General features: G+C 69.2%; 53 protein-coding genes and 2 pseudogenes (1 of these 55 only partly in view). 28 read left to right on the top strand and 27 right to left on the bottom strand.

The window, feature by feature from the left end; translation table 11 throughout:
• The 5 genes from AC1DSO_RS09305 to acs all read right to left on the bottom strand — a co-directional run.
• Positions 1–606, bottom strand: the 5' end (the start) of a protein-coding gene (locus tag AC1DSO_RS09305) for a M16 family metallopeptidase (protein ID WP_477068547.1). 2262 nt of this gene lie to the left of the window's left edge; only the first 606 of its 2868 coding nucleotides appear in the window; the start codon lies at positions 604–606; the stop codon falls past the left edge of the window.
• A 71-nt stretch (positions 607–677) separates the two neighbouring features.
• Positions 678–2333 carry an SDR family oxidoreductase gene (locus tag AC1DSO_RS09300; RefSeq protein ID WP_477068546.1) on the bottom strand — a complete coding sequence of 552 codons (1656 nt, stop codon included), beginning with the start codon at positions 2331–2333 and terminating at the stop codon, positions 678–680.
• A complete protein-coding gene (locus tag AC1DSO_RS09295; RefSeq protein ID WP_477068545.1) occupies positions 2330–2752 on the bottom strand; it encodes a thiol-disulfide oxidoreductase DCC family protein in 423 nt (140 codons plus the stop codon). The genes AC1DSO_RS09300 and AC1DSO_RS09295 overlap by 4 nt, the downstream gene beginning before the upstream one ends.
• Positions 2749–3309 carry an SRPBCC family protein gene (locus AC1DSO_RS09290; RefSeq protein ID WP_477068544.1) on the bottom strand — a complete coding sequence of 187 codons (561 nt, stop codon included), beginning with the start codon at positions 3307–3309 and terminating at the stop codon, positions 2749–2751. The genes AC1DSO_RS09295 and AC1DSO_RS09290 overlap by 4 nt, the downstream gene beginning before the upstream one ends.
• 93 nt (positions 3310–3402) lie before the next feature.
• Positions 3403–5346, bottom strand: a complete 1944-nt coding sequence (gene acs, locus AC1DSO_RS09285) for an acetate--CoA ligase (protein ID WP_477068554.1) — start codon at positions 5344–5346, stop codon at positions 3403–3405.
• 162 nt (positions 5347–5508) lie between these two features.
• Here acs and AC1DSO_RS09280 point away from each other — a divergent pair, with 162 nt between their 5' ends.
• Positions 5509–6264 (top strand): creatininase family protein, encoded by a 756-nt coding sequence (locus AC1DSO_RS09280; protein ID WP_477068543.1) that lies wholly within the window; start codon positions 5509–5511, stop codon positions 6262–6264.
• A 176-nt stretch (positions 6265–6440) separates the two neighbouring features.
• On the opposite strand, the gene AC1DSO_RS09275 is transcribed toward AC1DSO_RS09280, so the two are convergent.
• The gene (locus AC1DSO_RS09275) at positions 6441–7535 is read right to left on the bottom strand and encodes an XdhC family protein (protein WP_477068542.1); all 1095 of its coding nucleotides are present in this window, start codon (positions 7533–7535) and stop codon (positions 6441–6443) included.
• Between AC1DSO_RS09275 and AC1DSO_RS09270 the strand changes: the two genes are divergently transcribed.
• Entirely contained in the window at positions 7528–8406 is an 879-nt protein-coding gene (locus AC1DSO_RS09270; protein WP_047404111.1) for a bifunctional regulator KidO, read from the top strand. The genes AC1DSO_RS09275 and AC1DSO_RS09270 overlap by 8 nt on opposite strands.
• 161 nt (positions 8407–8567) lie before the next feature.
• Complete coding sequence (locus AC1DSO_RS09265; RefSeq protein WP_477068541.1) at positions 8568–9272, top strand: glycosyltransferase family protein; 705 nt, start codon at positions 8568–8570, stop codon at positions 9270–9272.
• A 169-nt stretch (positions 9273–9441) separates the two neighbouring features.
• Here the strand turns inward: AC1DSO_RS09265 and ald are convergent, their stop codons facing one another.
• Positions 9442–10554 carry an alanine dehydrogenase gene (ald, locus tag AC1DSO_RS09260; protein WP_477068540.1) on the bottom strand — a complete coding sequence of 371 codons (1113 nt, stop codon included), beginning with the start codon at positions 10552–10554 and terminating at the stop codon, positions 9442–9444.
• Positions 10555–10674: 120 nt separating this feature from the next.
• Between ald and AC1DSO_RS09255 the strand changes: the two genes are divergently transcribed.
• From AC1DSO_RS09255 to pbpC, 4 genes are all read left to right on the top strand, one after another.
• Positions 10675–11148, top strand: a complete 474-nt coding sequence (locus tag AC1DSO_RS09255; protein ID WP_477068539.1) for an Lrp/AsnC family transcriptional regulator — start codon at positions 10675–10677, stop codon at positions 11146–11148.
• A 73-nt stretch (positions 11149–11221) separates the two neighbouring features.
• Positions 11222–12052, top strand: a complete 831-nt coding sequence (locus AC1DSO_RS09250; protein ID WP_477068538.1) for a carbonic anhydrase — start codon at positions 11222–11224, stop codon at positions 12050–12052.
• A 181-nt stretch (positions 12053–12233) separates the two neighbouring features.
• Positions 12234–17294 carry an alpha-2-macroglobulin family protein gene (locus AC1DSO_RS09245; protein ID WP_477068537.1) on the top strand — a complete coding sequence of 1687 codons (5061 nt, stop codon included), beginning with the start codon at positions 12234–12236 and terminating at the stop codon, positions 17292–17294.
• A gap of 124 nt (positions 17295–17418) precedes the next feature.
• A complete protein-coding gene (gene pbpC / locus AC1DSO_RS09240) occupies positions 17419–19497 on the top strand; it encodes a penicillin-binding protein 1C (RefSeq protein WP_477068536.1) in 2079 nt (692 codons plus the stop codon).
• Positions 19498–19653: 156 nt separating this feature from the next.
• On the opposite strand, the gene AC1DSO_RS09235 is transcribed toward pbpC, so the two are convergent.
• The 3 genes from AC1DSO_RS09235 to AC1DSO_RS09225 are packed head-to-tail and all read right to left on the bottom strand — an operon-like array spanning position 19654 to position 21608.
• Positions 19654–20283: a carbonic anhydrase gene (locus AC1DSO_RS09235; RefSeq protein ID WP_477068535.1), complete on the bottom strand. Its 630-nt coding sequence runs from the start codon at positions 20281–20283 to the stop codon at positions 19654–19656.
• Positions 20284–20916: a maleylacetoacetate isomerase gene (gene maiA, locus AC1DSO_RS09230; RefSeq protein ID WP_477068534.1), complete on the bottom strand. Its 633-nt coding sequence runs from the start codon at positions 20914–20916 to the stop codon at positions 20284–20286.
• 11 nt (positions 20917–20927) lie between these two features.
• Positions 20928–21608 (bottom strand): fumarylacetoacetate hydrolase family protein, encoded by a 681-nt coding sequence (locus AC1DSO_RS09225; protein ID WP_477068533.1) that lies wholly within the window; start codon positions 21606–21608, stop codon positions 20928–20930.
• A gap of 201 nt (positions 21609–21809) precedes the next feature.
• Between AC1DSO_RS09225 and AC1DSO_RS09220 the strand changes: the two genes are divergently transcribed.
• The 3 genes from AC1DSO_RS09220 to AC1DSO_RS09210 are packed head-to-tail and all read left to right on the top strand — an operon-like array spanning position 21810 to position 26718.
• Complete coding sequence (locus AC1DSO_RS09220) at positions 21810–22688, top strand: ABC transporter ATP-binding protein (RefSeq protein WP_477068532.1); 879 nt, start codon at positions 21810–21812, stop codon at positions 22686–22688.
• 14 nt (positions 22689–22702) lie between these two features.
• Positions 22703–26293 carry an ABC transporter permease/M1 family aminopeptidase gene (locus tag AC1DSO_RS09215; RefSeq protein WP_477068531.1) on the top strand — a complete coding sequence of 1197 codons (3591 nt, stop codon included), beginning with the start codon at positions 22703–22705 and terminating at the stop codon, positions 26291–26293.
• Positions 26294–26313: 20 nt separating this feature from the next.
• The gene (locus AC1DSO_RS09210) at positions 26314–26718 is read left to right on the top strand and encodes a PaaI family thioesterase (protein WP_477068553.1); all 405 of its coding nucleotides are present in this window, start codon (positions 26314–26316) and stop codon (positions 26716–26718) included.
• A gap of 61 nt (positions 26719–26779) precedes the next feature.
• Here AC1DSO_RS09210 and AC1DSO_RS09205 read toward each other — a convergent pair.
• Both AC1DSO_RS09205 and AC1DSO_RS09200 read right to left on the bottom strand, forming a co-directional pair.
• Positions 26780–26860 (bottom strand): annotated as a pseudogene (locus tag AC1DSO_RS09205) (hypothetical protein); the annotation flags it as partial.
• 31 nt (positions 26861–26891) lie between these two features.
• A complete protein-coding gene (locus tag AC1DSO_RS09200) occupies positions 26892–27569 on the bottom strand; it encodes a DUF4142 domain-containing protein (RefSeq protein ID WP_477068530.1) in 678 nt (225 codons plus the stop codon).
• A gap of 117 nt (positions 27570–27686) precedes the next feature.
• Between AC1DSO_RS09200 and AC1DSO_RS09195 the strand changes: the two genes are divergently transcribed.
• A complete protein-coding gene (locus AC1DSO_RS09195; protein WP_477068529.1) occupies positions 27687–28907 on the top strand; it encodes a CaiB/BaiF CoA transferase family protein in 1221 nt (406 codons plus the stop codon).
• A gap of 115 nt (positions 28908–29022) precedes the next feature.
• On the opposite strand, the gene AC1DSO_RS09190 is transcribed toward AC1DSO_RS09195, so the two are convergent.
• On the bottom strand, positions 29023–30861 hold the full coding sequence (locus tag AC1DSO_RS09190) for an HWE histidine kinase domain-containing protein (RefSeq protein ID WP_477068528.1): 1839 nt from the start codon (positions 30859–30861) through the stop codon (positions 29023–29025).
• 199 nt (positions 30862–31060) lie between these two features.
• Here AC1DSO_RS09190 and AC1DSO_RS09185 point away from each other — a divergent pair, with 199 nt between their 5' ends.
• The 4 genes from AC1DSO_RS09185 (at position 31061) to AC1DSO_RS09170 (ending at position 32928) form a co-directional block, all read left to right on the top strand.
• Complete coding sequence (locus AC1DSO_RS09185; RefSeq protein ID WP_477068527.1) at positions 31061–31411, top strand: hypothetical protein; 351 nt, start codon at positions 31061–31063, stop codon at positions 31409–31411.
• Complete coding sequence (locus AC1DSO_RS09180) at positions 31408–31800, top strand: hypothetical protein (protein ID WP_477068526.1); 393 nt, start codon at positions 31408–31410, stop codon at positions 31798–31800. Before AC1DSO_RS09185 ends, AC1DSO_RS09180 begins: the two co-directional genes overlap by 4 nt.
• Positions 31801–32014: 214 nt before the next feature.
• Entirely contained in the window at positions 32015–32635 is a 621-nt protein-coding gene (locus tag AC1DSO_RS09175; RefSeq protein ID WP_477068552.1) for a superoxide dismutase, read from the top strand.
• Positions 32636–32751: 116 nt separating this feature from the next.
• Positions 32752–32928 (top strand): DUF1328 domain-containing protein, encoded by a 177-nt coding sequence (locus AC1DSO_RS09170; RefSeq protein ID WP_047403845.1) that lies wholly within the window; start codon positions 32752–32754, stop codon positions 32926–32928.
• 13 nt (positions 32929–32941) lie between these two features.
• On the opposite strand, the gene AC1DSO_RS09165 is transcribed toward AC1DSO_RS09170, so the two are convergent.
• Complete coding sequence (locus AC1DSO_RS09165; RefSeq protein WP_477068525.1) at positions 32942–33778, bottom strand: metallophosphoesterase family protein; 837 nt, start codon at positions 33776–33778, stop codon at positions 32942–32944.
• Positions 33779–33781: 3 nt separating this feature from the next.
• Positions 33782–34639 carry a diacylglycerol/lipid kinase family protein gene (locus AC1DSO_RS09160; protein WP_477068524.1) on the bottom strand — a complete coding sequence of 286 codons (858 nt, stop codon included), beginning with the start codon at positions 34637–34639 and terminating at the stop codon, positions 33782–33784.
• Positions 34640–34766: 127 nt separating this feature from the next.
• Here AC1DSO_RS09160 and AC1DSO_RS09155 point away from each other — a divergent pair, with 127 nt between their 5' ends.
• From AC1DSO_RS09155 to AC1DSO_RS09135, 5 genes and pseudogenes are all read left to right on the top strand, one after another.
• Entirely contained in the window at positions 34767–35111 is a 345-nt protein-coding gene (locus AC1DSO_RS09155; RefSeq protein WP_477068523.1) for a YMGG-like glycine zipper-containing protein, read from the top strand.
• Positions 35112–35195: 84 nt separating this feature from the next.
• On the top strand, positions 35196–35672 hold the full coding sequence (locus AC1DSO_RS09150) for an OmpA family protein (protein ID WP_477068522.1): 477 nt from the start codon (positions 35196–35198) through the stop codon (positions 35670–35672).
• A 289-nt stretch (positions 35673–35961) separates the two neighbouring features.
• Entirely contained in the window at positions 35962–36150 is a 189-nt protein-coding gene (locus AC1DSO_RS09145; RefSeq protein WP_156136695.1) for a hypothetical protein, read from the top strand.
• Between the two features lie 13 nt (positions 36151–36163).
• Complete coding sequence (locus AC1DSO_RS09140; RefSeq protein ID WP_477068521.1) at positions 36164–36424, top strand: hypothetical protein; 261 nt, start codon at positions 36164–36166, stop codon at positions 36422–36424.
• Between the two features lie 56 nt (positions 36425–36480).
• Positions 36481–36570, top strand: a pseudogene (locus tag AC1DSO_RS09135) (hypothetical protein); the annotation flags it as partial.
• A 119-nt stretch (positions 36571–36689) separates the two neighbouring features.
• On the opposite strand, the gene phyR reads toward AC1DSO_RS09135, so the two are convergent.
• Positions 36690–37493 carry an anti-anti sigma factor/receiver protein PhyR gene (phyR, locus tag AC1DSO_RS09130; protein ID WP_477068520.1) on the bottom strand — a complete coding sequence of 268 codons (804 nt, stop codon included), beginning with the start codon at positions 37491–37493 and terminating at the stop codon, positions 36690–36692.
• 227 nt (positions 37494–37720) lie between these two features.
• Here phyR and nepR point away from each other — a divergent pair, with 227 nt between their 5' ends.
• The 5 genes from nepR to AC1DSO_RS09105 all read left to right on the top strand — a co-directional run bounded on the left by nepR (position 37721) and on the right by AC1DSO_RS09105 (position 41713).
• Complete coding sequence (gene nepR, locus AC1DSO_RS09125; protein ID WP_081612907.1) at positions 37721–37906, top strand: anti-sigma T factor NepR; 186 nt, start codon at positions 37721–37723, stop codon at positions 37904–37906.
• A gap of 2 nt (positions 37907–37908) precedes the next feature.
• Entirely contained in the window at positions 37909–38514 is a 606-nt protein-coding gene (locus tag AC1DSO_RS09120; RefSeq protein WP_477068519.1) for a sigma-70 family RNA polymerase sigma factor, read from the top strand.
• Positions 38511–40205: a sensor histidine kinase PhyK gene (gene phyK, locus AC1DSO_RS09115; RefSeq protein WP_477068518.1), complete on the top strand. Its 1695-nt coding sequence runs from the start codon at positions 38511–38513 to the stop codon at positions 40203–40205. Before AC1DSO_RS09120 ends, phyK begins: the two co-directional genes overlap by 4 nt.
• Positions 40206–40286: 81 nt before the next feature.
• Positions 40287–40421, top strand: a complete 135-nt coding sequence (locus AC1DSO_RS09110) for an entericidin A/B family lipoprotein (RefSeq protein ID WP_047403834.1) — start codon at positions 40287–40289, stop codon at positions 40419–40421.
• A 170-nt stretch (positions 40422–40591) separates the two neighbouring features.
• Complete coding sequence (locus AC1DSO_RS09105; RefSeq protein WP_477068517.1) at positions 40592–41713, top strand: hypothetical protein; 1122 nt, start codon at positions 40592–40594, stop codon at positions 41711–41713.
• Here the strand turns inward: AC1DSO_RS09105 and AC1DSO_RS09100 are convergent.
• The 3 genes from AC1DSO_RS09100 to chpT form a co-directional block, all read right to left on the bottom strand.
• On the bottom strand, positions 41671–42504 hold the full coding sequence (locus AC1DSO_RS09100; protein WP_477068516.1) for a CheR family methyltransferase: 834 nt from the start codon (positions 42502–42504) through the stop codon (positions 41671–41673). The two genes, AC1DSO_RS09105 and AC1DSO_RS09100, sit on opposite strands and share 43 nt — an antisense overlap.
• The gene (locus AC1DSO_RS09095) at positions 42501–42896 is read right to left on the bottom strand and encodes a response regulator (RefSeq protein ID WP_162247253.1); all 396 of its coding nucleotides are present in this window, start codon (positions 42894–42896) and stop codon (positions 42501–42503) included. Before AC1DSO_RS09095 ends, AC1DSO_RS09100 begins: the two co-directional genes overlap by 4 nt.
• A gap of 75 nt (positions 42897–42971) precedes the next feature.
• Positions 42972–43649 (bottom strand): histidine phosphotransferase ChpT, encoded by a 678-nt coding sequence (gene chpT, locus AC1DSO_RS09090; protein WP_477068515.1) that lies wholly within the window; start codon positions 43647–43649, stop codon positions 42972–42974.
• 200 nt (positions 43650–43849) lie between these two features.
• Between chpT and AC1DSO_RS09085 the strand changes: the two genes are divergently transcribed.
• Together AC1DSO_RS09085 and cysQ are read left to right on the top strand one after the other, a co-directional pair.
• Positions 43850–44035, top strand: a complete 186-nt coding sequence (locus AC1DSO_RS09085; RefSeq protein WP_354068308.1) for a DUF3553 domain-containing protein — start codon at positions 43850–43852, stop codon at positions 44033–44035.
• On the top strand, positions 44032–44814 hold the full coding sequence (gene cysQ / locus AC1DSO_RS09080; RefSeq protein ID WP_477068514.1) for a 3'(2'),5'-bisphosphate nucleotidase CysQ: 783 nt from the start codon (positions 44032–44034) through the stop codon (positions 44812–44814). Before AC1DSO_RS09085 ends, cysQ begins: the two co-directional genes overlap by 4 nt.
• Positions 44815–44820: 6 nt before the next feature.
• Here the strand turns inward: cysQ and AC1DSO_RS09075 are convergent, their stop codons facing one another.
• The 7 genes from AC1DSO_RS09075 to dapB all read right to left on the bottom strand — a co-directional run bounded on the left by AC1DSO_RS09075 (position 44821) and on the right by dapB (position 51118).
• Entirely contained in the window at positions 44821–45696 is an 876-nt protein-coding gene (locus tag AC1DSO_RS09075) for an EamA family transporter (RefSeq protein WP_477068513.1), read from the bottom strand.
• Positions 45697–45757: 61 nt separating this feature from the next.
• Positions 45758–46054, bottom strand: a complete 297-nt coding sequence (locus AC1DSO_RS09070) for a type II toxin-antitoxin system RelE/ParE family toxin (RefSeq protein WP_477068512.1) — start codon at positions 46052–46054, stop codon at positions 45758–45760.
• Entirely contained in the window at positions 46044–46295 is a 252-nt protein-coding gene (locus AC1DSO_RS09065) for a type II toxin-antitoxin system ParD family antitoxin (RefSeq protein ID WP_477068511.1), read from the bottom strand. Before AC1DSO_RS09065 ends, AC1DSO_RS09070 begins: the two co-directional genes overlap by 11 nt.
• A 158-nt stretch (positions 46296–46453) precedes the next feature.
• Positions 46454–46810, bottom strand: coding sequence for a YdbL family probable chaperone protein (locus AC1DSO_RS09060; protein WP_477068510.1), 357 nt, complete (start codon positions 46808–46810; stop codon positions 46454–46456).
• Between the two features lie 14 nt (positions 46811–46824).
• Positions 46825–47010 carry a YnbE family lipoprotein gene (locus tag AC1DSO_RS09055; protein ID WP_047403823.1) on the bottom strand — a complete coding sequence of 62 codons (186 nt, stop codon included), beginning with the start codon at positions 47008–47010 and terminating at the stop codon, positions 46825–46827.
• Positions 47011–47046: 36 nt separating this feature from the next.
• Positions 47047–50280, bottom strand: a complete 3234-nt coding sequence (locus AC1DSO_RS09050; RefSeq protein ID WP_477068509.1) for an intermembrane phospholipid transport protein YdbH family protein — start codon at positions 50278–50280, stop codon at positions 47047–47049.
• A gap of 52 nt (positions 50281–50332) precedes the next feature.
• Positions 50333–51118 (bottom strand): 4-hydroxy-tetrahydrodipicolinate reductase, encoded by a 786-nt coding sequence (dapB, locus tag AC1DSO_RS09045; RefSeq protein ID WP_477068508.1) that lies wholly within the window; start codon positions 51116–51118, stop codon positions 50333–50335.
• A 254-nt stretch (positions 51119–51372) separates the two neighbouring features.
• On the opposite strand from dapB, the gene AC1DSO_RS09040 reads away from it, so the two are divergent.
• On the top strand, positions 51373–53658 hold the full coding sequence (locus AC1DSO_RS09040; protein WP_477068507.1) for an NADP-dependent malic enzyme: 2286 nt from the start codon (positions 51373–51375) through the stop codon (positions 53656–53658).
• A gap of 140 nt (positions 53659–53798) precedes the next feature.
• Here the strand turns inward: AC1DSO_RS09040 and AC1DSO_RS09035 are convergent, their stop codons facing one another.
• Positions 53799–54419 carry a YdeI/OmpD-associated family protein gene (locus AC1DSO_RS09035; RefSeq protein WP_477068506.1) on the bottom strand — a complete coding sequence of 207 codons (621 nt, stop codon included), beginning with the start codon at positions 54417–54419 and terminating at the stop codon, positions 53799–53801.
• Between the last annotated feature and the right edge of the window lie 418 nt (positions 54420–54837).

Genomic DNA, 54837 nt, shown 5'->3' with positions numbered 1-54837 from the left:
GTGGGCGGCGAACGACTGCTGCGGAATCGAGAGGGCGAAGAAGCGGCCGTACGGGTCGGCCAGCACCCGCTGGCGCAGCTCTTCCTTCACGACGTCGCGCTCGGAGGCGAAGATGGCCTCGTCGATGACCAGCGACTTCAGGCGATCGCTTTCGGCCCAGATCAGGCGCTCTAGATGGTTGGCCGGGGCGACCTCGTAATAGTTGGTGAAGTCGTCCCAGGTGGAGGCGTTGTTGAAGCCGCCCACGTCCTCGGTCAGGCGGTCCAGCGTCTCGCTGGGCATGTTGCGCGTGGCCTTGAACATCAGGTGCTCGAACAGGTGCGCGAAGCCCGAGCGGCCGTGCGGGTCGTCCTTGGAGCCGACGCCGTACCAGACCTGCACCGTGACGTTCGGCGTGGTGGTGTCACGCGAGGTGAAGACCTTCAGGCCGTTGGCCAGCACGCGCTGCTGGTAGACGATCGGGGGGACCTTGATCGCGGACACGGCCGGAGTCATCGCCGCCGCCTTGGGCCTCGCCTTGGCCTGTGTCGCCGCCATGGCCAGGGGTGAGAGCGCCGTGGTCGAGAGGGCGGCGGCCACGAGGGCCAGCCTGGCGGTGCGGATCATGCGCGAAGGTCTCCTGAACAGTCCGGCGAGACCCTAGCACCGCCCTTCGCGCGGTAAACCTTACCGTGCTGTCATGTGTGGACCGAGGTCAGGCTCAGCCGCCCCGCATAGCCGAAAATCACCCCGACCCACGGATGGGCGACCAGCACGCGGAAACGATAGACACCGTCGCGAGCGAAGGTCCGGGCCCGCACGCGCGGCGCCCAGGCGGCGGGGAGCGGCAGAGGGCCGATGCGCCAGCCCTCGAACATCCACGAAAACCCGCCCGGATAATCGGCGGCGTGGAAACGGAAGGTGAGCGGCCCCGCTGTCTCCTCGAAGGCATAGGCGTCTTCGCGGACCGGGACGATGCGGGAGCGGAAGCGGCGGTCGCCGAATTGGCGGGTCCAGGTCTCGCCCAGGCCGTTCGAGGCGATCTCGACCGAGGTTTGGTGACGGCCGCGCTCAGGCAAGCCTTGCAGCCAGCGAACCAGGCGGGCCACGCCCGTCGCGCCGCGCCCGCGCGCCCAGCCGACCAGGGTTTGGGGCGCGCCGTCGTGGGCCCGGCGGACCACCTCGGGCAGAGCATCGAGGCGTGGGCCAAGCGCGCGGGCGAAGACGCTGTTCGCGCGGGGCCAGGCCATGTCGATGCGGGTGCGGATTGGGAAGGGCGTCAGCGGCGCCAGCAGCTCCTCCAGCGACAGCAGGCCGACGCAGGCGGTGGGGCGCGGCGGGCCCTTCAGGCGCTCGTCCAGCAGGGCTCGCAGGATCGCGGCGGCCGGCGCGGCCGGGGTGTTGGGTCCGGCGCCCGCGCCCGCCCACAGCCCCCAGCGGGCGCGGATGATCTCGCCGTTCGCGTCCTTGCCGACGGCCTCGACGACCATGCCGCCGCGATCGGTCCCGAAGCGGACCAGGCGATCGGCCAGAGCGCCCATCGGCCCGACGAAGGGGTCAAGGTCGCGGATCAGGCCCGCCCGGCGCGCCCAGGCCAGAAGCGCCAGGCCATGATGCGCCACGGGCAGCTCCAGCCCCGCCTCGAAGCGGCCGACGTACCGGGGCTTGTAGCGACTTGGCAGGACGTCGAGATCCGGGGTCTCGGCCAAGGCGACCCAGCGGCGGCCCAGGCCCGGGAACAGCGCACGCCGTGAGCCGCTCCAGCCCGGACGCGAGGTCCAGGCGCCCCCTTCGAACACTCGGACCGGCCGGCCGACCCACGAGAAGATGGCCTTGACGACCGACGGTCCCCGGGGCGCGTCGGCGCCGGGCGAGATGGCGGTGGTCACCACGTCGATCCGGCTCCAGCCGGCGGTCAGCCGATCCAAGGCCGCCGTGCTCAGGGCCGGAGTCGAACTGGCGCCGGTGATCGCCCAGCGGCCGGACGCGGCGACCGCGTCGGCCATGGCCTCGGGAAACCTGTTCACGAACGCGCGGCCGTCGGCCAGGTCGACATAGTGGGCGCCGGCCGCCAGGGCCGCCTGGGCGAGACGCAGGTCGCTGGCCTGGAACGGTCCGGCCGCGTCGACCACGGCGAACGGCGACAGCGCGACCAGGCCTTCGGGCGCGTCGCGGTCGAAGGTCGCGATCTCGATCGTCGCCAGCCCGTTCAGGCGGGCGCGCAACGCCTCCAGCGGTTCGCGCCGCCGGGCGGCCAGCACCAGCACGACGTTCGGCCAGCGGGCGATCATGGCGGCCAGGCGCGCGCCGAAGACGCCGCTGGCGCCGACCAGGACGATACGACGGGGGCTCATTCCAGGATGAACCGTTCGCGCTGTTCCGGTGTCGGGACCATGCAGCGGTCCTTCTTGCCCATCAGGCGGTAGCGGTTCCTGGCGAGCCAGTCATAGGCCGCGTCCATCGGCTTGCGCGGCAGCCGGTCCACGAACGCGAACCAGCGCCAGGGCGCGCGCAGGCGGCGCAGCAGCGCCCCGATCGCGGCGGTCTTGGCCAGGGGCTGGCCGTGGTCGAGGAACAGGAAGCTCTCGGGCGTGTCGGGATCCAGGCCGTGGGCGCGGGCGAGGGCCCGACCGTAGGCAGACTGAATGGGCGTGAAGCGGATCACGCCCTCGCGGTCCAGACTCAGGATGGTTTGCACCGAGCCCGTGCAGAAATTGCAGACGCCGTCGAACAGCCAGAGGCCGTCAGGCCGTTCCCGGTCGATATCGCTCATCGATCCTCGCACTCGCGGCGCAGCGCCTTCAGCGACTGTGGCACGTCGCGTCGCATCATGCCGCTGACCATGCCCGCGGGCACGGCGAACGGCGAGGCGGCCCACATGTCGTAGGTGACGCGGGTGCGCTGTCCGCCGTCCAGGGGCTCCAGCTTCCAGGATCCCTCGCAGGCGCGGATGTCGCCGCCGATGCAGGTGAAGCGGATCAGGCGATCGGGCTCCAGGCTGACGCGCGAGGTCGAGCGCAGGGTCGGCAGGAAGAAGCTCCACTTGACCGTATGCTCGCGGATCTCGGTCCCGTCGGCGGCGCGGGAGACGACGCGGCAACTCTTGACGCCGGGGCTCATGCGGGCGGCCAGGTCGCAGTCGAGGATGACGCGGAAGACCACCGCCGGCGGGGCGGCGATGTCAACGCTGGCCCAGACCATGCCCCGGCCGTGGTCGTCGGCGCGGGCCTCGACCGCGATGCCGCCGTCCCGCGTCTCCCATTCGGCCGCGGCCCGCGCGGGGTTGGCGAGGGCGAAAAGAGCGAGGAGGAGGACAAGCCGATGCAGCATGCTGAAGCCAACGCGGCCGGCCCGTCCTTCGTTACGCCCTCGAAGCCGATTTTTTCGGCTTCGAGTCTCAAGCAAGAGAGGAGCGTGACGGAGTCACGCTCCGGCGCGGTTTTTGACGAGATCGTCGACCACCGAAGGATCGGCCAACGTGGATATGTCCCCCAAGCTGCCCAATTCGTTCTCCGCGATCTTGCGCAGGATGCGGCGCATGATCTTGCCCGAGCGGGTCTTGGGCAGGCCGGGCGCCCATTGCAGGATGTCCGGCGCGGCGAACGGGCCGATCTCGTGGCGCACCCACAGGATCAGGTCCTTGCGCAGTTGGTCGGTCGATTCGACGCCAGCCTTCAGGGTGACATAGGCGTAGACGCCCTGGCCCTTGATGTCGTGCGGATAGCCGACCACGGCGGCCTCGGCGACCGCCTCGTGGGCCACCAGGGCGCTCTCGATTTCCGCCGTGCCCAGGCGGTGGCCCGAGACGTTGATCACGTCGTCGACCCGGCCGGTGATCCAGTAGTAGCCGTCGGCGTCACGGCGGCAGCCGTCGCCGGTGAAGTACTTGCCGGGATAGGTCGAGAAATAGGTCTCGAAGAAGCGCTGGTGGTCGCCATAGACCGTGCGCATCTGGCCCGGCCAGCTGTCGGTGATGACGAGGTTGCCCTCGGTCGCGCCGTCCAGCACCTGGCCCTCGGCGTCGACCAGCTGCGGCTTGACGCCCGGCAGCGGCTTGGAGGCCGAGCCGGGCTTCAGGTCGGTGGCGCCCGGCAGCGGCGTGATCAGCATGCCGCCGGTTTCGGTCTGCCACCAGGTGTCGACGATCGGCAGCTTCTCCTTGCCGACCACGCGGTGGTACCAGAGCCAGGCCTCGGGATTGATCGGCTCGCCGACGCTGCCCAGGACGCGCAAGGACGACAGGTCGTTCTTGGTGACGTGGTCGTCGCCCTCGCGCATCAGGGCGCGCAGGGCTGTGGGGGCGGTGTAGAAGATCTCGACCTTGTGCTTGTCGACCACCTCCCAGAAGCGGCTGGGGGTCGGATAGTTGGGCACGCCTTCGAAGATCAGGCTGGTCCCGCCGTTGGCCAGGGGGCCGTAGACGACATAGCTGTGGCCGGTGACCCAGCCCACGTCGGCCGTGCACCAGAACACTTCGCCCGGCTTGTAGTCGAACACCGCCCAGAAGGTCCAAGACGCCCAGGCCAGGTAGCCGCCGGTGGTGTGCAGCACGCCCTTGGGCTTTCCCGTCGAGCCCGAGGTGTAGAGGATAAACAGCGGGTCCTCGGCGTTCATCGGCTCGGGCGGGCAGTCGGCCGACACCGCGTCGCGGACGTCGCCATAGACCACGTCGCGGCCCTCGACGACCGGGACATCGGCGCCGGTCCAGCGGATCAGCAGCACCTTCTCGACCTCGGGGCACTGCAGCAGAGCCTCGTCGACATTGGCCTTCAGCGGCACGCGCTTGCCGCCGCGACGGCCCTGGTCGGCGGTGATGACGATGCGCGACTCGCAGTCCTTGATGCGGCCGGCGATGCTGTCGGGCGAGAAGCCGCCGAACACCACCGAGTGCACCGCGCCGATGCGGGCGCAGGCCAGCATGGCGGCGGCGGCCATCGGAACCATCGGCAGGTAGATGGTGACCCGGTCACCCTTCTGGACGCCCAGGTCCTTGAGGACGTTGGCCATGCGGCAAACCTCCTCGTGCAGCTGGCCGTAGGTCAGCGTGCTGGAGGTCCCCGGCTCGTCGCCCTCGAAGATCAGGGCGACCTCGTCCTGCTTGGCCGGCAGGTGGCGGTCCAGGCAGTTGGCCGAGACGTTGAGGACGCCGTCCTCGTACCAGCGGATGCGGAAGTCGTCCTTGGCGAACGAGACGTCCTTGATCTTGGTGGGCGGCGTGATCCAGTCGAGGCGGGCGGCGACGTCACGCCAATAGCCCTCGGGATCGGCCTCGACCCGCGCCACGGCGGCCGCGTAGCCGGCGGCGTCGATATGCGCCGCCTCCGCCAGGTCTTGAGGAACCGGGAAAACCTGTCCGTCGCTCACCAGCCGCACTCCCATATCTCGTTGGTCGCCGGAATAGGCGAAGCCCGGCGCCCGACGCAAGCAGACCATTCCGGTTTCTCGCTGGCGCGGCCGATAGGGTGGGAAGATGACGACCCCATATGAGAGGCGTAAAGCGTCGTTCCTCGTCCTGTCCGGAGTTTTCCCATGTTGCTCGCGCTCTCCACCTGGTCCGAGATCGAAGACCGCCTGAAGACCAGCACGAGCGTGGTGGTGCCGATCGGCTCGAACGAGCAACACGGGCCGACGGGCCTGCTGGGCACCGACTGGCTGTGCCCCGAGATCATCGCCCACGAGGCCAGCAAGCGGGCGGGCGACAGGATCCTGGTGGCGCCGACCTTCAACATCGGCATGGCCCAGCACCACCTGGCCTTCCCGGGCACCATCTTCCTGCGCCCCTCGACCTTCATCGCCGCGATCGGCGACTGGGTGCGCTCGCTCTCGGCCCACGGCTTCACGCGGATCTATTTCCTGAACGGTCACGGCGGCAACGTCGCCTCGATCGAGGCGGCCTTTTCGGAGATCTATGCCGACTACAGCTTCCGCCAGCAGCGCGCGCCGTTCGCCCTGAAGCTGAAGAACTGGTGGGACCTGGCCGGCGTCCACGCCCTGGCCAACCGGCAATTCCCGACCGGCCACGGCAGCCACGCCACCCCGTCCGAGATCGCCGTGACCCAGTGGGCCTATCCGGAAACCATCAAGACGACCCCGTACGAGCCCAAGATCGCCCCAACCGGGCCGATCCGCGAGGCGCTCGATTTCCGGGCTCGCTACGCCGACGGCCGCATGGGCTCGGATCCCGCTCAGGCCACGCCGGAAAAGGGCGGCGAGCTGGTCGACATGGCGGCCAAGGCCCTGATCGAGGATCTGGCGGCGTTCGGGGCCGAGACGGCGCCGGGGTGAGCAGTTGGCGCTCACAACCTAAAACCAATTTCCGGTGTCATCCCGGAAGCCTCGCAGAGGCTGTCCGGGACCCAGGGGGTGAAGGAACGCCGTGCGCGCCGCCCCTGGGTCCCGGGTCTTCGCTGCGCTTCGCCCGGGATGACACACCTAGGTAGGTTGAAAGTGGGGTTGAACCCTCAAGCCTGCACCACCCGCCGCGCCAGCGCCGGCTGCCCGTGCCGCGTGGCCATGACCTCGCCCACCACCGCCACGGCCACTTCGAACGGGGCCTTGCCGCCGAGGTCCAGGCCGATCGGGGCGCGCAGCTTGGCCAGGTCGCGATCGGAGAGACCCGCCGCCTTCAGCCGCGCCAGCCGCTCGGGCAGGCGTCGCCGCGCGCCCAACAAGCCGACATAGGGCGCGGGCGAGGGCAGGGCGGCCAGCAGGGCTTCGTGGTCCAGCTCGATGTCGTGGCCGCAGACGGCGACGGCGGTCCAGGCGTCCAGGCCGATCGCGGCCAGGGCCTCACCGGCGGCCTCGCGGCGATAGGCGACATCGGTCAAGGGTGGCGGCGCGGCCGGACCCTTGGGGCGAATCAGGAAGGTCTCGAAGCCGGACTGCGCCCCCAGGCTGGCCACCGCCAGGGCCGTCGGGTCGCCGCCCAGCACGATCAGACGTGGCGTCGGATCATAGGCCCGCTCGAAGGCGCCCGGCCACAACGCCTGCGGCTCCTCGACGCACAGGCGCTTCTGGCCATCGGTGACCCAAAAGGCCGGCGCGCGGGCGCTGGCCAGGTCCAGCAGGGTCCGCGCGGCCGGATCGTCGGGGGCGATCCTCTCGACCAAGATTTCGATCCGCGCCCCGCACAGCAGGCGGATATCGGGCCAGGGACTGCCTTCGCCGTAGACGAGCCGGCGTGGCTGGCCGTCGGCCAGGCAGGCTCGCGCGTGGACCTCGACGTCGGCCTCGATGCAGCCGCCCGAAAGAAATCCGGAAATGATTCCCTTCCCGAACACCATCTGCGCGCCGACCGGACGAGGGCCGCCGTCGCCCAGCGCGATGATGGTGGCCAGGACGGCGGGACCCCTGGAAAGCGCGGCGGCCAAGGCCGGACGGGCGTCGTCGGCCATGCCGTGCATGGGCCAAAGGGAGGCGGCGGCGTCGTCTGAGCGGTCAGGGTTCATCGGCCCGACGTTAACGCCTCGGCAAGTTTCCAGAAACCTGATGTTCAAACCTTGGCGCGTACCGTTCAACTCTGTTGGTGTTTTTCGCGCACGGATGGCGATGTCCATTTCGGTCTCAAAACTCGGTCTGGCGGCCGCTCAGTTCGGTCTCGACGGCGGAAGCTCGTCGGCGCCGCGCGGCCGTTCGCCGGAAGCCGAGACGCGCGACATCCTGAACATCGCCGCCCGCGCTCGTCTGTCGGTGTTGGACGCTTCGGGCCTGTTCGGCCGCGCCGAGACGGTGCTGGGCGACCTCATTCCCCGTCCGGTTCCGTTCCGCGTCACCATCGCGACCGCCCGCGCCGATCGCGGCCCCGATTTCGTCGAGGCCGAGGCCCGCGCCACCCTACGCCGGATCGGCGTCGAACGCGCCGAGGCCATCGTCGTCCATTCGCCGTCCGAACTGTTCGGCCCGCACGGCGCGGCCCTGTGGGATCGCCTGCAGCGCCTGAAGGACCAGGGCCTGTTCGCCAAGATCGGCGTCGCCGCCCACGCCACCGACGATCCGGTCGGCGTCGCCCGTCGCTTCAAGCCCGACATCCTGCAAGCCCCGGCCTCGCTGCTGGACCAGCGCCTGCTGGCCGACGGCTCGCTGCAACGCATCGCCGGCATGGGCGTCGAGGTGCACCTGCGCTCGATCTTCCTGAACGGCCTGCTGTTCCTGCCGCCCGACCGCGTCCCGGCCCAGCTGAAGGGCGCCTCGGGCCGTCTGTCGCGCGTGCGCCGCATGATCGCCGAGGGTCGCTCGGACCCGCTCCAGGCCGCCCTGGGCTTCGCCCTGTCGCGTCCGGAAGGCTCGGCCGTGCTGGTCGGCGTCAACTCGGCCGCCGAGCTGTCGGCCGTGGTCGCCGCCGCCTCGAGCCCGCCGCCGGACCTCGACTGGGACGAGATGGCGATCGATGATCCGGTCGCGCTCGACCCGCGACGTTGGGTCGCCTGATCCATCCCTAGAATCAGCTGCGAGGGTACGGACGTCGGCCGCTTGGTCGCGCGTCTTCGTGTCCGCGAATTAAGTCCGCTGATTAACGCCTTGTAAGCTTCTGATTCACTTGAGTTTTATGAGTCTGGCCTAGCTTTATCCCAACAAAGGGAAACCGCGCCATGATCCTCGCTGTCCTGCAAGCCCGCATGGGATCGTCCCGGCTGCCGGGCAAGTCGATGGCCACGCTCCAGGGCGAGCCGATGATCGTGCGCCAGCTGGAGCGCCTGCGCGGCGCGCGCTGTCTTTCGAAGATCATTGTCGCCACCAGCACCGAGAGCGTCGACGACGCCCTGGCCGGCTTTCTCGTGTCGCGCGGCCACACGGTCCATCGCGGGGCCGGCGCCGACATCCTGGCCCGCATCGCCCGTTGCGCCGAGGCGATCAGCGCGGTCACCCACGTCGTGCGCCTGAAGGGCGACGCGCCATTCATGGATCCCGGCATCGTCGACGAGGCCGTCCGCCTGGCCCTGGCCAGCGACGCCGACTACACGTCCAACCGCGTGCACCGCACCTATCCGGTCGGCCTCGAGGTCGAGGTGATCAAGGTCGGCGCCCTGCGCGAAGCCGCCGCCGAGGAACGCGATCCGCTGGCCCGCATCTCGCCGACGGCGGCGATCCGCAATCAGCCGAAGCGCTGGAGCCAGGCGCACCTGAAGGCCCATCGCGACTGGTCGAAGCTGGACTGGCGGGTCAAGACCGCCGCCGACCTGGCCTTCGCCCGCTCGGTCTATGACGCCCTGCACCCGGTCGATCCGGAGTTCCGCATGGGCGACGTGCTGGATCTGGTCGAAAGCCGCCAGGACATCGGACGGTTCGCGGCGTAGCCCACCATTCGAACAAACATCCGATCTCCCCGGCGAAAGCCGGGGCCCAGATGCAAGAGCGCCCGCGTTCCGGAGAGGATCGCGGGCGTCTTTGCATGCGCCTCACAGCCTTGCGATCTGGATCCCGGCGTTCGCCGGGAAGGTCGGGTTTGGTTGGGCGGTATCGCCCCTACTTCCACGCCCCGTACGGATCCACCGACGCCTTACCGAGCGCCTCGGCGACGGCCGGGTGGGTCAGTTGGCCGTTCAGCACGTTGAGACCGCGCGCCAGGTGGACGTTGGTCTTCAGCGCGTCCAGCCCCTTGTCGGCCAAGGCCAGGCCGAACGGCAGGGTGGCGTTGCCCAGAGCTTCCGACGAGGTGCGCGGGGCCGCGCCGGGCATGTTGGCCACGCAGTAGTGGACGACGCCGTCGACCGTGTAGGTCGGGTCGGCGTGGGTGGTCGGCTTGCTGGTCTCGAAGCAGCCGCCCTGGTCAATCGAGACGTCGACCAGCACCGAGCCGGGCTTCATCTGCTTCAGGTGTTCGCGGCGGACCAGCTTGGGGGCGGCCGCGCCGGCGGTCAGCACCGCGCCGATGATCACGTCGGCCTTGAGGATCTCCTCCTCGACGGCGGCGAAGGTCGAATAGCGGGTCAGGATCCGCCCCTGATAGAGGTCGTCCAGCTCGCGCATGCGTGGGATCGAGCGCTCCAGCACCACGACCTCGGCCCCGAGGCCCGCGGCCATGCGGGCGGCGTTGCTGCCGACCACGCCGCCGCCCAGCACGACCACGCGGGCCGGGGGCACACCGGGCACGCCGCAGAGCAGCAGGCCCATGCCGCCATTGTGCTTCAGCAGGGTCTCGGCCGCCGAGAATACGGCGATCCGGCCGGCCACTTCCGACATCGGGGCCAGCAGCGGCAGGCCGCCCTTGGCGTCCGTCACGGTCTCATAGGCGATGGCCGCGCAGCCGCTGTTCAGCAGGCCTTCGGTCTGGGCCGGGTCGGGCGCCAGGTGCAGGTAGGTGAACAGGATGTGGCGCGGCTCGAGCTTTTCCCACTCGACCTTCTGCGGCTCCTTGACCTTCACGATCATGTCCGCGCCAGCGAACACCGCGTCCGCGTCGGCGACGATGGTGGCGCCCGCCCTTTGATAGACGTCGTCGGCGTAGCCGGCGCCGAGGCCGGCGCCCAACTGGACGATGACGGTATGGCCGTGACCGACATATTCCCGGACGGCCGTGGGGGTGAGGCCGACCCGGTGTTCGCCCGGTTTGATCTCGGAAGGGACGCCAACGCGCATGATGCTTTCCTCCAAAAGCGATTTGACGCCGGTTTACGCCTCGTGGCCCGCAGGTTCCTTGGCCATTTCATGCGAACGGAACCCTGTTATGCAGGATTCTTGCGTGTTATGGTCAAATCCATGAAGAAACCACCCGTCAACCTCGACAGCTTCGACCGGAAGCTTCTCCACCTGCTGCAAAGGCGCGGTCGCGCCAGCTATGTGGAAATGGGTGAGGCGGTGAATCTTTCCGAGTCCGCGTGCCTTCGCCGCGTGCGGGCGCTGGAGGAGGCGGGGGTCATCGGGCGTTACGCCGCCGTGATCGACGAGCGGGCCGTCGGCCTGCCGCTCAGCGTCTTCGTCACCGTCACCCTGTCGTCCCAGGCCGAAAGCGCGCTCAGCGCCTTCGAGAAGGCCATAGCCAATGTCCGCGAGGTGGCCGAGTGCTACCTGATGACCGGCGGCTCGGACTATCTGCTGCGCCTGGTGGTGCGCGACGTCGATGACCTGGAGCGGGTCCACGCCCAGGAGCTGACCCGGATCCCTGGCGTGGTCCGCGTCAGCAGCAGTATCGCCATGCGAACTGTCGTTAAGCGCGCCGAATTGCCGCTGTGAAAGTCTAGTTAACCCTTCCTGAGCCGTTGACGCCTAGGGTCTCGCCGACATTCAAACCGCGTCGGGGGACGAAATGGTTTCGAGACGGATCCTGCTGGGGGCCCTGGCGGGTCTCGCCGCACCGGCCCTGGCCTTCGCCGAGGGCGACGGCCACCCGCCCAGCCTACTGACCAAGAAGGGCCGCCGGACCTCCAGCGCCCTGAGGCATCAGGCCGGCGACAAGGCCGCGCTGGACAAGGCCATGAGCGGCGTCAAGCCGCTGGAGGCCGAGCCGGCCCCCGTGCCGGACGCCCACGCGGCGGCTGCGCAGGAGGTCACGCCCGACGAGGCCCTGGGCCGCCTGAAGCATGGCAACACCATCTTCGCCCGCGGCGGCGCCAATCTGATGCTGCCGACGCTGGCGCGCGTGGCCGAGCTTTCCAAGGGCCAGAAGCCGTTCGCGGTGGTGATCGGCTGCGCCGACAGCCGCACCGCGCCGGAACTGATCTTCGACTGCAATCTGGGCGAACTGTTCGTGATCCGGGTCGCCGGCTCGACTGTCAGCCGCGAAGGCCTGGGCTCGATCGTCTATGCCGTCGAGCACCTGGGCGCGCCGCTGATCGTCGTGCTGGGCCACACCAAGTGCGGCGCGGTCGGCGCGGCCGTCGACGTGGCGATGAAACACGCGGAACTGCACGGCGCGCTGCACGAGATGGTGCTGCCGATCATTCCGGCCGTGCTGGAAGCCCAGGAAAGCCACCCGGCCGACCTGCAGGACGCCGCTATCCGCCGCAATGTCCGCGACATCGCCGGCCGCCTGAAGGTCGCCGACGGGGTCCTGGCCGAAAAGCTGCACGAAGGCCGCCTGAAGATCGTTTCGGCCACCTACGACCTGGCCACGGGCGTGGTCGGGTTCGACGCCTAGCTTCGATCTGAAACTGTCATTCGAGCGCCGTTGACCCCTGGTCGCGCTTAGGTTCAAGTCCGCCTTGAACGAGAGCGTGACAGCCGAAAGTGTAAGCGGTTTCGGCGGCCGTCACGCTCTCTTGTTTTGAACTAGCGCCTGTCCCAAGGGACAGGTGCGGCGCAAATCGGGGAGACAACGGATGTCGACGGACGAGACGCCGCCGGAAGGCGGTCGCGACACCCTGTCTTCTTTGAAGACGCGCTGGAATGCGCTTCGCCGGACGGTTTCCGATCGGTGGCCGCAAGCCCTGAAAGGCCCCGTGGCCATCGCCGTGGCCGGCGCGCTGATCGTCGGCTTTGGCGGCGGCTTCGCGGCCGGCAAGGGCGGGCTGTTCTTCGGCGGCGCCAAGCCGGTCGGGGCGGAGTCGGTCAAGGGTCAGGCCTGGTCCCTGTTCGGCAAGCCGCGCTCGGCCAATGCCCCCCGTCGCGGCATCCCCAGGCCTGAAGGCTTCGCCGTCTGGCAGACCCGCGTCGACAGCTCTGGGCAGGATCCCCTGGCCTGCATCCGCATGAGCAAGGACCTGGATCCGTCCAAGTCCTATGCCGATTTCGTGCTGATCTCGCCCGACCTGGGCCGCCAGCCCTCGGTTCGCGTCAAGGGCGACGAGCTGTGCCTGGGTGGCGTCGGCTTCACCGACCACCGCATCACCCTGCTCAAGGGCCTGCCCGGCAAGGGCGGCGAGACCCTGGCGGCCAACGCCGATGTCGATTTCACGTTCGGCGAGAAGCCGCCCTATGTCGGCTTCGCCGGCGATGGCGTGATCCTGCCGCGCGAAGAGGCCGACGGCGTCGCCATCGAGACGATCAACGTCCAGACCCTGGCCGTCGAGGTCTGGCGCGTGCCGGACCGCAACCTGGTCCGCAAGTCGATCAGCGCTCCGGACCCGACCGGCGAGGGCGACTGGGCCAGCGACTATGGCGACGACGCCGTGGGCGACGATGGCCGCAAGGTCTGGAAAGGCACGGTGCAGGTCACCGGCGGCGCGACCGGCCAGAAGGCCACGACGGTCTTCCCGCTGGGCGCGGTTCTGAAGGACATGAAGGCCGGGGCCTTCGTCATCAAGGCCCGCGACGTCTCGGGCGGGCGCGACCCCGACGAGGACAGCGGCGACAACAACCCGGCCCAGGCCCGCCGCTGGATCGTGTTCACCGACATGGCCCTGCTGGCCTATGACGGCTCCGAGAGTCTGGACGTGGTGGTTCGTTCGCTGAAGACCGCCAAGACCCTGTCGGGCGTGCGCGTGGCCCTGGTCGCCGCCGACGGCGAGGACCTGGCCGAGGCCAAGAGCGACGCCGACGGCCGCGTGCGCTTCCTGCGCCCGCTGCTGAAGGGCCAGGGCGCCGAGCGCGCCAAGATGGTCATGGCCTATGGCGCTCAGGGCGACCTGGCCCTGCTGGACCTCGACCGCTCGCCGGTCGACCTGTCGAAACAAGGCGTCGGCGGCCGCACCGAAGGCGGCGTCGACGGGCGCAGCGTGGCGGCCGATATCGACGGCTATCTGTACGCCGACCGCGGCATCTACCGGCCCGGCGAGACGGTCCACCTGACGGCCATGGTCCGCGACCGGATGGCCAAGGCGGTTTCCGACCGTAAGGGCGAGATCCTCGTCAAGCGGCCGTCGGGCGTCGAGTTCAAGCGCTATCCGTTCAGCCAGGCCAACGCTGGCGCGGTGCTGGCCGACATCGCCCTGCCCCGCTCGGCCCCGCGCGGCCGCTGGACCGCCGAGCTGCACATCGAGGGCATCGAGGACGAGACGGGCTCGCTGTCGTTCTCGGTCGAGGACTTCGCGCCGCAGCGCCTGGCCGTGACCGCCACGGGCCAGGAATCCGTTCCGCTGGGCGAGGGCGAGGCCCGCAAGGTCGACGTCTCGGCCCGCTTCCTCTACGGCGCGCCCGGCGCCGGCCTGCAGACCCAGGGCGAGGCCCGCCTGCGCGCCGACACCGACCCGTTCCCGGCCTATAAGGGCTTCGAATGGGGCGACCAGTCCAAGCCGTTCGACGAGAAGTTCCTCGACCTCGGCACCACCGTCACCGACGGCGAAGGCCGCGCCACCCTGTCGGTGGCCTCGACCGACGCCGGCGACACCAACCAGCCGCTGGTCGCCTCGGTCACCGCCTCGGTGTTCGAACCCGGCGGCCGTCCGGTCCGCGAGAGCCTGGAGCTGAAGGTGCGCGGCAAGGCCGTGTACTACGGGGTCAAGGTCGACCAGGGCGAGGCCGGCAAGGGCGATCCGCCTGTCAGCCTCGACATGATCGCCGTCAACGCCGCCGGCCAGCGCGTCGGCGCGACCGCCACCTACACCCTGGTGGCCGAGCGCTGGGACTACGACTGGTTCCAGCAGAACGGCCGCTGGCAGTGGCGGCGCAGCAGCCGCGACGCCGTCGTCGCCAAGGCCCAGGTGAACATCGGCGCCGGCCAGCCGGCCAAGCTGACTCGCCGTCTGGGCTGGGGCGACTACCGCCTCGAGATCGAAGGCGCCGACGGCGCCAAGACCGTCACCCGCTTCTCGGCCGGCTGGGGCTCGCCCGCCAAGGAAGGCGAGGCGCCGGACGTCGTCCGCGTCACCGCCGGGACCAAGTCCTACGCCCAAGGCGACACGGTCGAGATCACCCTGAAGCCGCCCTATGCCGGCGAGGCGCAAGTCGCCGTCGCCACCGATCGCCTGATCGACTTCAAGACGGTCACGGTCGGGGAGAACGGGACCACCGTGCGCCTGAAGACCTCAGCTGCTTGGGGCGGCGGGGCCTATGTGATGGTCAGTGTCGTCCAGCCGCGCGACCCGGTCGCCTCGCCCAAGCCGCGTCGGGCCCTGGGCCTCGTTTATGTCCCGCTCGACCCCAAGAGCCGTAAGCTGACCGTGGATCTGGGCACGCCGACCAAGATCGATAGCAAGGCGCCGGTCGAGATCCCGGTGAAGGTGTCGGGCATGGGCTTTGGCCAGAAGGCCCGCATCACCATCGCGGCGGTGGACGAGGGCATTCTGCGCCTGACCCACCAGGACAGCCCCGACCCGGTGAAGTGGTACTTCGGCAAGCGGGCCCTGACCCTGAACTACCGTGACGACTACGGCCGCCTGCTCGACCCGAACCTGGGCGCGCCGGCCAATGTCAATTTCGGCGGCGACGAGGTCGGCGGCGAAGGCCTGACCGTCACTCCGATCAAGACCGTGGCCCTGTGGTCGGGCGTGGTCGAGACCGGCCTCGACGGCAAGGCGGTGGTCAAGCTGCCGGCCGCCGACTTCAACGGCGAGCTGCGCATCCAGGCCGTGGCCTGGACCGACACCGCCGTCGGCTCGGCCTCCAAGCCGCTGACCGTGCGCCAGCCGGTGGTGGCCGACCTGAACCTGCCGCGCTTCCTGGCGCCAGGCGACCAGGCCTACGCCACGTTGGAGCTGCACAATGTCGAGGGCAAGCCGGGCGCCTATACGGCCGAGGCATTTTCGACCAACGGGCTGAAGGTCGCCTTCAAGAAGGTGTTCCAGCTGATCCTGGGCCAGCGCATCGCCGAGAAGATCCCCTTCCTGGCGCCGGACGTCACCGGCATCGGCAAGATCGGCTTCAAGGTCGCCGGCCCTGGCTTCACGACCGCCAAGGACTATCCGATCCAGACCCGCCTGGGCTGGGGCGACATCGTGCGCACCACCACCGAGATCCAGCGTCCGGGCGAGGCGTTCACGCCCTCCTACGCCCTGCTCTCGGGCCTGGCGGCGGGCGACGTGACGATGCAGGTCAGCTATTCGCCGATCCGGGGCTTCGACCCGTCGGCGATCGCCGTGGCCTTGCAGCGCTATCCGTACGGCTGCACCGAGCAGCTGGTCTCGACGGCCTATCCGCTGCTGTACGCCCAGACCTTCTCGACCGATCCGAAGCTGAAGCGAACCCCCGCGGCCCTCGCGGGCGCGGTCGGCAAGCTGTTGGATCGCCAGACCCTGGACGGCGCCTTCGGCCTGTGGCGGGTCGGCGACGGCGAGGCCGATCCGTGGCTGGGGGCCTACGTCGTCGACTTCCTGCTCGAGGCCAAGGCCCAAGGCATCGCCGTGCCCGACAACGCCATCGACAAGGCCGTCGGGGCCATGCGCCAGGTCAGCCGCCCCGAGGGCTTCTCGTCGGTCGCCTACCGCATGGAGTATCCGGGCTGGTGGGCCAGCAACGAGGACGCCTCCAAGCAGGCCACCGAACGGATGCGCCGCCGCGCCTCGGCCTACGCCCTCTATGTGATGGCCAAGGCCGGCAAGGGCGACTTGGCTCGCCTGCGCTGGTGGCACGACGTGCAGATGAAGGACGAGGCCCAGCCGATCGCCAAGGCCTATGTCGCCGCCGGCCTGGCCCGGATGGGCGACAACGCCCGAGCCCGCTCGGCCATGCGCCAGGCGGTCAAGGCGCTGGGCTATCGCGACGAGCAGGACTGGTATCAGTCGCCGCTGCGCGACACCGCCGTGCTGACGGCCCTGGCCGCCGAATCCGGCATGATGGACGTCGCCCGCCAGCTGCAAGGTCGGCTGGAGAACTCGGTCAAGGATCCCGACGCCCTGAACACCCAGGAACAGGCGGCGCTGCTGCACGCGGCCAACGCCCTGATCCAGGCCTCGGGCCCGATGTCGATCGACGCCAAGGGCGCCAACCCGCTGCCTCCGGCCGGCGGCGCGCCGCGCTGGGCGGTCGGCAAGCTGGCCGACGCCCACTTCGTCAACACGGGCAAGGGCGTGCTGTGGCGGACAGTCAGCGTGCGCGGCACCCCGACCTCGGCCCCGGCCGCCTCGGCTGCGGGGCTGTCGGTGTCCAAGCGCCTGCTATCGATGGGTGGCGGCGCGATCGACCCGGCCACGATCCGCCAGGGCGACCGGGTGATCGTGCTGGTTTCGGGCCACTCGATGCAGGCTCGCTCGACGGCCCTGGTCGTCGACGACGCCCTGCCGGCCGGCTTCGAGATCGAGACCACGCTCGGGGCCGACGACGCCCAGAACGGCCCGTACAAGTTCCTTGGCGAACTGACCGCCGCAGATGTCCAGGAAAGCCGCGACGACCGCTTCATCGCCGCGCTGGACCTGGAGGGGAACAAGAGCTTCGCCCTGGCCTATGTGGCCCGGGCGGTGACGCCGGGCAGCTTCTTCCTGCCCGGCGCGGTGGCCAAGGACATGTACCGCCCGGCGGTGGCGGCCCGCTCGGAAGCCTCGCGCGCAACGATCGCGCCGGGGCCGTGAGGGTGGCGAAGCATAGCGCGCCCTTCTTCCCCCTCCGGGGGAGGAGGGCCGCAGGCCCGGAGGGGGCAAGTCGGTAATGGCTTTCGGTGTTTCCGGCGGGCCGCTTCTTACTCGCCCCCTCCGGATGCTGCGCATCCTCCTCCCCCGGAGGGGGAAGAAGGGTGATCATGTCCCTCGCCTGACCAAGGTCCTGATCGGCGCGCTGGGCGTACAGCTCGTCCTCTTCGCCCTCGGCGCCGCGTTCCCACCGGACATGACCCGCGCCAAGCACTCCTCGCCGGTCACCCTGGACCGGCGCGGCGCCTGGCTGCGCGCCCTGCCGGTCGAGGACGGCCGCTGGCGGATCCGCGCTGATCTCCAGCGCACCGACGAGACCTTTCAAAGACGCCTGATCAAGGTCGAGGACGGGCGCTTCTATCGGCACCTGGGCGTCGACCCGCTGTCGCTGGTCCGGGCGGTCGGTTCGGCGATCGTCCACGGTCGCGCGACCTCGGGGGCTTCGACCCTGACCATGCAGACCGCGCGCCTGCTGGAGCCGCGGCCGCGCAATCTTGGCTCGAAGCTGATCGAGATGGTCCGCGCCGTGCAGCTGGAATCGCGGCTGTCCAAGCGCGAGATCCTGGCCCTGTACCTGACCCTGGCCCCCTATGGCGGCAACCTCGAGGGCGCGCGGGCGGCCAGTCTCAGCTATTTCGGCCACGAGCCCTCCAGCCTGACCGACGGCGAGCAGGCTCTGCTGATCGCCCTGCCGCAGTCGCCCGAGGCCCGTCGCCCCGATCGCCGGCCCGACGCCGCCAAGGCCGCCCGGAGCGCGGTGCTGGCCAAGATGGTCCGGGCCCGCGCCATCACCCAGGCCGCCGCCTACGAGGCCGAGAACGAACCCCTGCCGCGCCGCGCGCCGTTCCCGACCCTGGCTTGGCACGCGGCCGGCGAGCTGGCCCGCAAGGCCCCGGCCAACCAGGCCAGCGTGATCTCGACCCTGGACGCCGACCTGCAGTCCCGCCTGGAGCCGATGGCCGCCCGCGTGGCGGGCGCGCAAGGGCCGGACGCCACCGCCGCCATCCTGGTGGTCGAGATCAAGAATCGCGCCGTGCGCGCCGCCGTCGGCTCGGCGGGCCGCGACCGCGCCGGCGGCTGGGTCGACATGACCCGCGCCCTGCGCTCGCCGGGTTCGGCCCTGAAGCCGTTCATCTACGCCATGGCCATGGACGACGGCCTGATCGCCGCCGACACCCAGCTGGCCGACAGCGCCACCCGCTTCGCCGACTACCAGCCCGAGAACTTCGACCGGGTGTTCCACGACAAGGTCACGGTGCGCGAGGCCCTGGCCCATTCGCTGAACGTCCCGGCTGTGGCCACGCTGGAGAAGCTGGGTCCCGAGGCCTTCGCCGGGCGGATCGAGGCCGCCGGCGCGCATCTGGCCCGGCCCAAGGCCCAGCTGAAGGAGGCCGGCCTGGCCCTGGCCCTCGGCGGCGAGGGCATCACCTGGCGCGACCTCGTCATGCTGTACGCCGCCCTCGGCGACGGCGGCATCGCCAAGCCGCTGGCTTGGACCGAGGAAGACGCCAAGGCTCGCGAACGCTCTGGCGGGACGCGGTTGGTGCGACCCGAGGCGGCGCGGCAGGTGCTGGACATCTTGCGGGAAGCGCCGGCCCCGCGTGGCCGCGCGCCCTCGGCCCTGACCCGGGGCGGACCGTCGATGGCGTTCAAGACCGGCACCTCGTACGGCTTTCGCGACGCGGTGGCGGCCGGGGTGGTCGGCGGCTATGCGATCCTGGTCTGGACGGGCCGGGCCGACGGCGGCGCGCGCGGCGGATTGACGGGGCGCGACGCGGCCCTGCCGCTATTGTTCGACGTCGCCGACGCCATCGGAACCGCGAGCTCGGCCCCGCGCCCGATCGCGCCGAAGTCCGCGCCCCTGGGCCTGCAACAGCTGCGCGCGGCGGACGCGGGCCCGCGCCTGATCTTCCCGCCGGACGGGGCCTCGGTGCAGGTCGAGGCGTTGGGCGCGAAATCGCGCGGCCTGGTCCTCGCCGCCCAGGGCGAGGGCCTGACCTGGTACGTGGAGGGCGCGCCGCTGGACCCCGACCCGGTCAGCGGCCGGGCGATCTGGAGGCCGGCCGCGCCGGGCTTCTACAAACTGTCGGTGGTGGATGCGCAGGGGCGCAGGGCGACGGCCAAGGTGCGGATCAAGGGGGAGTAGGGGCCCCTCATCGGCAAAAAACGCGTGTCATCCCGGAAGCCTCGTAGAGGCTATCCGGGACCCAGGGGCGGCGCGCACCGCGCTTCGTCACCCCCTGGGTCCCGGCTCTCCGCTGCGCTACGGCAGGGATGACACGGGATTTGGGTATTTCAGCCTTCAGCACCCCGGCAGGCTGACCAGCCGCTGGTAGTCCTCGACATTGGCGATGCCGATGTTGAGGTCGGTCACCAAGCCGTTGCTCAGCGAATAGACCCAACCGTGCACGGCCAGCGACTGGCCGCGCGCCCAGGCGTCCTGGACGAAGACGTCGGCGGCGACGTTGCGGACCTGGCGGGCGACGTTCAGCTCGGTCAGGCGATCGAGCATGGCGCGCTTTTCCGGGATCGCCTCCAGCTCGTGCTTGTGCTCGGCGTGAACCTCGCGGATCGGGTGCAGCCAGTGGTCGACCAGGCCCCGGCGCTGGCCGTCGATGGCCGCCGCCACGCCGCCGCAGCCGTAGTGGCCCACGACCATGATGTGCTTGACCTTCAGCACGTCGACCGCGAACTGCAGCACGGACAGGTAGTTGGCGTCCTGCGGCGGCGCCAGGTTGGCGACGTTGCGGTGGACGAACAGCTCGCCCGGATCCAGCCCGACAATTTCATTGGCCGGCACGCGGCTGTCGCTGCAGCCGATCCACAGGTATTCGGGGCTCTGCTGGCCTTCCAGGCGCCTGAAGAAATCCGGATCGACCTCGGTCTTTCCCTTCGACCAGGCGGCGTTCTTGGCTTTCAGGTCTTCAAGCATCTAGCGCTCCGGATGATGGTCGGGATGGGCGGCGGCGATGGCCGGGTGCTTGGCCGCGCGGGTGGCGGCCGCCTGGATCGCCGGGAACGGGGACAGGTCGACATTGAAGCGGCCGGCGTTGAACACCTGCGGCACCAGCAGGCAGTCGAGCAGGCCGGGGCCGTCGCCATAGGCGAAGCCGCCGGAATATTTGGCGACCATCGGCTCCAGGGCCTGGAAGCCGTCGCTGATCCAGCGGGCCGCCCAGGCGTTGCGGTCCGTCTCGCCGATCTCCAGGGCGGTCAGCTGACGCAGGATCCGCAGGTTGTTCAGCGGGTGGATGTCGCAGGCGATGATCTCGGCCATGCCGCGCACGATGGCTCGTTCGAACGGGGCGGTCGGCAGCAGGCGCGGTTCGGGCACGACCTCGTCCAGCCATTCCAGGATGGCCAGACTCTGGGTCAGCGGGCGTCCATCGACCTCCAGCGTGGGTACGAGGGCCTGGCCGTTGAGGGCGCGGTAGGCCTTGTCCTGATGGGCGTTGGCGACCAGGTCCACGGGACGCAGGTCATAGGCCAGGCCCTTCAGGTTCAGGCCGATCCGCACCCGATACGGCGCGCTGGCGCGCTTGGCGCTGTGCAGGACGAGCTTCATCCCATGCCCCTCTAGACCAAAGTAAACGCAAGATGGCCGACGCCCTCGACCTCGCCGACGATCCGGTCGCCGCGGACGATGGCGCCGACGCCTTCGGGGGTTCCCGTGAAGATCAGGTCGCCGGCGGCCAGGGCCCACAGCTCGCTGGCCTTGGCGATGACCTCGCCGATGCTCCAGATCATGTCGCCGACCTGGCCGCGCTGGCGCTCGGCGCCGTTGACCGACAGGGTGACGGCGGCGTCGAGCGCGGGGGCGTCCATCACCCGAATGGCGGAGATCGGGGCGCTGGCGTCGAAGGCCTTGCCGGCTTCCCACGGCTGGCCCTTGGCCTTGGCCGCGCTCTGCAGATCCCGCCGGGTCAGGTCGACACCGACCGCATAGCCGAACACGGCGGTCAGGGCCTGCTCGGGCGTCAGATTGGCGCCGCCGCTCTTCAGCGCCACCACGAGCTCGATCTCGTGATGGAGATCGGCGGTCGCCGGCGGATAGGGAATCTCGGCCGCCAGGGGCGCGACCGCGTCGGCGGGCTTGGCGAAGAAGAACGGCGGATCGCGCTCGTCGCCGCCCATCTCGCGGCGGTGAGCGGCGTAGTTGCGGCCGACGCAGAGGATGCGACGCACCGGAAACACCGCGTCCGATCCTTCCACCGGAACCRTCGGAAGGGCGTGCGGGGGAAAGGCGTAGGTCGTCATGGCGCCTCGTTTAGCGCCAAACGCCCCGCGCCAAAACCCTTGTCACGCAGGGTTGCTTCTCCGCCCCAAAGTGGTCGTTGTTCAGAAATCCTGCGGTTGAACGCCCGGCCTAAACGTTCTTTCACTTGCCCCGGTCCGCGCTGGCGAGTCATGACGGTGGTGGGGATTTTGGGCGGCTTACTTGGGGGCATTAGGACGCGCATGCTGATCATCGAGAATCTGACCCACGTCTACGGCAACGGCGTTCGCGCCCTGGACGAGGTCAGCCTGACGATTCCGCGCGGCATGTATGGCCTGCTCGGGCCGAACGGGGCCGGCAAGTCGACCCTGATGCGGACCATCGCCACCCTGCAGGCGCCGACCTCCGGCCATATTCGCTTCGGCGACATCGACGTGCTGAAGAACCCCGAGGACCTGCGCCGCACCCTGGGCTACCTGCCGCAAGACTTCGGCGTCTATCCGCGGGTCTCGGCCTACGACATGCTCGACCACATGGCGGTGCTCAAGGGGATCGCCGGCGCCAAGGCGCGCAAGGAGACGGTCGAGAACCTGCTGAACCAGGTCAATCTGTGGAACGTCCGCAAGAAGGCCATCGCCGGCTTCTCGGGCGGCATGCGCCAGCGCTTCGGCATCGCCCAGGCCCTGATCGGCGATCCGCGCCTGATCATCGTCGATGAGCCCACGGCGGGCCTCGATCCCGAAGAGCGCAACCGCTTCCTGAACCTGCTGGCCGAGATCGGCGAGAACGTGGTGGTGATCCTGTCGACCCACATCGTCGAGGACGTCTCGGACCTCTGTCCGGCCATGGCCATCATCTGCGACGGCCGCATCGTCCGCGAGGGCGCGCCGATGGAGCTGGTCGGCCAGCTGAAGGGCCGGATCTGGAAGAAGCTCATCGACAAGACCGAGCTGGAGGCCGCCAAGGCCCGGTACAAGGTCATCTCCACCCGCCTGCTGGCGGGCCGAACCGTCATCCACATCCTTTCGGACGATAATCCCGGCGATGGCTTCACGCCGGTCGAGGGCGGGCTGGAGGATGTCTATTTCTCCACCCTCTCGACCACCCGGCGCGCGGCCTGACGGGGAGCGAGCCGATGTTTGGCAAGATCGCGGGCTTCGAGCTCCGCTACCAGTTGAAGTCGCCCGTCTTCTGGGTGGTGGCGACTATCTTCTTCCTGCTGACCTTCGGGGCGGCGACGATCGACCAGATCCGCATCGGCGGCGGCGGCAACATCCACAAGAACGCCCCGTTCGCGATCGCCCAGACCCACCTGATCCTGTCGATCTTCTACATGTTCGTGACCACGGCCTTCGTAGCCAATGTGGTGGTGCGCGACGACGAGACCGGCTTTGGGCCGATCCTGCGGTCCACCCGGGTGCGCAAGTTCGACTATCTGTACGGCCGCTTCACGGGTGCATACCTGGCGGCGGCGATCTCGTTCCTGGTCGTGCCGCTGGCGATCTGGATCGGCTCGTTCATGCCGTGGGTCGACCCCGAGCGGCTCGGGCCCAACGCGCTTCACGCCTATCTCTTCTCGTACTTCGCCCTGGCCCTGCCCTCGATCCTGCTGACCTCGGCGATCTTCTTCGCCCTGGCCACGATCACCCGCTCGATGATGTGGACCTATGTCGGCGTGATCGCCTTCATGGTCCTGTGGATCATCGCCAACATCGCGCTGGATCGGCCTGAATACGAGAAGATCGCGGCCTATTGGGAGCCGTTGGGCACCGCCGCCTATGGCCTGGTCACCAAGTATTGGACCGCCAGCGAGCGCAACAGCCTGACCCCGCCCCTGGCCGGCGCCCTGCTGTTCAACCGCGTCTTCGTGCTGGCCTTGTCGGCCGGCTTCCTGGCCCTGGCCTACGGCCTGTTCCGCTTCCAGTCGGCCGAGCTGTCCGGCCAGAAGAAGGTCAAGAAGGGCAAGGCCAAGGCCGAGGACGAGGCCCCGCCGTCGATCGTCGGCGGTCCGCTGCCGCGGCCGAACTTCGACCGCAAGACCGCTTGGGCCCAGCTCGTCGTCCGCACCCGCCTCGACATGGGCCAGGTGTTCAAGAGCCCGGCCTATTTCGTGCTGCTGGCCCTGGGCCTGGCCAACGCCATGGGCGCGCTGTGGTTCGCCACCGAGGCGGGCCGCTACGGCGGCGTTGTCTATCCGGTGACCCGCGTGCTGCTGCAGCCGTTGCTGGGCTCGTTCGGCCTGATCCCGATGATCATCGCCATCTACTATTCGGGCGAGCTGGTCTGGCGCGAGCGCGAGAAGAAGACCCACGAGATCATCGACGCCACCCCCGTGCCCGACTGGGCCTTCGTGGCCCCCAAGACCCTGGCGATCGGCCTGGTGCTGGTCTCGACCCTGCTGGTCAGCGTGGTCGCGGCGATCCTCAGCCAGGTGTTCCACGGCTATTTCAACTTCGAGCTCGACAAGTACCTGATCTGGTACGTGCTGCCGCAGTCGGTGGACTTCATCCTGGTGGCGGTGCTGGCCGTTTTCCTGCAGGCGATCAGCCCGCACAAGTTCATCGGCTGGGGCCTGATGGTGATCTACATGGTCACCACGATCACGTTCGTGAACCTGGGCTTCGAGCACAAGCTCTACAACTACGGCTCGGTCACCGACACGCCGTTCTCGGACATGAACGGCCTGGGCAAGTTCTGGGTCGGGGCCTGGTGGCTGCGCGCCTACTGGACCGCCTTCGCCCTGATCCTGCTGGTGTTGGCCTATGGCCTGTGGCGGCGCGGCACCGAGAGCCGTCTGCTGCCGCGCCTGCGTCGCCTGCCCATCCGCCTGCGCGGCAAGGCCGGCGTGCTGATGGCCTCGTCCCTGGCCGTGTTCGTGGTGCTGGGCGGCTTCATCTATCTGAACACCAACATCTGGAACCCGTACCGGACCAAGATCGACAACGAGAAGTGGCAGGCCGACTACGAAAAGACCCTGCTGCCATTCGAGAACACGCCCCAGCCCAAGATCATCGCCATGACCCTGGACGTCGATCTGCAGCCGCACGCGCCCAGCATCGAGACCAAGGGCTCGTATGTGCTCGAGAACCGCACCGGCCAGGCGCTGAAGGAAATCCACGTCCGCTTCGATCGCGACCTCGACGTGAAGGGCCTGTCGATCGAGGGCGCGCGGCCCAAGAAGACCTATGAGAAGTTCAACTACCGCATCTTCGCCTTCGACACGCCGATGGCGCCGGGCGAGCAGCGCAAGATGAGCTTCATCACCCTGCGGGCCCAGCGCGGCTTCCCCAATAGCGGTCAGGAAAGCCGGGTCGTCGACAACGGCACGTTCGTCAACAACATGGAGATCGCGCCGATCCTGGGCATGGCTCGCGACGGGCTGCTGCAGGACCGCGCCAAGCGCCGCAAGTATGGCCTGCCGCCCGAGCGCCGCATGGCCAAGCTGGGCGACGTCGCGTCCCGCCAGTTCAACGGCCTGCGCAAGGACGCCGACTTCGTCAGCTCCGACATCACCGTGACCACCGAGGCCGACCAGACGCCGATCGCGCCCGGCTACAAGGTCACGGACACGGTCAAGAACGGCCGCCGGATCGCCCGCTTCGTGACCGAGGCGCCGATCATGCCGTTCGTCTCGATCCAGTCGGCCCGCTACCAGGTGGCCACCGAGGCCTACAAGGGCGTTGAGCTGGCGGTCTATTACGACGCCCAGCACACCTGGAACATCGAGCGGATGAAGACCTCGATGAAACGGTCGCTGGACTATTTCCAGGCCAATTTCAGCCCCTACCAGTTCCGCCAGCTGCGCTATCAAGAGTTCCCGGACTATGCGCAGTTCGCCCAGTCGTTCGCCAACACCATCCCGTGGTCCGAGGGGATGTTCTTCATCTCCGACTATCGCGACCCGACCAAGATCGACATGGTCACCTATGTCGGCGCCCACGAGATCGGCCACCAGTGGTGGGCCCACCAGGTGATCGGCGCCGACCAGCAGGGCGGGGCGATGCTGAGCGAGACCTTCGCCCAGTACTCGGCCCTGATGGTGATGAAGCGGACCTATGGCGAAGCCCAGATCCGCAAGTTCCTGAAGTTCGAGCTGGACAGCTATCTGCGGGCGCGCGGCGGCGACGTCATCGACGAACAGCCCCTCTACAAGGTCGAAAACCAGCCCTACGTCTATTACCGCAAGGGCTCGCTGGTCATGTACCGGCTGCAGAGCGAACTGGGCGAGGAGACCGTCAACCGCGCTCTGCGCAAGCTGATCGCCGACCACGCCTTCAAGGGCGCGCCTTATCCGATCACCACCGACTTCCTGACCATCCTCCGCGCCGAGGCGCCGGCCGACAAACAGGCCCTGATCACCGACCTGTTCGAGAAGATCACGCTCTACGACCTGAAGACCAAGAGCGCGTCGGTGAAGAAGCGCGCCGACGGCAAGTTCGACGTCACGGTCACGGTCGACGCCCAGAAGAAGTACGCCGACGGCAAGGGCAAGGAGACGCCGGCCGCCTTGAACGAGACGATGGACATCGGCCTGTTCACGGCCGAGCCGGGCAAGAAGGGCTTCGACGCCAAGGCCGTGGTGGCCTACGAGCGCCGGCCGATCCGCTCGGGCGTGCAGACCTTCACCTTCACGACGGCCAAGGCGCCGAAGTTCGCGGGCATCGATCCCTACAACACGGTGATCGACCGCAACGGCGACGACAACACGACCAAGGTCGGCGGGTGATCGACGGGCCAGCGATCCAGATGGACGCGGAGGCGCTGAATGCGTTTCTGCGGCACGCCTTTCCGGAGGCGGATCGCGATAACATGGCTCGGGTCCAAGAGGTCGAGCCAGGGCGCGTGCTGCTCAGGCTGCCCTATGCCAGCCGGCAACTGCGGCCAGGCGGGGTGATTTCGGGGCCAACCCTGATGGCTTTGGCGGACGTGGCGGCCTACGCCCTGGTCCTGGCGCACATCGGCGAGGTGGCCATGGCGGTCACGACCTCGCTGAACATCCACTTCCTGCGCGGATGCAAGCCGGGCGACCTCCACGCGGAGGCCAGCCTGCTCAAGCTCGGCCGCCGCATCGCGACGGCCGATGTCCTGATGTGGACCGAAGGGCGCGAGCGGGCCGCCGCCAAGGCGACGGTCGCCTACGCCATTCCGTGAGCTTGGCACGGGCCACTCATACGCTCAAAGTCGTGTCATCCCGGAAGCCTCGCAGAGGCTATCCGGGACCCAGGGGGTGAAGGAACGCCGTGCGCGCCGCCCCTGGGTCCCGGCTCTACGCTGCGCTTCGGCCGGGATGACACGGTTGAAGCGATTGCGATCCGAAAGAGCCGCTAGTGCTTCGGAGCGGCCTTTTCGTCAGCCTTGGCCTGGGCCTCGTCGGCCTTGCCCTGAGCCTTGGCGACGTCATCACCCGTACCGAAGCCCTTCTTCAGGCCCTCGGCCATGTTCAGGTGCTCCTGGACCTTCGGGGCCGTGGCGGCGGCGAAAGCCTTGATGGCGGCGGTGTCGCCGTCCTGGGCGTAGCGCTGCAGCAGGTTCAGGGCCGCCTGGTGGGCGTCGACCTGGCTGTCGGCGTACGCCTTGTCGAAGTCCTTGGCGTCGGCCTTGTTCAGGTCGTCCAGCTTGCCTTGCAGGTCTTCCGGCAAGGCGGTCGGCGGCGTGATCGAAGCGCCCGAGGCGGCGATGGCGGCCTTCAGCTCCTCGGTGGTCTTGGTGTGGGCCTTTTCCATTTCGGCGGCGAACTTCTTCACCGGGGCGTTGGTCGAGCGCTTGGCGGCCAGCTTGGCGGCCTCGATCTCGAACATGTCGCTGGCGGCGGCCTTGGCGACGAAGACGTCGGCCTTGGTTTCATCCGACGGCGTCGGGACGGTGGCGGCGGGGTTGGCGTCCGGGGTTGCGGCCTGCTCGGCCGGGGTTGCGGCGCCCTTGGTTTCCTCGGTCTTCGGACCGCAGGCGGCCAGGCTGAGGGCCGCGACGGCGGCGCTCACGATAAGAATGTGACGGGTCATGGCTCTGTCTTTCCCTGCGCGATTTTCTTAGAGGTGGGCTCGGCGTCGCGCTGCGCCGCGTGATCGACAAAACATCACGGGGCCGTGAACGGTTCCGGACAGACCGGGGGAAGTGCGATGGCCCAAGACCGTTCGGGAGGACCGCTTGTCGGCCCATTGGCTGGCCTGCGGGTGATCGAGATGGGCTCGCTGATCGCCGGGCCCTTCTGCGGCCAGGTGCTGGGCGACTTCGGGGCCGAGGTCATCAAGCTGGAGGATCCCAAGGTCGGCGACCCGATGCGCCAGTGGGGACGGTCCAAGCCCAAGGGCCTGTCGCCCTGGTGGCCGGTGATCGGCCGCAACAAGAAGTCGGTGACGATCGACCTGCGGACGGACGAGGGCCGCGACATCGCCCGCGCCCTGATCGCCAAGGCCGATGTCGTGGTCGAGAACTTCCGCCCCGGTACGCTTGAGAAGTGGGGCATGGGCTACGAGACCCTAGCCAAGACCAATCCGGGGCTGGTGATGGCGCGGGTCTCGGGCTTCGGCCAGACGGGGCCCTACGCCAAGCGGGCCGGTTACGCTCTGGTCGGCGAGGCCATGGGCGGCTTGCGTCACATCACCGGCGAGCCCGACCGGCCGCCGGCCCGGGCCGGCATCTCGATCGGCGACAGCCTGTCGGGCCTGAACGCCGCCCTCGGGGTGATGATGGCCCTGCACGCCCGCCAGCGCACCGGCAAGGGCCAGGTGGTCGACGCGGCGATCTACGAGAGCGTGCTGACGGTGATGGAGAACCTGATCACCGAATACGACCTGACCGGCTATGTCCGCGAGCGTTCGGGAGCGGTGCTGCCGGGCATCGCGCCGTCGAACGTCTACCCGACCAAGAGCGGCGAGCTCGTCCTGATCGGCGCCAACCAGGACACCCTGTTCAAGCGGTTGTGCGAGCTGATGGGGCGGCCGGACCTGGCCGAGGATCCCCGCTACCGCGACCACGCCGCCCGCGGCGCCCACCAAGGCGAGCTCGACGCCCGCATCGCCGCCTGGACCGCCGACCACGAGATCGACGACCTGCTGCCCCGGCTGGAGGCGGCGGGCCTGGCGACGGGCCGCATCTACCGCGCGCCGGACATGATCGAGGATCCGCAGTTCGTGGCGCGGGAGTCGATCGTGACCGTGCCGCACCCGGTGTTCGGGCAGATCAAAATGCAGAACGCCTTCCCGAAGCTCAGCGCGACGCCCGGGGGGGTGCGCTGGCCGGGGCCGACGCTCGGGGAACACACGGACGCGGTGCTGACCGAGGTGGCGGGCATGAGCGCGGAGGCGGTCGAAGGGCTGCGGGCCAAGGGGGTGGTGTGACCCCCCCACCTGACCCGCTACGCGGGTCGTCCGCCCCCAAAGGCGGGCGGAAGGAAAGCGCGACCTTCTTCCCCCTCCGGGGGAGAGCGCGAAGCGCGGAGGGGGCAAGCCGCGGCTAAGCCCGCCCCGTGACCCCGGCCACCGCCCGCGCGATCTGGTGGACGTTGTAGGGCTTGCGCACGATCGGGGCGTCGAAGCCCATCGGGGCGGCCTTGTCGGCATAGCCGGTGGCGAACACGAACGGCCGGCCCATGGTGCGCAGGATCTCGGCGACGGGCGCGACGGACTGGCCGTTCAGGTCGGCGTCCAGCACGGCGACGTCGAATTCCAGCTCGACCATCGACAGGGCCTCGCTGAGTTCGGCCGCGCAGCCGACCACCTCGACGCCGGCGTCCTCGAGCCCGGCTTCCAGCTCCAGGGCCAGCAGCAGCGAGTCCTCGACGATCAGCACCTTCAAGCCGGCGATGGCGCCCGAGCGGATGGTCTCGTCGGCGGCGACGACGGTCTCGACGATGCGTTCGGGGGCGGCGCTGACCGGCTCCATGGGCGGTGCGTCGGCCAAGGCCTCGGCCGCGCCCTGGATCATGGCGGTGACGCCGCTGGGCCGGTAGTTGATCTTGGCCGAGCCGCCCAGCTCGCGGCCGGCCACATCTTCGATCAAGGTGGCGCCGAAGCCCTTGGTCTGAGGCGGATTGGCCGGCGGGCCGCCGGTCTCCAGCCATTCCAGGGCGAAGCCGCCGTCCGGCGTGCGCCGCCAGACCACCTCGACCTTGCCGTTCTCGGTGGACAGCGAGCCATAGCGCATCGCGTTGACCGCCAGCTCGTGCAGCGCCAGCGACAGGGCGGAGGCGGCGCGGGGGGTCAGGAACAGTTCCGGCCCGTCCCAGCGGGTCTGGGTCGGCGCGAGGCCGCCGAGCTCGGCGGCGGCGATCCGCGCCAGGGTCGCGCCGCGCCAGCGGGCCGCGGTCAACAGGTCGTGGGCCGAGCTCATCGACTTCAGACGGCCGGCGAAGGTTTTCAGGAACACGTCCAGCGAGGCTGATTTGCGCGCCGACTGGGCCGCCACCGACTGGACGACGGCCAGCAGGTTCTTGATGCGGTGGTCCAGCTCCAAGACCAGATTTTCGCGCTGCTCTTCCTCGGCTCGGCGTTCGGTGACGTCCTGGACGACGCCGATCAGATAGGCCGGCTCGCCGTCCTCGCCGCGCAGGATGACGCCCGAGCCGTGGTTCCAGACCTCGCGGCCGTCCGGCCCGTTGGGGCGGCGATATTCGGCGTCGTAGCGGCCGGTCTGCTGCAGCTGCTCGGTGATCGATTCGCGCACCCACGCCTGGTCGTCGGGATGCAGGAAACGGTACAGCGCCTGACCGTCCTCGCCGGGGATCTCGCCGGGCGGAATGTTGGAAATATCGGCCAGGCGCGGGCTGATCTTGAAGACGTCGCGTTTGATGTCCCACTCGAACTCGCCGAGGCTGGCGGCGGCGATGGCCAGGTTCAGGCGCTCGCTTTCCAGATTGTGAGCCGTGTAAGGCTCGGCGGCCAGGCTGGYGGCGGCGAGGTCGGCCAGATCCTCCAGCGCCTGGAGGTCGTCGTCCGAGGCGGGGCCACTGGCGCCCGGGCCCTCGACGACCAGGGCCCCCAGCACGTGCCCCTCGCCATCGCGGATCGGAACCGCTAGGCCGATGGGGCCGTTGGCGGCGACCACCTGGGCGGCCAGATCGTCCTGCCGCGGGCTCTCGGGGCCCGCATAGCCGATATAGGCCTTGCGCCAGACCCGATCGGCGTCGACCAGAGCGACTGCGGCCTTCGGGGCGTCGAACAGTTTGGCGGCGACGCGCGCGAACCTCAGGAACTGTGGTTCGTTGGTCGCGCCATCCAAGATGTCCAGGGCCTTCAAGGCCTTGAGACGGTCGGCTTCCTGGCGGTCGTCGCTGACGATGGGGGCGTCCTCCATGATTCGACCTTAGACCCGCTTCGCGTTTGGCGCGAGCGGCTTTGGATCGGCTTCCCACGCCCTTCGGGATTCGCTTGTGGTGCGGCCCGCCGACCTTGAGTATCGTGGAACCGCGGCGCTAAGCTCGGCGTTGACGGGGCGCAGCTTTCGCGCCCAGATTTTTGCTTGCCGCCGGTCGCGTCGCGAACAGGAGATGACCATGCCCGCCAATTCCCTGAATCCCGCCGCCAAGGAAGCCGACAAGGCCAAGGGCGCCACCCTGGAAGCCGTCGAGCACGCCGAGCGCAGCTTCGCTCAGGCCGCCGACATCGCTCGCGCCCAGCTGACCGAGGCCGCCAAGCGCGTCGAAAAGTCGGTCGCCGAGGGCTTCGAGACCCTGCGCGCCCAGAGCCGCACCTATACCGACACCGCCGGCCAGCAGCTGGAAGACGCCCAGCGCTATGTCTCCGAGCGCGTCCGTGAACGTCCGATCACCGCCACCATGGCCGGTCTGGGCGTGGGCGTGCTGATCGGTCTCCTGCTCGCCGGCGGCCGTAGCAACAACCGGTGATCTTCGAAAAGACCCTCATGACGCTGGCGGCGGCCGCGGCGATCGCCGCCGCCGCCGCGGTCAGCGTCGTCTCCGCCGCCTTCGCGATCTACGCCGTGCTGGTCCCGCTGGTCACGCCCGCGGGCGCGGCCGCGATCGTCGCCGCCGTCGCGGCCCTGATCGTCGCGGTCGCCGGCATGATCGCCGCGCGCAAGGTCGAGGGCCATCGTGGTCCGCAGGCCCCGCCGCAGAGCTTCGACATGACCGGTAAGATCGTGGAGATCGTCCGCGATCGCCCGATCATGTCGATCGGCATCGGCCTGGCCGCCGGGATCTTCGCCCTGAAGAACCCGACCCTGACGGCCGCCGTGGCCAAGGCCTTTTTGGATCCCAAGCCACCTCAACGCTGATCGCGCGTTATGATGTCGCCGACCGCCGCCGGGCCCTCTCGGCGGCGTTTTGCGTTCTCAGATTTCCTGGAAACCCCAAGTTTCAAAGGGAATTTCTCAACTAAAGTTGAGCGTGTCGGGCTCGCGAAACCGCTTACGCTTTCGCCTCGCGCGTTCTAGATGCCTTCCGCGCGTTCCCACTCCTCCCTCCATGGGAACGCCTTCCCATGGAGTGATCATGTACAAGCTGCCGGACCTGCCCTACGCCTACGACGCGCTGGAGCCGACGATCTCCGCCAACACCCTCCATTTCCACCATGACAAGCACCATGCGGCCTATGTCACGGCCCTGAACGGCCTGCTGAACGGCGACGACCAGGGCTCGCTGGAAAACGTCATCAAGAGCGCCGGCCCGGGCAAGGTGTTCAACAACGCCGCCCAGGCCTGGAACCACGCCTTCTTCTGGGACGGCATGAGCCCGACCAAGACCGCGCCGGGCGCCGAGCTGGCCGCCGCCATCGACGCGACGTTCGGCGGCCTCGCCGGCCTGAAGGAAAAGTTCGTCGCCGAGGGTATCGGTCACTTCGGCTCGGGCTGGGTGTGGCTGGTCTCGGACGCTTCGGGCGCCCTGAAGATCATCTCGACCCACGACGCCGAGAGCCCGGTCACCCAGAACCTGACCGCCCTGCTGGTCGCCGACGTCTGGGAGCACGCCTACTACCTGGACTACCAGAACGTCCGTAAGGCCTTCCTGGAGGCCTTCTTCGACAACGTGCCGAATTGGACCCTGGCCGACAGCCAATACGCGGCCGCTAAGGCCGGCGCTCCGGGCTGGGTCTATCCGGCTCCGGAATAGGCTTCTCCATTCTCCGGAACGCCCGGGAGTCGGGTGCGTTGTCTCGAAGCGAGGCCGTGAGGCCGCGATCGAGACAACCGCCCCGACATCTTTTGGGGGCCAATCCGGAGAGGCCAATGCTGAATTGGGCCGTGACCTTCCTGGTGATCGCCCTGATCGCCGCCCTGCTGGGCTTCACCAGCATCGCGGGGACGGCGATGGGGATCGCCAAGATCCTGTTCTACGTCTTTCTGATCCTGTTCCTGGTGTCGCTGGTCACCCACCTCTTTAGAGGTCGTGGCGGCGCACCGTAGGCGAACGGGAGATCTACAGCGCGAGCGGCGCGACCTCGGTCGCGCCGTTTTCGTTTTCCGCTTCGGTTCGCCGGTCGAAGGCCCACGTGCGCCAGACGTCGAACTTGCCGCGCTCATAGGCGATGGCGGCCACCCGCACGCAGCCGGGCTCGACCTCGATCACGTTGAACCCCGGCGCCGCGCCGCGTTCGCGCAGCGACAGGGTGCCCGAGCCGACCGCCTGGGTCTTGCCGTCGCCGAACGGGATGGCGGTGACGAACGGCAGGTGGATGTGCCCCGACAGGATGACGTCGGCCCCGGCCTGGACGAAGCGGTTGGCCGCGTCGACCCCGCCGCGGACCCTGGCGGTCATCGGCCCGCCCAGGATCTCCATCAGCGGATGGTGGCAGACCACGACCCGCAGGTCGCCGGCCGGCGCGGCGCGCAGCTCGCGGACCACGCGCTTGATCTGGTCGCGCGCCACCGCGCCCTTCGACCAGTTCCAGCGGATCTGGGCGGCGCGGGCGCTGTTCAGCGAGCAGACGGTGACGCCGTCCCCGCGCCAAGCCGCGCCGTCCTCGGTCCCGAACCGGTCGGTGAAGCGCCGCCAGGGCCGGGTGAAGCGCTCGAACAGTTCGCGGGGCCCCACGAAGGGCGTGTCGTGGTTGCCCGGAACGACGATCATCGGATCGGGCAACCGCGCCAGCCAGGCGGCGGCGGCGTCGAACTCCGCAACCTTGCCGTCCAGGGTCAGGTCGCCGGCCGCGACGACCAGATCGGGCGCGGCCGCGTTGATCCAGGCCGTGGCGGCTTCGACGGCTTCCTTGTTCTCGCCGCCGAAATGGATGTCGGAGACCTGGATCAGCTTCATCGATCACTCACCGTCGAGCGGGACCAGCGCGCGGAAGGCCTTGGGCCGGAAGCGGATCGACACCTCGGGATCCAGCCGCGCGGGCTCGCCGTCGAGGATCGCCGGGATCCGTCCCCTGGCCCAGACCTTGCCGATCCGGCAGCGACCGCCCGCCACCGACGGATCCTCGCGCCATTGGCCCCGCGCGGCGTTGAAGCCCAGGCGAAAGACGTCCAGCGCGCTGGAGGGGTCCAGGGCCGCCGCCTCCAGGGCCCGTTCCTCGGCGTCCAGGGCCGTGGAGACCAGCGGGCACATCAGGGTCAGGGCCTCGGCCTTCATCTTCGGACGGCCGTCCAGGACGAAGCGCAGGCGGCCGGAAAAGGCGGCGCGGAAAGCCCGGCGGGCGCGGGCCACGGCGATGTCCAACCGGCCGTCGCGGGCGGCCTCGCGGGCCGTGGCCCAGAGGGCGGGGCTGCCCAGGATGGCGGCGACGAAGAACAGCCGCCCGCCGACCTCGCCGCCCGAGATCATCCGGGGCTCGCCGCCCTCCAGGCACGCGGTCATCGCCGCCTGCCAGTCGCGTTCGCCATAGAGGGCGCGGGGCAGCATGTTCATGGTCCCGCCCGGCAGGGGCGCGATCAGCGGACCGTCGGGTCCGGCCATCTCGGCCGCCGCCCGGGCCGTGCCGTCGCCGGCCAGGATCAGCACTGCGTCCGGCGCGGCGTCGATCACCGACCGCAGGCAGTCCCTCAGTTCGCCGGGCTGGGGAGCGTGGACGACGCCCGACACGCCATGTTCGGCCAGCAGGCGCTCGGCGATCTCGGGCGCGGCGGGGCCGACCGAACCGGACGCGACATTGGCGACGACATCGATCCGGCGCACGCGATCCCCTCTGAAAAACTCACGGACGCAACGGCCCGAAGCGGGCCATGGTTCCGCTTGAGAACGGAACCGCGCGACCCCGCGACCGTTTGCCTCCGCAGGGGACAGCTCGGAACGGAGAGCCAAGATGAAGACGACCATGATCGCCCTGATGGGCGTGGGTGTGCTCGCCGCGGCGTGCACCTCGACCGGTAATGTGGAGCGCAACGCCGCCGGCGGCGCCGCCATCGGCGCCCTGGCTGGCGCCGTGATCGGCAACAATGTGGGCAGCGGCAGCGCCGGGACGGGCGCGGCCATCGGCGCGGCGATCGGCGGCACGGCCGGCGCGGTGAAGGGCTGCCGCGAGGACGGCGGCTGCGGCGCGACCAACGTCAATCGCCGCCAGTATTATGATGAGCGCGCGGGCCGTTACTACTATTACGATTCCCGCAGCGGCCGTTACTATTGGGAAGACGGCAGCTCGCGCTACTAAGCGGGAGAAGGCGACGACGCCCCTTGAAAGGCGATCGGCCTGGCCGATCGCCTTTTTGGTGTTCGCGGGTTGGAGGAGGGTTGGATGAAGACGACGAAGTTCGGAGTGGTCGCGATGGCGATCGGGGGCGGCGCCGTGCTGGCCCTGGCTGGTTGCGCGGAGACTCAAGGCCCCTGGCGCACCTTGCGCAAACCCGTCGCGGTCGCGCCGCCCAGCTGCGGCGATTTCCAGTCGTCGGTCTATTTCGAACAGGATTCGGCGGCCCTAATCCCCGAGGCCCGCATGGTGCTGGCCAATGCGCGCGACCAAGCCAAGGGCTGCACGGTGAAATCGGTGCGGGTGATCGGCCTGGCCGACGCGGTCGGGACGTCGGGCGCCAACCTGGCCCTGTCCGAGCGTCGGGCCGAGACGGTGTCCAACGCCCTGGCCAAGGCCGGCTTCGGCAAGGTCGAGATCGACAAGGCCGCCGTGGGCGACGCCGGGGCGGTGGCCGCCTCGGGCGCGACGGCGCCGCTGCGCCGCCGGGCCGACATCCTGTTCGATCTGGAAGTCGGCAAGTAGGCGACCAGCCCAGAAGAAAGGCGGGCCGGCTGGGCCGGTCCGCCTGAGTTCGCATCAACAAAGGGGGGTGCGAAGGCGGCAGGCTGGCTGTCGCCAGCCTCAAGTCGGGGGGGCGTCGCCGCCTTCGCAAGATGAAAACGGCAAGCCGCGCGATGGGTTCCCGCCCCGCGCGATTTTTTTTGCGCGTACTCCGCGGGTCCCGAGGCCCGGCCGCGTGGGAACGGCCAAGGCTCCGAAACGTTGAAATCCCAGGCGGACACGAGGTCCGTCGGGGCAGGGGAGAGACGTCGTGATCCGGACTTACGTGGCCGAGCATGGCGGGACTGTTTTGGTTTCGACGCCGTCGCGGCGTCAAAAAAGAATGCGCACGCGCGCCATGGCCCTGGTCGTGATCGCGGCGATCGCCGCCTCCGCCGGGATGGTGCAGGCGTTTCAGGGTCGCGAGCGGGCGCACGCCGCCGAATACTGGACTCCATAGGAGGTAGGACATCATGCCCGCCGACATCCATCATCAGGGCCAAGCCGAACCCGGCCCGCGCCTGAACGCCACCCGCGCCCGCCAGGGCCGCTGGGGCCGCCACGTCTTCTGGGTGCTGGTCGTCTCGACCGTCCTGGCGGCGCTGGCCCTGTTCGGGGCCTGGACCTTCCGCGCCAACGACCTGGCGGCCGTCGAGGTCAACAACGGCGCCAAGACGACGGCCGAGGCCCAGCGCTACGACACGCCGCAAACCCCGGCCCGCCAGGCGCCGTAGGGCTCGCGCCGGCACTAGAGATCGAGGGCGGCCTCCCGAGGAGGTCGCCTTTTTTCGTGCGCCGAGCGCCCCTCCGTCACGATGCGTATCCGCATCGCGCCACCTCCCCCGTTTCACGGGTGAGGAGGACACCCTCCTCCCCTGCGGAGCGGGGGAGGTGGCGCGCGGCGCAGCCGCGTGACGGAGGGGGCGTCGCTGTCACACTCAACGAAAAACGGCCCCCCTTTCGGAAGGCCGTTTCTTGGATATTCGGGAGACGTCTGGCTTAAGCGGCCTTCGTGCGGGTCCGCCGGGGATGGAAGAACAGCGCCTGGCCGATCGCCGCCTTCACCGTTTCCGGCTGGAAGGGCTTGGTGATCAGGAAGGTCGGCTCCGGGCGCTCGCCGGTCAGCAGGCGCTCGGGGAAGGCGGTGATGAAGATCACCGGCACGTCCAGCCGACCCAGGATGTCCTTGACCGCGTCGATGCCCGACGAGCCGTCGGCCAGCTGAATGTCGGCCAGGACCAGGCCCGGAGTGCGGCGGGCGACGGCCTCGACCGCTTCGCCGCGGGTGGCGGCGATGTCGGTGACGTCGTGGCCCAGTTCGCGAACCAGGGCCTCGATGTCGGCGGCGATCACCGGTTCGTCCTCGATGATCAGGACGTCGGTGGCCAGTTCGGCGTCGATTTCGGCCTGGGCGTCCGAGATCAGGCGTTCGACTTCACCAAAGTCGCAATCCAGGATTTGGGCGGCCTCCGAAGGGGTGAAGCCCTCGAGCGCCGTCAACAGGAAGGCTTGGCGCGAGCGCGGGGCGATCCGCATCAGGCGTTGGGCGGCGTCGTCGCCGGCCGTGCCGCCGTCCTCGCGGCGGGCTTCCAGCTGGGCGCCGGAGCTGAGCCAGATGGCGTGGAACACGCGATACAGCGCCACGCGCGGCGACAGGTCGGCGTCCAGCGCACGCTCGCCGGCCGCCAGGGCCTCCAGCGCCACGCGGACATAGTGATCGCCGGTCGTCTGGTCGCCGGTGAGGGCGCGGGCATAGCGACGGATGTAAGGCAGATGCGGCGCCAGCCGAGCAAGAAGACTCATGACCCCTCCCGATGCGGTGTCTTCGAAAATCACTAAACGAACGGCGAAGCTACGCCGTTCCGTCGAAGCTCGATAACGTCCCCTCAACTGAGCGGTTCCGCTAACCGACGAATTTTGACATCCTATGCCCAAGCTTATGGAACCCGGTACGGAAAACCACGTTGTCGTCTGGCGGAAACACATTCGGCCAAAGGGGGCGGACGCCGATGAATTTCGGTGTCGAGGACATGATCGAACACGTACCCATGGAAGATAAACGCAAAAGCGCCGCGGCGCTGGACGAAGCGCGCCTGCGGCAACAGGCGATCGGGGTGAAGCTGCGGCAGATGTTCGACGAGGTCGTCAACGAGCCGGTGCCGGACGAATTTCTCGACATTCTGCGCAAGGCCGAGCCGCCGGCGGGAGGTCGATGAGCATGAGCGAACCGCAAGTCGGCCGCTCGCCGCCCGATCCTGTCCGTGACGTCGCGTTCAAACGCGAGCTGGTCACGCTGATTCCGCATCTGCGCGCCTTCGCCCGCACCCTGACCGGCGACCCGACTGCCGCCGACGACCTGGCCCAGGACGCCATGATGAAGGCCTGGGACGCGCGCGCCAGCTTCCAGCTGGGCACCAACATGAAGGCCTGGACCTTCATGATCCTGCGCAACCAGTTCTATTCCGAGAAGCGCCGCAGCTGGCGCCAGAGCCAGCTGGACCAGGAAGCCGCCGAGCGGACCCTGGTGGCGGTCGACGATCCCGAAGCCCCCGTCGCGCTCGACGAGCTGCGCCTGGGCCTGGCCATGCTGCCGGCCGAGCAGCGCGAAGCCCTGATCCTGGTCGGGGCCGGCGGCTTCGCCTACGAGGAGGCGGCCGAGATCTGCGGCTGCGCCGTCGGCACGGTGAAGAGCCGGGTCAGCCGCGCGCGTCGGGCTCTTCAAGCCATTCTCGAAGCCGGCGCCTACGACCGCGACGGCGGTTCGGCCGGTGACGCGATGCATGCGATCCTGGCCGACGCGGAGCGACTGAGCTCCCTTCGGTGAACGCCCTGGCGGGCCGCGCCGCGCAGGCGGTGACATCGATTCGAGTCCGTCTGGCCGTCGCCCTGTTCGTGGCGCTGCTGCCCGTGTTGCTGCTCGGCGTGCTGCAGTCGATCTTCGCCTTCCGGGCGGAGGCCGACGCGCGGCGCCAGAGCCTGGAGCTGGCCGCCGGTCACAGCGCCACCATCGCCCGGGCCAGGATCGAGGCCGCCGGCGTGCTGCTCCAGACCCTGGGCCCCGGCTCGGTGGGTTTGGAGTGCGCCCAGCGACTGGCCGACGTGCGCGCCCGGCTGTCGGGCTACGCCAACCTGATCCGCTTCGATGCGCGCGGCCGCGTGGCCTGCGCCGCCGCGACCACCCCTTACGACACCCAGCGCGGCGCCCGAACGTGGTTCCAGTCGCTGCGGAATGGCGACTCGATCGTGGTGGCCAGCGTCCCGGGCGCGGCCTACGCCAACGAGCCGTCGGTGCTGGCCGCGGTGCGCGCCGGCACGCCCGAACACTTCGAAGGCGCGATGGCGGCCGTCCTGACCCTGACCGATCTCAAGCTGGAGACCGCCAACCGCTTCATGCCTGAGGGCGCCGAGGTGGCCCTGACGGACTCCCACGGCCAGGTCTTCGCGGCCACCAATCCCCGCGCCTTCGCCTCGGTGGCCAGCCGGTGGCGGGCGGAAGCGACCAAGGACGGTTCGGCCCTGTGGAACGGTCGCGACATCCAGAACCGGCCCCGCACCTATTCGGCCGCGCCCCTGGTCGACGACGACGTCTTCGTGATCCTGTCGGTCCCGGCGCCGGCCCTGCTGTCCTGGGCCTGGCTCAATCCGATCTCGCGGCTGCTCTTGCCGGTGCTGGCCTTCGTGCTGGGCCTGGCGGCGGTCTGGTACGCCGCCGAGCGCGGGGTGATCCGCTGGATCGTCTATCTGCAGCGGGTGGCGGCGATCTACGCCCGCGGCCGCTTCACCGTGCGCCCCCTGCAGGCCGAGCGCGCGCCGCCGGAAATCCGCGAACTGGCCGCCACCCTCGACGCCATGGCCGGCACCATCGTCACCCGCGACGCCTCGCTGATGGACAGCCTGGCCGAGAAGGACGCGCTGATGCGCGAGATCCACCACCGGGTGAAGAACAACCTGCAGATCATCACCTCGCTGCTGAACATGCAGCAGCGGGCCCTGGCCGACCCGGCCGCCAAGGCGGCGATGAACGACACCCGCCAGCGGATCACCGCCCTGGCCCAGATCTATCGCGCCCTCTACCAGGGGCCGGACCTCAAGCGCGTCGACCTGCGGCCGTTCCTGGAAGAGCTGACGGCTCAGCTGCTGGCCAACGACATGAGCACCTCGCCCCTGGTGCGGACCGAGGTCCATGCCGACCCGCTGGTCATCGATCCCGACCGCCTGGCCCCGATCGCCCTGTTCGCCGTCGAGGCCATCACCAACGCCCAGAAGCACGCGTTCGGCCCGAACGGCGGCATTCTGTCGGTCGGCTTCCACGTGCGTGGCGAGGAGGCCGAGCTGTCGATCAGCGACGACGGGCCCGGCGCGGCTGAAAGCCTGGGCGGCGGGGTGGGCCGCACCCTGATGACCGCCTTCGCCCGCCAGCTGCGCGGCAAGGTGTCGTTCGAAACCCAGGAACCGCGCGGCCTGACCGTGCGCCTGATCTTCCCCACGCCCCTGGCTGTCGATCCCGGAACCTAGCTTCGCCGCTCACGTTTCCTGGGGGCAGTTATTCACACGCCCCCTCCTCCCTATCCTGCGGGGCGAACAGCGGAGAAGACCATGCGCAAGTTTATGATTCTCGCGGCCCTGGCCGCCAGTCTGTCGGTCGCGGCCTGCAACACGGTCGAAGGCGCCGGCAAGGACGTCTCGTCGGCCGGCAAGGCGGTCAGCGATACGGCCAAGGACACCAAGTAAGGTCGCAAGACCCTGTTCTAGGGAAAGGCCCGCCGGTTCCGCCGGCGGGCCTTTCTCGTTGCGGCGATCGACAAACTGTTTCGCCGCTGCAACCTAAGGGCGTCCGGACGATATCGGACTGAAAAACAACCGGACCAAGCTCAAGCCTCGTGCTGGAGGGGCTCCGGGGCTTGCGGTCACCAAACACCACCGTTTTCATCCACAGCGGCTGGCGCTGTTCCAGCACCTATGTCTGGCATCGCTTTCGGGCGCTCGCCGGCGTGCGCGCCTATTACGAGCCCTGGCACGAACAGTTGGCCCGGGTGAGCGCCGAGACCATCCACGCCGAAACCCCCGACAACAGCGGCCTGCGCCACCCCGGCGGGACCGAGCCCTATCTGAAGGCGTTCGAGGTCGTCCTCGACCCGGCCGGCGGCGTGCGCAACTTCGACCCCAGCTTCGCTCTCGACCGGTTCTGGATCGAGCCCGAGACCAGCGACCTCGCCCAGCAGGCCTATCTCGAGGGACTGGTCGAGGCGGCGCGGGTCCGGGCCGAGACGCCGATCTTCGCCTGCTGCCGGACGCTGGGCCGCGCGGGTTGGCTCAAGCGCCGGTTCGGCGGCTTCCATGTCATGCTGATCCGCGACCCGGTGCAGCAGTGGCTGTCGTTCTATTCGCTGCGCCGCCGGCCTCGGCCGACCTATTTCGAGCTCTGCCACTACGTGCTGCTGTCGGAGATGGCGGGCGGGGAAGACCTGTCGCGCGCGCTGTTGGGCCACGCCTTCGACGGCGTCGGAACGCTGGACCAGCGCCTGGCGGCGGTGCGCGGCAAGCTGAAGCGGGCGCCGGCCAGCGTCTCGTTCCAGGCGTTCCTGGCCGTGTGGCTGCGCTCGTATTTGACGGCGCTGCCGGACGCCGACCTGGTGGTCGATGTCGACCGGTTGGCCCGCGATCAGGCCTATGCCGGCGAGGTCGAGGCGGCGATCGAGGCCGGCTGCGGGCTGAGACCGGACTTCTCGGACTGCCGCGCCCCGGCCCCGCACGGCATCGTCCCGCCGGTGCAGTGGCGCCAGGCCGCGCGCCAGGTGGTCGATCTGATGGATCTGCACGGGGCGATCGTCGGGCCGCAGGCGGCGCCGATCCTGTTCCGCAAGTTGGCTCCGGCCTTCGCGGCGGTGACGCCGGCGCCGGTCGGACCGATGACGAAGCTGGGAGAAGCGTTGGGCGGCCTGATGGGCGGAGCGGCGGTGGCTCGCGCGCCCGCGAAGGCCTATGCGGCGACGGCCGCCCGCACGGACGGGTCGCGCAGATAGATCCCCGTCCCGCCGGGCGCGGCGGCCAGCATGTCGTCGAACGCGGCGACATCGTCCTCGGGATCCAGCACCAGCACGCCGTCGGGGGGCAGCAGGGCGACCAGGGCCTCGATGACCTTGCCGCGCAGCGACGCGTCCATGCCGCGCAGCACATTGCGCAGCAGGATCACGTCGAAGCGGCCCATGGCCGACAGGTCGGCCAGCAGGTTGATCCGCTTCCAGCGCACCATCTGGCGGATGCGCGGCGAGATCGTCCAGGTGTCGTCCTGGTTCCCGAAATACTTGACCAGCATCCGGATCGGCAGGCCGCGCTGGACCTCGAACTGGGTGTAGAGCCCGGCCTGGGCCTTTTCCAGGCAGCGCTCGGAGAGGTCGGAGCCGAAGAATTCGAACCGAGTCCCGGTCGCCAGGTTCGGGGCCTCGGCGGCGGCGATGGCCATCGAATAGACTTCCTGGCCGGTGGCGCAGGCCGCGCTCCAGACCCGGACCGGCGCCTCGGGCCGGCGCTGCGACAGCGCCGGCAGCACCGCGTCGCGCAGGGCGGCGAAGGTCTCGCGACCCCGGAAGAAGGTGGTTTCGCAGCGGCACAGGGCCTCGACCACGGCCCAGATCAGCCGCTCCTCGCGCTGGGCGCGCAGGGCCGCGATAAGCGCTTCGATCGAGTCGAAGCCTTCGCGCCGCGCCAAGGGCGAGAGGCGGCTCTCGATCAGGTAGGGCTTTTCCGTCTCGACCCGCACGCCGGCGCGGGCCCGGCCCAGGGCCGCCAACAGATCCATGTCCTCGGGGGTCACAGCAGGCCCGCCTCGGCGAACTTCGCCTCGATGATGTCGCCGTCGAATGGCTTCATGATGTATTCGTCCGCCCCGGCGTCGAGCGCCGCGCGGATGTGGTCGACGCTGTTCTCGACCGTGCAGAAGACGACCTTGGGCGCCGCGCCGCCGGGCTCGGCCCGCAGCAGGCGCAGGAACTCGATGCCGTTCATCACCGGCATGTTCCAGTCGAGGAGCACCGCGTCGGGCATGGCCGCGCGACACCACGCCAAGGCTTCCATGCCATCGGCGGCCTCGGCGATCTCGAAACCGATGTCCTCGAGGACTCGGCGGGCGACCTTGCGGATCACCCGGCTGTCGTCGACCACCAGACAGGTCTTCACGGCACGCGCTCCACTCCAGGCGAGCACCATGGAAGCGGTCTGGTTAAGGAGCGGTTTGCCTAAACCCGGAACGGGCCGCGACAAATGTAACTTTTGCGCAAAATTCTAGGCGGGCACCCAGGCGGCGATCGAGGCGCGCTCCTCGCCGATCTCGACGGCGATCTGCCCGCCGGCCGCGCGGACCAGGGCGTGCAGATAGGCCGCCTGGACCCACGGACCGCCGAGCCCTTCGGCCAGGGGCTCGCCCTTCAGCCCGGCCAGCACTTCCGGGCGCAGGCGGGCGCGGGGTCCGGCCGAGTCGGCGATGATCGAGAACCGGCCGTCGGCGGCGACGGCCTTGAGGGTGGCCACGCCGCCGGCCGGCAAGGCGCTGGCGGCGATCTGGGCGATGTTGAGGATGGCGCGCGAGGACGGCTTGTTCATCGCCTGCGGCTCGATCTGCCAGTCCAGGGTCGGACGCACATGGGCGAAAACGCCCTGGGCCAGCTTTTCCAGCTCGCGGGAGTCGAAGTTCTCGGCCGAGGCCGAAGCGCCGAACGCCACGCGGGTGAACTGCAGCAGGTCCGCCAGCTTGCGGGCCGACGAGGCGATCAGGTTCATGGCGTCGTCGCGCATGTCCTGGGCGGCGGGATCGTCCAGCAGGTCCAGGCCCGAGACGATCGCGCTGGCCGGACTGATGAAGTCGTGACACAGGCGCGCGGCCAGCATGGCGGCGAAGTCGGGGCCTTGGACGTCCGTTTCGGGGGACGCGGCGGTCGGGGTCTCGGAAACGGTATCGGTCATGGCGGCGAACTCTGCCGTGATTTGAGATTTTGGCAAACTAGACCGTAGCGGGCGCCACCGGTCCCGACCCCGCTATGGGGTCTGGCTTGGATAACGCCTCTGAGCGAAAACCGACTCATTGAGGCGATCAGCCCCCTGGACCGCGCATTCCATTGGGGTCGCTTTCCTTGGACCCGCGCAGGCTCTACAGGGAGCGCGTCATGGATCCGTTTCTCGAACCCGGCGTGCTCGTGCGCCATCCCGACCAGCCCGACTGGGGCCTGGGCCAGGTGCAGTCGGTGATCGGCCATCGCGTGACCGTCAATTTCGAAGACGCCGGCAAGCAGACCATCGACGCCCAGCGGGTGCGCCTGGTCTTCGTCGGCGACGACCCCCGGGGACAATGAGCGACATGACCGAGAACCTGGCTGACTGGGGTCGAACCCTGGCCAAGATCACCGAGGAAGCGGCGGTGATCATCCTGCCGTTCTGGAAGACCGAGCTGGCCGTGGCCCAGAAGGCCGACGAGAGCCCGGTCACCGAGGCCGACCGCGCCGGCGAACGCCTGATCCTGCAACGCCTGGCCGAGGTCTTCCCGGGCGTCACCGCCATCTCCGAGGAGCACGCCAGCGAATTCGGCGCGCCCGAAAGCGTCGGGTCGCGCTTCTTCCTGGTCGATCCGGTCGACGGGACCAAGGCGTTCGTGCGCGGCGACCCCAACTTCACGGTCAATATCGGCCTGATCGAAGACGGCGTCCCGGTCGCCGGCGCCGTCTGCGCCCCGGCCACCGGCGAGGTGTGGTTCACGACCGCCGAGGGCGCGATGAAACGCACCTCGCCGACCAGCCTGGAGGCGCCGGCTCGGGTGCGTCCGTGGCCGACCGGCAAGGCCGTGGCCCTGGTCAGTCACACCATGAAGGAGGAGAAGGCCGCCGAGCTCGCCGCCCAGTACGGCTTCGACCTGCGCGCGCCGATGGATTCCTCGATCAAGATGTGCCGCATCGCCGAGGGCGCGGCCGACATCTATCCGCGCCACGGGCCGACCATGGAATGGGACACGGCCGCCGGCCATGCGGTGCTGGCCGCCGCCGGCGGAACCTTCCTGCAGCCGGACGGCTCGCCCTTCACCTACGGCAAGGCCGACCAGGGCTTCCGCAACGGTTGGTTCGTGGCGCGCGGCGGGTAGGGCGAGCTAGGGCGCGATCTCTTCCGCCGCCGCTTCGGCCGGCGTGGTCAAGATGGTCCCCACCGAGGCGGCGACGATCGCCGCGATGGCCAGCCACTGGGTCGCGGCCAGCCGCTCGTGCAGGATCACCAGGGCCGCCAGCGCCCCGACCGCCGGCTCGGCGCTCAGCAGGACACCGAAGCTGCGCTTGGGGATTTCCCGCAAGGCGATCATCTCCAGCGAATAGGGGATGGCGCTGGACAGCACCGCCACCACCAGGCCCAGGGCGGCGATCTTCGGGTCGAGCAGGGCCGCCCCCGCCGAGACGATTCCGACGGGCGCGACGATCAGGGCGGCTGCCGTCATGCCCAGCGCCACCGTGCGGCCGGCGTGCAGATGGCCGGTGCGCTTGCCCAGCACGATATAGAGCGCCCACATCACCGCCGCCGCGCAGGCGAAGCCGACGCCGACCGGGTCCAGTCGCGCCGCGCCCGGATTGATCGGCAGCAGCAGGCCAAGGCCCAGCACCGCCAGGCCGATCCAGACGAAGTGGATCACCTTGCGCGAACTGGCCACGGCCAGGACCAGCGGCCCCACGAACTCGATGGCGATCGCCAGGCCCAGCGGGATGGTGCGCAGGGCCATGTAGAAACAGAGGTTCAGCAGCCCCATCACCGCGCCGTAGATCGCCAGCCTGCCGAGATCGGCCCGGGTGATCGGATGGCGCCAGGGCCGCCAGACCAGCAGCAGGATCACGGCCGCGAAGCCGACCCGATAGGCGCTGACGCCTTGGGCCCCGATCAGCGGGAACAGGCTCTTGGCGAACGAGGTGCCCACGCACAGCGTGACGATGGCCCCGAACAGGGCCGCGTAGGGCAGCAGGCGTGGGCGAACGGCGGACATGGAGCCGTGTTTAGGGGGAAGGCTCGAGGCGCGCTAGCGGGCGCCCGTTGAGGTGACGGGCTCACAGCGATGAGAGCTGTCCGACCCAGTCTTCGCCGGCATGGCGCACCCGCTGAATGAAGATGTCGGAACCGTTGAGCCGATATATGACGATATGGCCTTTGTAGGCGTGAACCCGCGATGACCTTCGCAGCTCGGTTCGCTCCGGCGCTGCGAACGGGAAGTCAGAGAGAAAATTGAAGGTGCGTTCGAGACCTTCATAATAGCGCTCGGCTTGATCGATGCCAAACATGTCTACGCCTGCCACGTAGATCTGAATGATATCCTCTTCAGCCTTCCTGCTGAGCTTATACGCCACGGCTCTCGCCGACTTTGCGGCGCGCCGCAGCCAGTATCTCGCTCATGGACCGGGCGCCCGCGCCGCTATCTTCGGCATCGTCGATAAGCCGTTGCAGGGCCACAATCCTGTCCGCTCGCTCCTGATCTCGTCGGATTAGGTCGCGCACATAGTCGCTGGCGTTGCTGTAGCGTCCCGTTCCGGCCTGTTCCTCGACCCACTTCTTCATGGCGGCGGGCAGTGAAACGTTCATCGTGGTCATGGCTTGGCTCACCTCTCACCGAGAGGATGGCATACTTTGCCAAAGATTGCCATTGCGGCGCCCAGCGGCAGCGGCGACCGCGTCATGGAAGCTGATCAAGCTGGATAGATCAAACAAAAGGTTAGACGGCCGCGCCGCCTAACCCTTTGAAAGTCGACTTACTTCTTCACCCAGCCGCCATCCAGCGGCTTCCAGTACTGGCCGGGCGCCAGGCGGCTGTAGAGCTGCTTGGCGGTGGCCTGGCCGGCGGCGTCGGGGGTCACGCCGGTCTTGGCGGCGATGTCCTTGTAGGCGGCGGCGCGGCCGGTGTTGATCTCGGCCACGGCCGAGCGCAGCCCGGCGTCGCCGCCGGACACGATGCCCAGATAGCCGTCGGCCTGCTCGCCGACCGTGCCGGCCACCTTGGCGGCGTCGACCGAGGCCTTGGCGGCGGCCGACTGGGCCATGGCCAGGTTGGCGCCGGCGGCGGTCATCGCCAGGCCCAGCGCCAGAACCGTCATCGTCTTGCGGATCATGTCGGTTCCTCCTCTTAGAACAGGTTGGGGTTCTGCTGGATCAGCGACTGGACTTCCTTGTCCAGCCGCACGCGCACGTCGGCGTCCAGCTTGGCGTAGATGTTGATCGGGTCGACCTTCACGCGGACGGTGGGCGTGCAGGCGGCGGCGCCGAGCGCTCCCGTCGCGACGAGAGCCATCAAGAGGGCGCGCTTATTCATGCGTGAAGTCTCCAGTTCGAAATTCAGGATGGCCGGTCACGGTTGAACCGGACCTGAACGGGTTTTCGCCGCCGGTTGGCCCTCGAACCAGCTTCGCCAGGCGGCCAGAAGCTCGTCGAAGTTCAGCGAGGTGTCGAGGGTCAGGTCGACCGGGGTCTTGGCCGGCAGGGCGATGCGCTTGTCGAAGGCGCGGCCGCGGATCAGGTCCAGGATCCCGACCCTGGCCTTCTCGGCGACCTTGGGGTCGTGCTGGCCCTTGATGTGGAACAGGATGCCCAGCCGCCCCTTGTCGGTGCTGTTCACGCCCGCTTCCAGCTGGTCGAAGGCCAGGTTCTCCATGGCCTGATAGGCGAAGTCCTGGATGGCGTTGATCTGGGCGGGTTGAGCGGGCGGCGCGCCGGGCGCGTCGGCCGGGCTGGCGGCGACGCTGGTCAGGGCCGCGCGCGACAGCTCGACCCGACCCGGCTGGATGGCGGTGATCTTGCCCTCGTGGAAGCGCAGGCCCTCGGGCCCGAAGGTGAACGGCAGGCGACCGTCGACCACGGCCTCGACCTTGACCTTCTCGGCCAGGGACGAGGCGGCGATCACCTCGCCCAGGTCCAGGTGCTGGATGACGATGACCCCGCTCATGGTCTTGTCCAGGGCCAGGGGCACGTCGATCGGCTCGATCGAGATCCGGCCCTTGGCGGCCTCGAACGTCGCCTTGGAGACCTTCAAGGTCTCGGCGCCCAGCTGGAACACCGACTCCACCCCGGTCAGCGGCACGATCGAGTCGATCTTGACCACCTTCAGGGTCTGGCCCGGGGCGGTGGTCAGGGGCGCCAGGCTGTTGAAGTCGACGGCCCCGTCCAGGGTGGCGACGAAGCCGATCGGGCTGGTGAAGTCGACGTTGCGGGCGACCAGACGGCCCCGGCTGGTCGCGCCCTTGGCGTCCCAGGCGAACACGCCGGTGAAGCTGGCCGGACCTTGCGCGTCGGTGGCGAAGGCGGCCAGCGGCGACAGGTCGGCCGGCTGCAGCCCGCCCTTGGCGAAGGCCAGTTTCGAGGCGTCGATATCGGCCTGACCCTTGCCGGTGGCCACCACGTGGCGCAGGCGGATCTCGCCCAGCGGCGTTCCCGTCGGGGTGGTCCCCTGGAAGGTTCCGGTCCAGAGGCCGCCTGACAGCGTCAGGCTGCCCTTGGCCAAGATCGGATTGAAGCGGCGCTCGGGCGCGGCGTCGGTAGCGGCCGCGCCGTCCACCCGCACGGCAGCGCGGTCGAAGCCGCCGGCCCCGCCGAACGTCGCCTCGCCCTTGATGTTGGCCAGCCTGGTCTCGGCGACGGCCAGCGCGCCTTCGCCGTCCTCGAAGCGCAGGGCCGCGCTCCAGCCGTTGGCGCTGGCCGTGACCAGCGGCGCCTTGGCCGGGCAGAGCTTGGCCTTGATGTCGGTGACCGGGTTTTCGCCCAGGGCATAGGCTTTGGCGGTGATCGGGACGCACTGGGCGGTGGTCAGGGTGAAGCGGCCGCCGGCGATCCGGGCCTGGCCGTCGACCCGACCGCTCACGCCCTCGATCGGCGGCAGGTCGAAGCCTTCGGCGGCCAGCGAGAGGCGCGAGGTCATGACGCCGTTGCTGGCCCGCCAATCCGGCGCCGCGACCTTCACCACGGGCAGGCCGCCGCCCGACAGCGAGGCGAGCAGCGCGCCCCGCGCGGCGTTCGGCCCGGCGTCCAGCAGCAAGCCCTTGGGCGCGTCGGCGGTCAGGACGACGCCGTTGGGCGCGGCCAGCCGCACCTCACGGGCCAGGGTCACGCGGGTTCGGCCGTCCTTCAGGTCCAGGCCGACGGCGGGCAGCGAAAGCGCGAAGGTCCGCAGGGCCTGGGCCAGCGGCTTGGCGTAGGCGGGATTGGGAACCAGGGCCGCCAGCCGCTCGGCGTCGGGGCCTGAAATGCCGCTGCGGCCACCGGCCGAGCCGTCCAGGGACAGGGCCAGGCCGTCGGGGCCCTGATCGATGCGGCCGCTGGCGGTCAGGCGGGCCGAGGCCAGGGCCAGGGCGCCGCTGGCCACCCGGCCGGCGCTGGCGTCGAGGCTCAGCGGCCCGTCGATGGCCAAGCCCCGGTCGTCCAGCGTCAGGCCGAGATTGCTCGACGCGGTCCTGGCGGTCAGGTCACGCAGCGCCGTTCCGGCCGCGACGGCCTGGCTGGCGCGCAGCTCGGCGCCGACCGCACCGCGGGCGTTGACCCGGCCCTGATGGCGTCCCGCCGAGACCCGGGCGATGTCGAAGGCCAGGCTGGCGTCGCGGGCGTCCAGCGCCGGGGCCGACAGCCGTCCGCCGCGCAGGGCGCCGCGCGAGCGGCCCAGGAAGGCGAAATTGTCGAGGCCGCCGTCGATGCGTCCCGACACGATGACGTCGCCGGTGACGGTCTGCGCCTGGCTGTCGCCGATCCGGCCGCCGTCGGCGCGCAGGTCGAGCCTGGCCTCCAGCGGGCCGCTGGCCGTCAGCTTGGTCAGGTCGGGATAGGGCAGGTCGGCCGACAGCTTGGCGCGGGCGTCGGCCAGGTCGGCGGCCTCGGCTTCGAGACTGTCGATGGCCATGGTCACCTCGACCGTCAGCCGGTCGCCGCGCTTGCGGGCCGAGATCGTGGCCCCCTTGCTGTCGATGGCCAGGTTCGAGACCGCGTAGTGCAGCGGGGCGAGGCGTCCGTCGAGGCGCAGCAACTGGCCGTCGTCCAGGCTGGCGTCGCCGGTCAGGCGGGCGCGGCCGCCGGGCGTGGAGAGGTCCAGGCGCGCGTCCTCGATCAGGATGGCCGGGCCGGGGACGTTGGGCTTGCGTGGCGACTTCAGCGCCTCGTCGATCAGCGGCTGCAAGGCCCCGAAGCGCAGCTGGCCCTTTTCGTCGAGGCTGGCCGAGACGCGCGGCCGCACCAGGCGCACGGCCCGGGTCTGAATGCCGAACGTCTCCCCGTTCCACGGGACAGCCAAGTCGTAGGCGACCTCCAGCCGGTCGGCGGAGAAGGCGGGGTCGTTTTGCGGACCCAGGCGGACCTTGCCGGTGAAGCCGGTGGAATCCAGCGACTCCAGCTCGACCGCCGCCTCGATCCCATGGTCGCGCAACCAGCTCTCGGCCAGTTCGCGGCTGATCTCGCGCCGGCCCGACCAGACGACCAGGCCCGTGGCGATGAAGGCCAGCATCGACACCGACACCGCCTCCAGGCCCAGATCGACCAGGCGCGCGCGATGCCAGCCGGGCTTGGGCGGCGTCTTCGGTTCGGGAGGGGTCGCGGGGTCGGCCATCAAGTCCTGAAATCTAGATCCCTAAGAAGCCCCCCGGCTAAGCTTTAGATCCCTATTTTGAAAAGCCTAGCACGTCCTGCATGTCGTAGAGGCCCGGCGGCTTGCCCCGGACCCAGACGGCGGCGGCGATGGCCCCGCGCGCGAACAGGCCCCGGTCGATGGCCGAGTGCGACAGGGTCAGGCTTTCGGACTCGCCGGCGAAGATCACGCTGTGCTCGCCTATGATGCCGCCGCCGCGCACGACCGAGAAGCCGATCGCGCCCTCCTTGCGGGCGCCGGTGACGCCGTCGCGGCCCCGGTCGGCGACCTGGCCGAGACCGACGCCCCGCCCCTCGGCGGCGGCCTCGCCCAGCATCAGGGCCGTGCCCGACGGGGCGTCGATCTTGCGCTTGTGGTGGGCCTCGAAGACCTCGATGTCCCAATCCTCGGACGGCAGCGCCGCGGCGGCCTGGCGCACCAGGCCCATCAGCATGTTGACGCCCAGCGAATAGTTGCCCGAGCGGACGATGGCGATCTTGGTCGCCGCCGCGTCGATCCGGGCCAGCTGTTCGGGCGAGAAGCCGGTGGAGCCGATGACCAGGGCCGGCCCGCCATTCGCGGCGGCGTCCTCGGCCAGGGCCATCGAGGCCCCGGGCAGGGTGAAGTCGATCACCGCCTCGGCCTGGGCCAGGGCGTCCTCGCGAGAGACCAGCTCACCGCCCTCGGCGCCCAACTCTGATCCGGGGCGATCGAAGCGCGCGGCGACCACGGCGTCGGCGCGGCCTTCCAGCGCCTTGGCCACGGCCTGGCCCATGCGGCCGTTGGCGCCGGCGATCGCGATCTTCACGGGCTGGGACAAGGAATTCTCCGACACGAAACCTACCCTGGGGCAAATCGCCCATTCCGCCCCATGCGGTCAACCTCGCGCGGCCTTCCCATAGGTCAGCGAAGTTGACGCAAGGCCAAGTCCAACAAGCGTTTGCTGGGATTTTTCGAAACTGGCCCGGTTGTGACGCTGGGCCCCCGTCGCTACGGTGAACCCACATAAGGGCGCGTTCGCATTGATCGGCGCGCCCCCTACAAGACTCGCGCAGCAGGAATGGGAAACGCCGGATGAGCGATGCGGAACGCAAGACCTTCACGGATGCGGAGGCCTTGGCCTTCCACCGTTACCCCCAGCCGGGCAAGCTGGCGGTGACCCCGACCAAGCCGATGGCGACCCAGCGCGACCTGTCGCTGGCCTATTCGCCCGGCGTCGCGGTTCCCGTCCACGCCATCGCCGCCGACCCGGACATGGCCTACGAATACACCTCGAAGGGCAACATGGTCGCCGTGATCTCGAACGGCACCGCGATCCTGGGCCTCGGCGACCTGGGGGCCCTGGCCTCCAAGCCGGTGATGGAGGGCAAGGCCGTCCTCTTCAAACGCTTCGGCGACGTCGACTCCATCGACATCCTGGTCAATTCCAAGGATCCCGACGAGATCATCACGGTGGTCAAGAACATCGGGATCACCTTCGGCGGCATCAATCTCGAGGACATCAAGAGCCCCGAGTGCTTCCGCATCGAGACCGAGCTGCAGGACTTGCTCGACATCCCGGTGTTCCACGACGACCAGCATGGCACCGCGATCATCTGCGCCGCCGGCCTGATCAACGCCTGCCACATCACCGGCAAGAAGCTGGAAGACGTGAAGGTCGTGCTGAACGGCCCCGGCGCGGCCGGCATCGCCTCGATGGAGCTGATCAAGGCCATGGGGGTCCACCCCCAGAACGTCATCGCCGTCGATTCCAAGGGCGTGCTCTACGAGGGCCGCACCGAGGGCATGAACCAGTGGAAGAGCGCCCACGCGGTCAAGACCGACAAGCGCACCCTGGCCGAGGCGGTGGTCGGCGCCGACGTGCTGCTGGGCCTGTCGGCCAAGGGCGCCTTCACGCCGGAGATGATCGCCTCGATGGCCCCCAACCCGGTCATCTTCGCCATGGCCAATCCGGACCCGGAGATCACCCCGGAAGAGGTGCACAAGGTCCGCAAGGACGCGATCATGGGCACGGGCCGCAGCGACTATCCCAACCAGGTCAACAACGTCCTGGGCTTTCCCTACATCTTCCGCGGCGCCCTGGACGTGCGGGCCCGCCGCGTCAATCACGAGATGAAGATCGCCTGCGCCCAGGCCCTGGCCATGCTGGCCCGCGAGGACGTGCCCGACGAGGTCGCCGCCGCCTATCACGGCCGCCAGCTGAAGTTCGGCCCTAACTACATCATCCCTTCGGCCTTCGACCCGCGTCTGATCTGGTACGTGCCGCCGTTCGTCGCCCAGGCGGCCATGGACACCGGCGTCGCCCGCCGGCCGATCGCCGACATGGACGCCTATCGCGCCAGCCTGGCCCAGCGCCTGGATCCGACGGCGGGCTTCCTGCAGAAGATCTCGGGCTCGGTCCTCGCCAATCCCAAGCGCATCGTCTTCGCCGAGGGCGAGGACCCCAGCGTCATCCGCGCCGCGTACGCCTACCAGACCGGCGGGTACGGCAAGGCCATCCTGTGCGGCCGCGAGAACCTGGTGCACGAGAACATGCGCCTGGTCGGCCTCGACCCCGACGTGGCGGGGCTCGAGATCGTCAACGCCCGCCTGTCCGACCGCAATCCGGACTATGTCGACGCGCTGTACCACCGGCTTCAGCGCCAGGGTTACCTGAAGCGCGACGTCCAGCGCCTGATCAACCAGGACCGCAACAGCTTCGCCGCCTCGATGGTCACCCTGGGCGAGGCCGACGGCATGGTCACCGGCGTCACCCGCAGCTTCGACCAGGCCCTGGAAGAGGTGCTGCGCGTCGTCGATCCCGCGCCCGGCGGCCGGATCATGGGCATGTCGGTGGTGCTGGCCAAGGGCCGCACGATCTTCATCGCCGACACCAACGTCACCGAGCTGCCCGAGGCCGACGAGCTGGTCGAGATCGCCTGCGAGGCGGCCCGCGCCGTCACCCGCCTGGGCTTCAAGCCGCGCGTGGCCTTCATGAGCTATTCGACCTTCGGCAATCCGATGGGCCTGCGCTCGGAAAAGGTCCGCGAGGCGGTGGCCATGCTGGACGAGATGGACGTCGAGTTCGAGTACGAGGGCGAGATGCCGCCGGAACTGGCCCTGGATCCGGAAAAGCGCGCCAACTATCCGTTCATGCGCCTGACCGACAGCGCCAACATCCTGATCATGCCGGCCATCCACTCGGCCTCGATCGCCACCAAGCTGGTCCAGTCGCTGGGCGAGGCCATGGTGATCGGGCCGGTGCTGCTGGGCCTGAGCAAGTCGATCCAGATCGCGCCGCTGTCGGCCTCGGTGTCGAAGATCCTGAACATGGCGATGATGGCGGCCTACGACCAGCCAGTGGACGAGGCGGCGGAGTAGGCGCCGCCGCGACCTCCGCGACGGGTCGCCGCACGGCCTTTATCCGGCGGCGCGGCCTCCCATCTTTGTCCTGTCGGCGACAGTAAGCCGACGCGTAGGCCCTCCGGTCGGCGTCATCCCCTTGCGGCGCCGGCCGGCCCTTACGCCTTCTTCCCCTCTTTGGCCGGCTTGCCCTGCGGATAGATCGTCTCGCCGCGTTCGAGCATGGCGACGAAGTCGGCGATCTTCTTCTTCCGCCCCGCCTCGGTCTTCAGGTTGTGGACCCGGAAGGCCAAGGAGAAGCGGTTCTGCGCCGACAGGGTCGCCAGCATGGCCTTGGCCTTGGGGCTGGCGTCGATCGCGGCCTGGAGGTCGTCGGGGATCTTCATGTCCTGGCCGCTGCCATAGGCGCGGGCCCAGCGGCCGTCGGCCTTGGCGGCCTCGACCTCGCGCAGGCCGTGCTTGGTCATCCGGCCGTCCGCGATCAGCCGCGCGACATTATCGACATTGATCTGGCTCCAGATGCTCTTCTTGCCGCGCGGCGTGTAGCGCTGCAGGAAGCTCTTGTCGTCGAAGCCCTTGCGGACCCCGTCGATCCAGCCCCAGCACAGCACCACCTCGATCGCCTGCTTGGCGTTGATCGAGGGCAGGCCCGAGCCGACCTTGTGGATCTTGATCCACACCTCCGGCTGCTTGTCATGGTTCTGGCCCAGCCAAGCGTAGAAGGCGTCGGCGTCGACGAATTCCTGGACGTGGTCGGGATCGACCTTGATCGGGGCCATGGGAGTCCTGGGCGAGATGCTGCGTTGTTTTCCGAACAAAGGCAGGCGGGATCAATGCGCATTATCCCTCTCATCCGGAATCCCTCTCTCTCAGAGAGAGGGATTCCGGACAAAGCACGGGGATTGAGCGGGCTGTATCCCCGGCATTCGCGAAACCGAACCCAACGAAATCAACCGCTTCTCACTTTTACGCGCCCCTGAATGATCCGCGTTCAGAACCCCCGCACAATCATCGCTGTCCCTATCGCAAGGGGAGGGCGCTTGGATCCGGCCCAAAGCGGCGATGGGGATAGGTTGAGCGGGGCCGCGTGGGCGCCGCCTCGGTTCGGGTGGTGGTCTGTTCGTGGATAGATCCGGGACCACACGAAGGCCGAGGGGTTAGCCGAGCGCGGAGCGACAGGGCGGTGATCGATCCAAA

The organism is Caulobacter sp. P4_E5 (assembly GCF_056401555.1).
The sequence above is the reverse complement of the archived record's forward strand: the minus strand, read 5'-3'. Positions and strand labels throughout refer to the sequence as shown.

What these genes read in the sequence shown, in the direction of transcription:
- AC1DSO_RS09165 (WP_477068525.1), bottom strand. Translation starts at nt 33,778, where the DNA reads ATGAAGCTGATCCAGGTCTCCGACATCCATTTCGGCGGCGAGAACAAG.
- AC1DSO_RS09155 (WP_477068523.1), top strand. Translation starts at nt 34,767, where the DNA reads ATGAAGACGACCATGATCGCCCTGATGGGCGTGGGTGTGCTCGCCGCG.
- AC1DSO_RS09275 (WP_477068542.1), bottom strand. Translation starts at nt 7,535, where the DNA reads ATGGACATCGCCATCCGTGCGCGAAAAACACCAACAGAGTTGAACGGT.
- AC1DSO_RS09280 (WP_477068543.1), top strand. Translation starts at nt 5,509, where the DNA reads ATGTTGCTCGCGCTCTCCACCTGGTCCGAGATCGAAGACCGCCTGAAG.
- AC1DSO_RS09060 (WP_477068510.1), bottom strand. Translation starts at nt 46,810, where the DNA reads ATGATCCGCAAGACGATGACGGTTCTGGCGCTGGGCCTGGCGATGACC.
- AC1DSO_RS09050 (WP_477068509.1), bottom strand. Translation starts at nt 50,280, where the DNA reads ATGGCCGACCCCGCGACCCCTCCCGAACCGAAGACGCCGCCCAAGCCC.
- AC1DSO_RS09245 (WP_477068537.1), top strand. Translation starts at nt 12,234, where the DNA reads ATGTCGACGGACGAGACGCCGCCGGAAGGCGGTCGCGACACCCTGTCT.
- AC1DSO_RS09095 (WP_162247253.1), bottom strand. Translation starts at nt 42,896, where the DNA reads ATGGTGCTCGCCTGGAGTGGAGCGCGTGCCGTGAAGACCTGTCTGGTG.
- AC1DSO_RS09085 (WP_354068308.1), top strand. Translation starts at nt 43,850, where the DNA reads ATGGATCCGTTTCTCGAACCCGGCGTGCTCGTGCGCCATCCCGACCAG.
- chpT (WP_477068515.1), bottom strand. Translation starts at nt 43,649, where the DNA reads ATGACCGATACCGTTTCCGAGACCCCGACCGCCGCGTCCCCCGAAACG.
- AC1DSO_RS09150 (WP_477068522.1), top strand. Translation starts at nt 35,196, where the DNA reads ATGAAGACGACGAAGTTCGGAGTGGTCGCGATGGCGATCGGGGGCGGC.
- AC1DSO_RS09290 (WP_477068544.1), bottom strand. Translation starts at nt 3,309, where the DNA reads ATGCTGCATCGGCTTGTCCTCCTCCTCGCTCTTTTCGCCCTCGCCAAC.
- AC1DSO_RS09235 (WP_477068535.1), bottom strand. Translation starts at nt 20,283, where the DNA reads ATGCTTGAAGACCTGAAAGCCAAGAACGCCGCCTGGTCGAAGGGAAAG.
- AC1DSO_RS09055 (WP_047403823.1), bottom strand. Translation starts at nt 47,010, where the DNA reads ATGAATAAGCGCGCCCTCTTGATGGCTCTCGTCGCGACGGGAGCGCTC.
- AC1DSO_RS09255 (WP_477068539.1), top strand. Translation starts at nt 10,675, where the DNA reads ATGAAGAAACCACCCGTCAACCTCGACAGCTTCGACCGGAAGCTTCTC.
- AC1DSO_RS09265 (WP_477068541.1), top strand. Translation starts at nt 8,568, where the DNA reads ATGATCCTCGCTGTCCTGCAAGCCCGCATGGGATCGTCCCGGCTGCCG.
- AC1DSO_RS09300 (WP_477068546.1), bottom strand. Translation starts at nt 2,333, where the DNA reads ATGAGCCCCCGTCGTATCGTCCTGGTCGGCGCCAGCGGCGTCTTCGGC.
- AC1DSO_RS09035 (WP_477068506.1), bottom strand. Translation starts at nt 54,419, where the DNA reads ATGGCCCCGATCAAGGTCGATCCCGACCACGTCCAGGAATTCGTCGAC.
- AC1DSO_RS09200 (WP_477068530.1), bottom strand. Translation starts at nt 27,569, where the DNA reads ATGACCCGTCACATTCTTATCGTGAGCGCCGCCGTCGCGGCCCTCAGC.
- AC1DSO_RS09040 (WP_477068507.1), top strand. Translation starts at nt 51,373, where the DNA reads ATGAGCGATGCGGAACGCAAGACCTTCACGGATGCGGAGGCCTTGGCC.
- AC1DSO_RS09215 (WP_477068531.1), top strand. Translation starts at nt 22,703, where the DNA reads ATGTTTGGCAAGATCGCGGGCTTCGAGCTCCGCTACCAGTTGAAGTCG.
- AC1DSO_RS09195 (WP_477068529.1), top strand. Translation starts at nt 27,687, where the DNA reads ATGGCCCAAGACCGTTCGGGAGGACCGCTTGTCGGCCCATTGGCTGGC.
- maiA (WP_477068534.1), bottom strand. Translation starts at nt 20,916, where the DNA reads ATGAAGCTCGTCCTGCACAGCGCCAAGCGCGCCAGCGCGCCGTATCGG.
- AC1DSO_RS09270 (WP_047404111.1), top strand. Translation starts at nt 7,528, where the DNA reads ATGTCCATTTCGGTCTCAAAACTCGGTCTGGCGGCCGCTCAGTTCGGT.
- AC1DSO_RS09295 (WP_477068545.1), bottom strand. Translation starts at nt 2,752, where the DNA reads ATGAGCGATATCGACCGGGAACGGCCTGACGGCCTCTGGCTGTTCGAC.
- cysQ (WP_477068514.1), top strand. Translation starts at nt 44,032, where the DNA reads ATGAGCGACATGACCGAGAACCTGGCTGACTGGGGTCGAACCCTGGCC.
- AC1DSO_RS09075 (WP_477068513.1), bottom strand. Translation starts at nt 45,696, where the DNA reads ATGTCCGCCGTTCGCCCACGCCTGCTGCCCTACGCGGCCCTGTTCGGG.
- phyR (WP_477068520.1), bottom strand. Translation starts at nt 37,493, where the DNA reads ATGAGTCTTCTTGCTCGGCTGGCGCCGCATCTGCCTTACATCCGTCGC.
- AC1DSO_RS09140 (WP_477068521.1), top strand. Translation starts at nt 36,164, where the DNA reads ATGCCCGCCGACATCCATCATCAGGGCCAAGCCGAACCCGGCCCGCGC.
- ald (WP_477068540.1), bottom strand. Translation starts at nt 10,554, where the DNA reads ATGCGCGTTGGCGTCCCTTCCGAGATCAAACCGGGCGAACACCGGGTC.
- AC1DSO_RS09065 (WP_477068511.1), bottom strand. Translation starts at nt 46,295, where the DNA reads ATGACCACGATGAACGTTTCACTGCCCGCCGCCATGAAGAAGTGGGTC.
- AC1DSO_RS09120 (WP_477068519.1), top strand. Translation starts at nt 37,909, where the DNA reads ATGAGCGAACCGCAAGTCGGCCGCTCGCCGCCCGATCCTGTCCGTGAC.
- AC1DSO_RS09220 (WP_477068532.1), top strand. Translation starts at nt 21,810, where the DNA reads ATGCTGATCATCGAGAATCTGACCCACGTCTACGGCAACGGCGTTCGC.
- AC1DSO_RS09185 (WP_477068527.1), top strand. Translation starts at nt 31,061, where the DNA reads ATGCCCGCCAATTCCCTGAATCCCGCCGCCAAGGAAGCCGACAAGGCC.
- AC1DSO_RS09170 (WP_047403845.1), top strand. Translation starts at nt 32,752, where the DNA reads ATGCTGAATTGGGCCGTGACCTTCCTGGTGATCGCCCTGATCGCCGCC.
- nepR (WP_081612907.1), top strand. Translation starts at nt 37,721, where the DNA reads ATGATCGAACACGTACCCATGGAAGATAAACGCAAAAGCGCCGCGGCG.
- AC1DSO_RS09210 (WP_477068553.1), top strand. Translation starts at nt 26,314, where the DNA reads ATGGACGCGGAGGCGCTGAATGCGTTTCTGCGGCACGCCTTTCCGGAG.
- AC1DSO_RS09250 (WP_477068538.1), top strand. Translation starts at nt 11,222, where the DNA reads ATGGTTTCGAGACGGATCCTGCTGGGGGCCCTGGCGGGTCTCGCCGCA.
- pbpC (WP_477068536.1), top strand. Translation starts at nt 17,419, where the DNA reads ATGCTGCGCATCCTCCTCCCCCGGAGGGGGAAGAAGGGTGATCATGTC.
- AC1DSO_RS09110 (WP_047403834.1), top strand. Translation starts at nt 40,287, where the DNA reads ATGCGCAAGTTTATGATTCTCGCGGCCCTGGCCGCCAGTCTGTCGGTC.